Source organism: Burkholderia sp. MSMB1078WGS, assembly GCF_001528895.1.
Classification (GTDB): Bacteria; Pseudomonadota; Gammaproteobacteria; order Burkholderiales; family Burkholderiaceae; genus Burkholderia.
Window position 1 is genome coordinate 1 of the sequence record NZ_LPDI01000031.1, and the last position, 55,152, is coordinate 55,152.

A 55,152-nucleotide genomic window follows, 5' to 3' on the forward strand; every position below is an offset into this window, starting at 1 on the left:
GGCTGTTAATTTTTAAAGAGCATTCTGCGAGGGATCCTGAACCCCTCAGCAGCGCTGCGTTTTCAGCAGCAGAGAAGTGAGATTATTAACCGTTTTTTGAAACTCGTCAACAACTTTTTTAACTACTTCGTTGCGACGACTGCGGTTTAATTTCGTATGCGCTGGAGTCGCTAGAACCGACTTCAACAGCACCGCTTCCCTTCTTCCCCCGCGCCGCGTTTCCGTTAGCGCGAAAGAGGCGAGATTCTAAGCACCTGCCTCCGTCTCCGCAACCCCCTTCGTGAAATATTTTTGACATGCGGTGCCCGCGGCCGTCGAGCCTCTCGATTGGTCATATATAAGCGAGCGCGGCAGCAGCAGCCGCGCTCGCCCGCGAACCGCCGCCGCATCGAACGCAACCTGCGTCGCTCACCGTCCCACCATCGCCCTCACCACGCCGTCGCGCCGAATCAGCCCGTGATACAGCGCAGCCGCGAAGTGCGCGAGGAACGTCAAGAAGAACAGATAGGCCAGCACGCGATGCGCAACCCGAAGCCACGCGAACGTCACCGGATCGGCCGACACCAGCGCCGGCAATTGCACGCCGCCGCCCAGCGTCACCGGATATCCGCCCGCCGACAGCATCGCCCAGCCGATCAGCGGCATCGCGACCATCAGCGCATACAGCACGAGATGCGACCCGTGCGCGGCCACCTTCTGCCACCCCGGCAGATCCTCGGGCAACGCGGGCGGCTTCGACAGAATCCGCACGACGATCCGCACACACACCAGCACCAGCACCGCCACACCCAGCGGCTTGTGAATCGCCACCAGGACCTCGTGCCGCGCGGAAACCGACGCCACCATCCCCACCCCGATGAACAGCATCGCGAGGATCATCGCGGCCATCACCCAATGCAGCACCCGCGCCGGCCAGCTAAACGTCGTCGAAGCCTTCATCATCGTCCCTCCCCACTCAATCGCGCCACACCCGCCACACCGGCCTCTTCACTCGTGCGACGCAGATACGAATCCGCATACGCGGCCGAGCGCGCCGCCAGCAACGGATCGCCCGACACCTGGATCCCCTGCGGCAGCACCGTCGGGTCGTAATTCACGTCGCGGCACGGGCCGCTGTCCTGCGCCTCCACGCGATCGAGCACGAGTGTGCCGGCGTCGATCGTCGTGCGCTGCGCGGGCCAGATCTTCGTCGCGTCGTCCACCGGGTCGCCAGGCTCGGCCAGCGTGACCAGCAGTTTCCACTTCTGCGCACCGGCCGCGATGCGCTGCGTCACGTCCTGTTGCAGCACGTTCGGATCGGCGGCCGTCGCGACGTCGCCGGCACCCGCCGTCTGCTCCGGCACGACGCGCCACCGCACCGCCTGGCGCTTGCCGGCCGCGTCGACGAAGTAGAACGCGTTCAGCCCGTAATAGCTTTCGGTGACGTAACTCGCGCTCGGTTTCGCACCCTTCACCCATTGCAGGAAAGCGGCCGCCTCCGGATGCGCGCCGAAAAACGCCTTCACCTTCGCCGGGTCCGGCTTGCCCGTCTTCGGATCGGGACGGGTCGCGAGCGTCTGCTCGTAGAACGCCTGCGGCGTCGCGACCGGAAACACCGGCATCGCGTTCATCCCGGTCCGCCATTGCTCGCCGTCCGGCGCGGTGAGCTTCAGCGCAAGACTGCGGATCGGCACGCTGCTGTCGGGCGCGTACGGGTTGCCGCCCGGCAACGCGAAGCGCCCGATCACCGGCGTGCGCACCGCCTTGAAGAACGGCGCGACCGAATACGCGCTCGCGGCGCCGTTGCCTTCGAAGTAGCCGGTCACGCACACGCCCTTCGCGTGATTGCGCCGAAAGCCCGGGTGGACGCCGCTGTTGGTCTGCAGTGCGTCGACGAGCCGGTGCGGGGTCAGGCGCGCCGGCGCGAGCCACCCGCCGGCATACCCGAACGCCGCGGCCACGCCGGCCACCGCGCCGCCGATCACGGCCCAGCGCCACCACCCGCGCCCGGGCTCGCGCTGCGGCGAAGAAGACGAAGATTGCTTCATGAATGCACTCCCGATCGTCAGATCATTGTCGAACGCGCGTAGGACGCCGCCCGCGCCGCTTTATTCCACGAAAAGTTTTTTCGTATGCTGGAGGGAATAATCGGTGCCGACCGGCGTCCTACGCGGCACTACGACCCTTTCGGCAACCGGCCCGGCCATGCCCTCCACCGCCCTCGACGACGACGCGTTGCGCGAACTCATCCCCCGGCTGCGGCGCTTCGCGCTGTGGCTGGCGCGCGACGTCCACGCGGCCGACGATCTCGTCCAGTCGACGCTCGAGCGCGCGCTGTCGCGCTGGACGAGCCGTCGCGACGACGCGTCGCTGCGCAGCTGGCTGTTCACGATCCTGTATCGGCAGTTTCTCGACGGCAAACGCAGCGCGAAGCGCTACGCGTGGCTGCTCGGCCGCATCCACGACGACGACGAAGCGCACTGGCCGTCCGCCGAACGCGAATTCGCGGCGCGCGCGACACTCGAGGCGTTCGGCCAGCTCTCCGACGAACAGCGCAGCCTGCTGCTGCTCGTCGCGGTCGAAGGTTTCACCTATCAGGAAGTCGCCGACCTGCTCGACGTGCCGATCGGCACCGTGATGTCGCGGCTCTTTCGCGCGCGCCAGGCGCTGCGCCAGCTCAGCGACGGCGAACTGCCTGCTCCCTCCTTGCGGTTGATGAAGAAATGAACACGCCTCCGAACGAACACGACCTTCAGGCCTACGTCGACGGCCAGCTCGACGACGATGCGCGCGCCGCGGTCGAACGCTATCTCGCGCTGCATCCGGAGCGCGCGGAACAGGTGAAGCAATGGCAGCAGGACGCGCAGCGGTTGCGGGCCGCGCTGGAGAGCGTGCGGATGCCGGCGGACAATCCCGCGCTCGATCCGGCGGCGATTCGCGGCCGGCGGGCGGAGCGCACGCGGATGCGGTTCGCGATGGCGGCTTCGTTCGTGTTTTGCGTCGGGCTCGGGACGTTCGGCGGATGGCAGGCGCGCGGCTGGAACGCGCCGCCGCCCATCGCGCCGATGAGCGATGCGGTCAAGGCTTACCGAATGATGGTGGTCGATCAGGCGGCGAAGGTCGATTACCGGCCGACCGGTGCGGGCGATTTGCAGGAGTGGCTCACCAGGCGCGTCGGTGCGTCGGCGAAGCTGCCGGATTTGAGCGCGGCGGGGTTCACGCCGGTCGGCGGACGGTTGTTCACGACGGACAGCGGGGCCACGGCCGCGATGGTGCTCTATCAGGATGATGCGGGGCAAACGCTGAGCTTCTATCTCCGGCCGGCGGAATCGGAACATCGGCTGCTGCCGGCCGGGCAACGCGTGGATGGCGCACTGCTGGCGCGGTATGGATCGGTGAACGGCCTCAACTATGCGGTGGTTGGGCCGGCCGGAAGCGTCGGGGAGAAAGCGGTCGTGCGGGCGCTCGATCAGCAGACCTGAAGTGATACGATGCGCGCCCGGATGGTGGTCGGTGGTGGCTGCCGGCGCCTTTTCCGGTGCGGCTCGGCGGGCTTGAACCGGCTCACGCTCACCGCTCGAATGCACAGCGTTTCGACTGACTTTCATCGGCTGTTATTCACATCCAGTCCGCGCCGGCGCCCTCGCCTTTAAAATCACAGGGTTTCGAGTCACCGCGGAACAGGACATCCACATCGATCATGACGGTGCCGCATGCCGACTTCGATGGGTTCGCTCACCTTTGGCATGCACAGCGTTTCGGGTTGTTTTGGGCGCCGATATCCACAACCCGGGTGATTGACCAAGCGTCTTCGCCAGATTCGACTGCGCTCACCCGTTGAATGCACAGGGTTTCGAGTGGCTTCGAGCCAACGATATCCACAAGACATTCGACTTCCGGAAGTCGCACGCGATTTGTTCGCTGCCCTCTTTCATTGTCGGCAAAGCCTTGTCGGGCAAGACATTCGGGCCAACGAGCCCATCGAAACCGGAATGCTCACCGGTCGGATGCACAGGGTTTCAACTGGATCGTGCGCCGGTTGTCCACACACTGCCGCTCGCGCTTCGGGTCACTTCGTTCCGACTATCCCGAGAACCGCGCCGGTTTCCGGCGCGATGAGGTACCGGATCGGCTCCGGATCGTCATCGAGCCACGTATTCGCCGCATGTCCATACGCGTTCGCAAATCGCGCGAACCCCTCGCGCTTGCGCGTCCAGTGCGACAAGCTCGTCACACGTTGAAGCAGCCAGAAAATCTTGCGCCGAGTGGCGTCGTCCGTCATGTCGTGCTGTTCGATCGTGTCCGTCACGATGGCTCCGCTACGCTCATGTCGGCGTGTCGTCGTTGCACAGGCCGCTACGTTCCAACACCTCCCGCAGGCATACCGGGCACACGAGCTCACCGGCGTCCCACAGCTGCACGAACATGGCCCGATCGTCGATGCGGAACGTCGATTCAACGATGTCGATATCCGGCCCGAGCACCTTGCGCAGGAACGTTTCGTCGAACCAATGCGTGGTGCCATGCTTCACGCTGGCATCGGTTACCCGCACGACGGGACAATCGCGGATCACGTCGATCGACAAGATCGCGGCCTCGATATCCGGTGACGTCCGCGTCGGCCGGATCAAGCCGTGCAACTCGCAGCGCGCGACGCCGCGCGGCCAATTCGCATTCGCCGCGACGACGGACGTGTCGAACGCCTGTTCCTTCGTCGTCGGTTTATAGGGCACCTCGCCGGAGCGCACGAGCAGTTCGTCCAGGCATGCCGAACACAGATGCGCACGCAAACGCTCCAGCGCCGCAATCTTCGGAAACGCCTTCACGTGCGCAACGTTGTCGACGAAAGTCGCATCGACCTCGTGTTCTTCGAGTTCGGCACGCAGCATCCACATTTCACGGCTGTACTTCGGCCGGTCGAGCGAAACCCTCACGAGTTCGCCGGGCGAAAACTGTCCGCGCTGCCGAATGCACACGGCAACGCCCGCCGATGTCGCGATCCCGTTATCGCGTCCGTGCCGACGGCACATGATCGGTCCCATTACCGGCTCCGGTGGCGGGCAGTACTGGTATCGCCGCGGTCTTGCTTCGATTTCATCTTATCGCTCGTCGTCATCGATGCGTCGTCCGTCGCGACGAGAAATACTCGGTGATCGTCGCGATCACGACCTGGTGCGTGGTGGTATCGATCGCTTCGCCCGGTGTCGTCTGCCGTGATCACCCTGCCTCCTTCCCGAGCCATCCGACGATCGCCGCGATATCTGCGTCGGAAAGCTGCCCGACACGCTCGACGGAAACACCGTAGTCGAGATCGAACTTCACGTTGAATCGCTCGCCCTTGTAGCGGCAACACAGGACTTCGGCTTCCGGTATCGACACGCGTTGCTCGAACACGATGTCGCCCGGATGTCGCTGCATCCGGTGTACGACTGCGTCGATATCGAGCGCGTGGAGGCGGGTCAACGAAGAATCGGTCACGTGCCGTGAGCTTGTCCGTCGGGCTTTGCATCCTGGATGCCGGCGATTCTACAGACATGAAGGCTTACGCATCGATCGATGCGCTTCACAGCGTTCCGCTTCGTTCATCCAGCCGCTGCACTCAGTGCATATCCCGAGCGGATCACAGTCGACGGACTGTGCTTATCCAAAGGTGTTAACAGCATTCGTATATATACGTAGTGGTAGTTAACAAACCCTGTGCGTCACAGTGGATAACCTCCGTAACGCACTGAATTCTCGGCGCGAAACGAAATGCATAACCCTGGGTGCGCGACGTGAACAGCGCCCGGCAGCACAGAACAACTTTTCGTCGATTCACAACCGCGCCGACATATCCTCAATCGTTCCACTGTGAATCCAGAGGCTTGCCGAACGGTTATCCAAAGGGGAATGTGGATAACACCGCCGCATATCGAAGCGTTTTGCTGTGAGGCGAACGGATGAAGCCAACGCTGCCGGCATCGCCAGCCGCGCAACATCGATCGTCAGCCCGCCGTGCGAGCGTTTCAAAAAATTTTCACGAAGGGGCTTGTGCTCCCCTAAAACCCTCTCTATAATTCGCGGCTTCTTAGGCTCGTAGCTCAGTTGGTTAGAGCACCACCTTGACATGGTGGGGGTCGTTGGTTCGAATCCAATCGAGCCTACCAACGAACAAAACGAAGGGGTCCGGCAGCACGACTTGCCTACAGGCAACACGGCTCGCCAAACATACGAACGCCACGCGACAACTTCGCGTGGCGTTTTTCTTTTCCGGTCCGAAACGATGCGTGACGCCCCGATGCGTCATGTCGTGCGAACCGCGGCATCGCATCCTCCGTTCGACATCCCGACCTGCCACACAACGGCCGCTGCACGGCGCGTAGAATCGTCTGCACATCGACGTGGCAGCTTCGCCCGTCGCCCGGTTTCCACCGCATCAAAACAACGACGCGCGCTTCGCGCGGCTGAGAGCACACGACATGTCCGAGGTCACGACCGCCGCACCGCGCGCAAGCCACGACGAAATCGCCGCTTACGTCGGCAAGAAGGCCGACTGGTACGAACGAAAGTGGGCGATCGCCGAATCGCGCAAGAGCCGGCAGTCGTGGAACTGGGCCGCGTGCTTCCTCGGCCCGGTCTGGATGGCGTATCGATGCATGTACTGGCAGGCGACCGCCGTGCTCGCCGGCACGCTGGGCATCACGCTGATCGAGTTGCTGTACTTCCCGGGATACTTCGAATCGAGCATGCTCGACCCGGCCACGATCGCGATCGCGGTGTCGCTCGGCTGGTACGGGAACGGCCTCTACAAGACGCACATCGCACGCAGGATCGAAAACCTGCGCCCGCACGCGACGTCCCGCGAATCGTTTCTCGCGCTGCTCGACGCGCAAGGCGGCACGAACTGGCTGGCGGCGGCCGGTTTCGCCGTCGCGACGCCGCTGCTCGGCGTACTGCTGTACATGGTCGGCAACGCCGGAGGCGGGATGTACTGATCGCGGTAGCCGGCGAGCGGAACGCAGGGCGGAAAGAAGCGGGGCGGCGCCGGGCATGCATGCGCATGACACACGGCGCATGCTCGCGCCACCATCCTCAATGCAGATGCTTCAATTTGTCAGGATTGCGCACGACATAGATCGCGACGATCTTCCCGTCGTCGATCTCGAGCGCAGTCGTCTGCAGCTCGCCATCGGCTTCCAGCGTGACGAAACCCGGCAGCCCGTTGATGAACCCGGCCCGGATGAGCTTCGACGCTTGCGTCGCGAACAGCTCGGCGAGGTACGCATGCACCCGCATCACGAGTTCGAAGCCGAACACCGGCTTGCCGGCCGCGGTACGCTTGCCGCCACCGTCCGAATGCAGGCTCACGTCCTCGGCGAGCATCGCGCCGAGTGCGCGCATGTCGCCGCTGCGTGACGCCGCGAAGAATGCTTCGGCCAGTTCGATCCCGCGCTGCTTGTCGACATGAAAACGCGGCCGCGCCTCGCGCACGTGCGTGCGTGCCCGTGCGGCGAGCTGTCGGCACGCGGCCGGGTCGCGCTGGATCGTCGTGGCGACTTCGTCGAATTCGAGGCCGAACACGTCGTGCAGCAGGAACGCCGCGCGTTCGAGCGGCGAGAGCCGTTCGAGCGCGAGCAGCAGCGGCAGCGTGACGTCGTCCTGTTGATCTTCCTCGACGATCGGCTCGGGCAGCCACGGGCCGATATAGGTTTCGCGCTGGTGCCGCGCGGACTTCAACTGATCGAGGCACATGCGCATCACCATGCGGCGCAGGAACGCCTCCGGCACGCGTACGTCGGTGCGATCGACGTCCATCCAGCGAATGAACGCCTCCTGCACCATGTCCTCGGCATCCGCAACGGAACCGAGCATCCGGTACGCGACGCGGATCAGCGTGCGGCGCAGCGGATCGAAGCTCGCCGCCGCGTCGGCCCGTTCGTCGGCGCCGCCGTTGGCCGGGTCGAGGTTCGGCATCAGGCCACCATCTTCGCGGCGGCGGCCTTCGCGTCGGCCGGGTCGACCCACAGCCCGAAGCCGACGGCGAGCCGGTTCCAGCCGTTGATCACGTTGATCATCACCGTGAGTTTCACCTGTTCCTCCTCGCTGAAATGGTCGTTCAGCGCCGCATAGGCCGCTTCGTGCGCAGCGTGGCCCTCCGACAGCCGCGTGAGCGCGTCGGTCCAGCCGAGCGCCGCGCGTTCGCGGTCGGTGTAGCAGGGCGCTTCGCGCCACGCGGACAGCAGGTAGATGCGCTGCTCGGTCTCGCCTTGTTCGCGGGCCTCGGCGGTGTGCATGTTAATGCAGTTCGCGCACGCGTTGATCTGCGACGCGCGGATCTTGACCAACTCGATCAGCGTCGGCTCGAGGCTGCCGGCGGCGGCGACCGACACGGTCATCCAGTGCTTCATCAGCGCGGGGGCGGCGGCAAACGGATTGAGTTTCGCAGTCATGGTGGCTTCTCCTTTCGTGTGGGTTCCGTCGATATGACGAGCGAACCCCCCGCAGGTGTGACATCGATGCAAAAAAATTTTCGGAACCGTCGAAGCGGGCAGCGGCAAGCGAAGGGCGGAGCCGTCGAGCAGGGCGCCACAGGACGCGATATCGACGGACGAATGGTGCGCATCGCGCCGTTCCGCCGACGAACGCGCGCCATCGACCTTTCATGCATGCCGTGCGGTTGTCACCGGACGTCAGCAGTGTGCAGTCGCGGGCACGTGCATTGCGTCCGTCGGCTCGAACCCGGCCGCGACGGCCGCCGACGGTTCGTCACGCGTGCGACGCCCTCATCGAAAATGCTTTCATTTTTCTTTCTGCTTCGTTTCATCGGAAATCCGATTCGCGACGTTCACATTTCTGGACCATACTGTTCTGCACGGGCAGACGAAGTGACGCCGCATCCGCGGCCCGGCGCGCGCGCCGGCTGCCCGACGACGCAGCAGCAGGTTGCACGTCAGCCGCGCGCATGCCAGCGCAAGGCTTTCCCTTTTCCGGCAACGCAACGCAGCGAATCGCGACGTGGACGGTAAACCGATGAGCCTCCTTGCATCACAGCTTCAGCGCCGTTACCAGGACGTGCGCGCCCATAGCGTCGCGCTGACCGCGACGCTGTCCGCCGAAGACCAGGCCGTGCAGTCGATGCCCGACGCGAGCCCGACGAAATGGCACCTCGCGCATACGACCTGGTTCTTCGAAACCGTCGTGCTGATGCGCCGCGTGCCCGGCTACGCGCCGTTCGACGACGCATTCCAGTTTCTCTTCAATTCCTATTACGAAGCGCTCGGCCCGCGCCATCCGCGACCGCAGCGCGGGCTGCTCACGCGTCCGTCGCTGGACGACGTGCATGCGTACCGGCAATACGTCGACGACGCGATGCTGCGCGCGCTGGCCGACGCCGACGCGGCGCAGCTCGAGGCGATCGCGCCCGAGCTGGTGCTCGGCCTGCATCACGAGCAGCAGCATCAGGAACTGATCGTTACCGACATGCTGCATGCGTTCTCGTGCAACCCGTTGCGGCCGGCGTTCCGGCCGCGCACCGGCGCCGATGCGCAACGCGTGCTGGCCGCGGGCGACGCCGGCCCGTTGCGCTGGCTGCGTCAACCGGGCGGGCTCGTCGAGATCGGCCACGACGGCGATGCGTTCTCGTTCGACAACGAGCGGCCGCGTCATACGGCGCTCGTGCGGCCGTACGAGATCGCGAATCGCCTCGTGACGAACGCGGAATTCGCGGCGTTCGTCGCGGACGGCGGCTATACGCGCCCCGAATTCTGGCTGTCCGACGGCTGGGCCACGGTGCAGCGGGAAGGGTGGCAAGGGCCCGCGTACTGGATGCCGGACGACGACGACGCGGCCGCCACGCGCGTGCGGCGCACCTTCGGCCTGCACGGCGTCGAACCGCTCGCGCCCGACGCGCCGGTGTGTCACGTGAGCTTCTACGAGGCGGCCGCGTATGCGGAATGGGCCGGCGCGCGGCTGCCGACCGAATTCGAATGGGAAACCGCGTTCGCGGCCGACGGCATCCGGCAGATGCTCGGGCATGTATGGCAGTGGACGCGTTCGTCCTACGAGCCGTATCCGGGCTTTCGGCCGCTCGCGGGTGTGGCGGCCGAATACAACGGCAAGTTCATGGTCGGCCAGCAGGTTCTGCGCGGCAGCAGCATCGCGACGCCGCCCGGGCACGAACGGCCGACGTACCGCAATTTCTTTCCGCCGGCGGCACGCTGGCAATTCACGGGAGTGCGACTTGCGCGAGACGTCTGACCTGACGGCCACGAGCGGTGGCCTGCAACCCGCCCGCGATGCGCGGCCGAGCGCGTTCGAGCGCGACCTGATCGACGGACTGTCGCGCACGCCGCGCAGCATTTCGCCGAAATACTTCTACGATGCGGCCGGCTCCGCGCTGTTCGACCGCATTTGCGAACTGCCGGAGTACTACCCGACGCGCACCGAGCTCGGCATCCTGCGCGAGCGCGCGGCCGAGATCGCGCAGCGTGTCGGCCCGCATGCGGACATCGTCGAATTCGGCGCGGGCTCGCTCGAGAAGATTCGCATCCTGCTCGACGCGTTCGCGAACAACTACGCGAACGCGCCGGCGCGCTACGTGCCGATCGACATCTCGGCCGACCATCTGCACGGCGCGGCCACACGCCTGCGCGCCGCGTATCCGTGGCTCGACGTCGCGCCGCTCGCGGCCGACTACACGAAGGCCGAGCAACTGGCCGAGCTGACCGAAACGCCGCGGCGGCGCATCGGCTTCTTTCCCGGGTCGACGATCGGCAACTTCTCGCCGGAAGAGGCCGACACGTTCCTGCGCGATGCGGCGCGGCTGCTGCGCGGCGGCGGCCTGCTGGTCGGCGCGGATCTCGTGAAGGACGAGCGCACGCTGCACGACGCGTACAACGACGCGCAGGGCGTGACCGCGCAGTTCAACCTGAACCTGCTGGCGCGCGCGAACGCCGAACTCGGCGCGGATTTCGACGTCGATGCGTTCTCGCACTGCGCGTTCTACGACCGCGAGCGGCAACGCATCGAGATGCATCTCGTCAGCGACGTCGCGCAGACCGTACACGTGCGCGGCCACGCGTTCAGCTTCGAAGCCGGCGAGCGCATCCACACGGAGAACTCGCACAAGTTCACGATTGACGGCTTCCATGCGATCGCGCGCCGCGCCGGGTTCGAACCCGATACCGTGTGGACCGACGCGGACAAGCTGTTCAGCGTGCACTGGTTGCGCAGTGTCGACGATATCCGCGCGTAATGCGCGCTGCCGCGAACCGCTCGCGCCGCAAGGCCACGGCGGTTCGCTCCCCGTGCCCCGGCGTGTTCGATCCGATCGCCGGTTTCGTACCGAAAATTCCCTTTTTACCGACCCGATGCATCGCCGCAACGATGTCCGGCATGCCGCCTCTCCCATGCTCCATCAGGCTTTGCGGGCACCCGTAAACCTCCGTTACTGCTCTCGCAGACCCGTTTCACCTGTGTCGGCGTCCGGTGCCTAGACTCCGAACCGTAGTCACACGACGCACGACACGTGCAGGGAGTCGCGAAATGAGCAAGAAACTTATTCTCGGTGCAGTTCTCGGTGTAGCGGCGCTGGCAGCCTCGGGCGTCGCATCGGCCCACGTCGACCTGTCGGTCGGCATCGGCGTGCCGGGCGTCTATGCGGCGCCGGCGCCCGTCTACGTGGCGCCGCCTCCGCCCGTGATGTACGCGCCGGTCGGCTATCGCGACGACGGTTGGCGCGGCGACGGCTGGCGTCAGCGCGAATGGCGCGAACACGAGTGGCGCCGCCGTGAATGGCGCGAGCACGAGTGGCGCGAGCGCGGCGGCTGGCGTGGCGGCCGCTGGGACTAAGCGGCTCGATCGATCATTCGAGAGGAGAGTGAAAACACGATGCCCGTTCGATACATCGGACTACGTGCCGCCGCCGATGTCGTTGCGCTCGCAACGATCGGCAGCGCGCACGCGGCGGGCTGCATGAAGGGTGCGGTGGTCGGCGGTGTGGCCGGTCACTATGCGGGGCACCACGCGGTGGTCGGCGCCGTGGGCGGCTGTATCGTCGGCCATCACATGGCAAAGCAGCACGCGCAAGAGCAGGCCGCGCAACACAAGGCCGCCGCGCAGGGCATGCAGCCGCCGCAGTAAGCACCTCGTCACCTGGGCGACGTCGCGGCATCGCCCAGGTGCTTCGCCCCCGCGTTCATGCGTGCCCGCAATTGATCCGACGAATGCGTGCCGCACGCGTCGTTACGATCATTTACAACGTCGTGCTGCGCGAATATCTCGCATTCATAAAATGCAGTCACGCAAACGCGCTCAATGGGAGCATCAAATGAAACAGCAACGATATCTGTCCGTCCTGGCGGCCGCGCTGCTCGCGCTCGGCTCGGTGTCTGCCCATGCGGCGGCCGGCGGCAACGGCGGGGGCAATGGCGGCGGTCATGGCGCAGGTGGCTCGGGCGGCAACGCAGGCGGCATGTCGGGCGGCCACATGAGCGGCCAGGCGCTGAGCAACTCGAACGGCATGCACGCCGGCGACCGGGACAAGGGCCTGTCGCGCGCGGCCGACCGTTCCGACACGATCGCCGATCGCGCCGGCACGCAACCGGGCCGCGGTCACTCGCACGCGCATGGCCATACCGCGCATGCGTCGACGTCCACGCATCATTCGCATCGCAACGCATTCGGCCGTACGCTGTAAGCGCAGCCTGCGAATGCACGGGAAGGGCGCTTCGGCGCCCTTCTTTCATGGCGAAAACGTAACGTGTCGGGCGAGCGAAAACATCATGTCGACCCGATTTGCAACCAGCCGTAACGGCGTCGCCCGCACACGAGTAATGCGAATGCTTTCATGCGGATGACGGAGGGGGCGATGCGCGGGTACCCGGCACGATCGATAACGGCCGGGCCATGCCGATAAAAAGGGCGGCTCGTCGCCGCCCTTCGTGTCACCGCCCCGCGCCCGCCGGCGGCGCCGCAGGTTCGAACAGCGCATCCGGCTGCCCGACGCGCACGAAGCGCGCCGCGCCGTCGCCATCGGTCAGCGCACGGAAATGCGCTTCGCCGCACGCGAGCTTCGCGCGCTCGTGCTCGCTCGGCACGTGGCCGTCGGCATTCGGCGTATCGACGACGAAGTACAGCCGCTCGCCGCCGTCCTGTTCCGCGAGCACGGCCCAGTCCGGATGGTAGCTGCCGAGCGGCGTCTGCACGCGGAACCACGCCGGCAGCTTCGCGTAGAGCTTCACGCCGTCGTGCGCTTCGAGCGCATCGGCGAACGCGCGCTCGGCGTCCGTCTCGCATACGACCGCTTCGTGGATCGACTTGCGCGCGTCCAGCCGCAGATTGCGCAGGTAACCGGTCAGCGCTTCGCTCTCGAACGATTCGAGCGCATGCACGTGGCGCTCGCCGAGCTTGCGGTACGCGATGCCCGCGACGAGCGCGAGCCGCTTGCAGCGATTGATCGCGTCGGCCGCCACCGCAATGAACTGCTGCGGATTCACGCGGAAATCGTCGAGCCGGCCGCTGTCGGCGAGGATCGTCGCGAGCGAACGGCGCGTGAGCTGCGTCCGGTCCTGCAACTCGGTGAGCAGGTCGGGCAGCGGCAACTCGCCTTCGTCGAGCAGCACCGTGCCGGCGCCGGCCACCTCGATCGCCTCGATGCCGGCCTTGCCGATGTCGATCTCGGCCTTGCGCCACTGCAGCCGCGCCCGGGCGATGTCCGGCGCGGCGCGCAACGCGGCCGTGCAGTCGCGCACCAGCTTCGCGTTGTCGAACTCGACGCGGTACACGGTGCGATGGCGGATGCGATCCCACAGCGCGCGGAAATCCTCGCCGAACACGACGGCCTTGCCCGACGCATCGCGCCGCAACGCGATCGCGCGGCGCTCGTCGGCGTTGCGCACCGCGAAGCGGCCCGACAGCTTGCGCAGCGTCGCGACGATCGGCGCACGCAGTCGCTCGAACGCGTCCGGCAGCACGAGCGCGCTCTGGCGCAGCGCATCCTTCAGCCGGTCGAGCACCTTGCCCTGCGCGTCGACGTAGCCCTGTTCGTGCAGATGGTTCCACAGCACGCGCGACAGCTCGACGCCGAGCGCATGCGCGGGGCCGCCGTCTTCCTGCACCGGCAGCGCCGCGAACTGGTGCTCCTCGACGATCCCGAAACGAATGCCGGTATCGGCCTCGATTTCCTTTTGCAGGTTCTCCGCGAACGACTCGTAGCGCTCGGTCGCGATCACGGTGAGCGTGTTCACGCCCGGGTCGCGCACGCGCTCGCCGTCCTGGTCGACGGCGAGGCGCAGCCCGCGGCCGAGCGTCTGGCGGCGTTCGCGCTCGGTCTGGATGTCGCGCAGCGTGCAGATCTGGAACACGTTCGGGTTGTCCCAGCCTTCCTTGAGCGCCGAGTGCGAGAAGATGAACTTCAGCGGCGTGTCGAACGACAGCAGCGCTTCCTTCTCGCGCATGATGAGGCCGTACGCGCGCTCCGCGTTCTCGCGGGCCGCCGCGCTGCTCTCGCTCGTGTCGGTCCAGCCGCCCTTGCGGTCGATCGAGAAGTAGCCGTTGTGCGCACGCTCGACTTCGACGGCCACGTCGACGCCGTCGAACAGCGCACGGTAAGCCGGCACGCGCGCCGCGCGCGCATATTCCTCTTCGAAGATCAGCGCGTAGTCGCCCTTCACGGGCATCCCGTTTTCGTCGTAGCGGCGATAGCGCTCGACCGAATCGACGAAGAACAGCGACAGCACCTTCACGCCGCGCTCGGCGAGGCGCAGCTCCTTGTCGAGATGCTCGCGGATCGTGCGGCGGATCATCTCGCGCTGCACGGCAAGCGTGTCGATGTCGCCGAACGCCTCGCCGAGCGACAGGAACGCCTCGCCTTCCGGATGACGCAGTTCGACGTACTCGGCGCCCTTGACCGCATGCACTTCGCCGATCCGCAACCCCGCGTACAGCGCGCGCCTGGTCAGGCGCTCGAGATCGTCGCCGTCGGTGGCCGACACGATCTGGCGTTTCACGCCCGCGGCCGTCGCGACGTCGAGCTCGAGGCGCGCGCTGATCGCGCCGCGCCGGTTCGACACGCCGACGAGCCGCACGTACGGCTTGTTGTGCGCATCCTCGACGATCGCCGACGCGATCTCGATCTGCTTGACGAGCTTGCGCTCGTACGCGTCGACCGCGTCGAGCCGGTACACCATGTGGTGGCGGTCGACGTGCGTGGCCGAATAGCGCAGCGTGCAGAGCGGCGCCATCGCGGCGAGCGCTTCGCGACCGCGCCCCTCGAGGCCGCCGTCGACGCTTTGCGGTTCGTCGACGATCACGATCGGCCGCGTCGCGCGGATCAGGTCGATCGGTTTCTCGCCGCCGGTCTTCTCGCTGTCCTTGTAGAGGTTGTTGATCTCTTTCTTGTTGATCGCGGCGACCGTCATCACCATGATCTGGATCGCCGCGCTCGCCGCGAAGTGGCGCACCTGGCCGAGCTTCGCGGAGTCGTACAGGAAGTAGTCGTACGGCACGCCCGCGTACAGCGCGCGGAAGTGCTCCTCGGTGATCGACAAAGTCTTGTGCACGCCTTCCTTGATCGCGATCGACGGCACGACGATCACGAATTTCGTGAAGCCGTAGCGGCGGTTCAGCTCGAAGATCGTGCGCAGGTACACGTAGGTCTTGCCGGTGCCCGTCTCCATCTCGACGGTGAAGTCGCGCGAGCCGGGCAGGCCGGACGGCGGCAGTCCGCCGCGCAACTGCACGTCGGCGAGATTGCGCGCGAGTGCGTCGTCGGTCAGCGACAGCCGGTTGCCGACGCCTTGCTCCGATACGGCGAAGCCGAGCGAGCCTTGAGCTGCGGCCGTCGTGCCGGGCGCGGCGTTCGCGAGCACGCTGAAGTCGCCGCGATACGATTCCTGCCCGCGAAACAGGTCGCAGACGGCGTCGATCGCCTCGCGCTGGTAGTCGAGATCCGCCTCGAAATGCAGCCGCATCACAGGCTCCGCACGCGCTTCACGCCGTGCTGTTCGAGCAGCGCGGCGAGATTGAGCTTCGCGACGTCGTCGACGAAGCCGCTGTCGCGGAACAGGCACGTGACGTCGCGCGACGCGCCGGTCGCATCGAGCAGGTCGACGATGCCGTCGGCGAGCGGGCCTGCGTCGTCGCGCGAGATGCGCGCGTCGAAGCACGCGACGATCGCGCGGCCGATCAGGTGCACCGTCTTGCCGGCCACCGGGTGATGCTCGACCGGCGTGCACAGGTCGAGGCCGAGCTTCAGCGTCAGCTCGGCGAGCAGGTCGTCCTCGGTGCGGCCGGTCTTCACGTGTTCGACGGACGCGAACAGCGCATGGTCGAAGTCGTCGCGGCGCGGGTCCCACTCGATCACGTTGGTCGTGTCGAGCCGATACACGCGAAAGCCGAGGTCGCCATAGCTTTCCGGATAGTCGCGCGCGACCTGCTGCGCGGCGCGGCGCAGGCGTTCCTTCGTGATTTCCGCGAGCGTGAGCGGCTTCTTCAGCTTCGCGCAGAAATCGGCGGCCGCGGCTTGCGTCTTGTCGCGGCGGTCGAGCGCCTCGGGCAGTTGCACGAGGATGTAGCGGCGCGCGCCGCCGTCGGTCGCATTCACCTGCATCACCGCGTGGCCGGTCGAGCCCGAGCCGGCGAAACAGTCGAGCACGATGTCGTCGCCGCGCGTGCACCAGCCGATCACGGCCGCCGCGAAGTCGACCGGCTTCGGCAGGTCGAACGGGATGCCGAGCGACTTCAGCAGCGCGTCGTCGGAGCCCGCGAAAGGCAGCACCGACGGCACGTTCTCGTACATGTTCTCGTCGAGGTAGTAGATCCGCTGCGGCTGCGTGGTTTCATCCGGGCCGAATTCGATCTGGCCGCGCTCGAGCAATGCCTGCATCGTCGCGGGCGGGTTGCGCCAGCCGCGCGCCGGCATCGCGCAGGGCTTGCCGGTGACCGGGTGGATCAGCGGCGTGAAATATTCGTCCGGCGCCTTCTTCTTGTTCGGCCACGCCATCGACACGAGGCGGTACACGCGGCCTTCCGCCGACAGCCGGTCGTACATCACCTCGCCGCCGGACAGGTTGGTCTGCGCCTTCAGCCACGCGCGGTACGCCTTCTGCGCGTCCTTCGGGTTGCCGCTTCGGTACACAGCGTCGTGCGCGGCGTCGAGCATGCGCTGCGCGTTGCGCTTCGGGCGCTTGAGCGGCGCCCGTTCGAGCAGCGTCTCGGCGTTGCGTGCGAACAGCACCAGCGATTCGTGCTGGTACGCGACGCCGCGCGCGTCGCCCTTCGGGTTGCGCTTGTCCCACACGGCCACGCCGAGCTCGTTTTCCTCGCCGAAGATCTCGCGCAGCATCAGCACCAGCGCATGCACTTCGTGCTCGTCGATGTGCACGGCGATCAGCCCTTCGTCGGACAGCAGCGCGTGCGCGAGCTTCAGGCGCGGATACATCATGTTCAGCCAGTCGGTGTGGAACCGGCCGTTCGCCTCGGTATTGGTGCTGCGCTTCACGCCGGCTTCGGTCTGGCCGGTCATCGCCAGGTAGTGGCGGATGCTGTCGCTGAAGTCGTCCGGATAGACGAAATCGCTGCCGGTGTTGTACGGCGGGTCGATGTAGACGAGCTTCACCTTGCCCGCGTAGCTCTTGTGCAGCAGCTTCATCACGTCGAGGTTGTCGCCCTCGATCACGAGATGGCGCGTGTCGTCCCATGCGACGCTGTCGTCGGGGCAGGGGCGCAGCGTGCCCGTCGACGGCGTGAGCGCGGCCTGGCGCGCGCTGCGCTTGCCGTGCCAGTGGAAGCCGTAGCGCTCGTCGGCGTCGCCGACCGTGCGTTCGCCGACCAGCGCCTTCAGCACGTCGACGTCGACCGACGCGCCGTCCGGGCCTTCGGTCACGAGTTCGGGGAACAGCGCCTTCAGGCGCGCGACGTTGTCCGCGGTGAAATCCGTCGACATCGCCTGCGGGCTGGCCGCATCGAGTTTCTGCATCGTCTTTTCCATCGGAGCCCGGCCGCGCGCGCCAGGACGTCGGGCGCGCTCACGGCACCGGCGGCAATGGCCGCCCGGGCAAACCCGAAACGCTAGCGAGTCGGTCGGCGCAGGTCAAGCGCCGATATGGGTCGAGCGTGCGCCCATCGGCCGCGATCGCCCGCCGGACGGGCCGCGGGCGGGTTCGGGCCGGTTGCCGCCCGGCCGGCCGACGGCCGTTGCGCAGGCGTCCGGCGGCCATCCGGCAAGAAGGAAAAAAGGGCACGGTCGGCGCAAAGCGCCGGCGTGTTCGGTAGCCGGCCGGTTCTGGCGCTTGCCGCTTGCCGCTATCCCATTGGGTGCGCCGCCACCATTCCGGCCGAGTCGTCTCCCGGCGACTGAAGTCCGCGCAGCCCGTCAGCGCCAGCCGATCAGCACGCGCCCCATCGCATCGAGCCCCATGTCGAACAGGTGCGACACGAACGGCACGAGGTTGGGCACCATCAGTTGCACGAGCAACAGCCCGACGAGCATCGTCACCGGAAAGCCGACCTGGAACACGCCGATCTGCGGCGCCGCGCGGTTCAGGATGCCGAGCGCGAGGTTCGCGATCAGCAGCGCCGCGACCACCGGCAGTGCGAGCAGCAGCCCCATCTCGACCACGGTCGCGCCGAACGCGGCGAGCGTGCGCCAGCCCGGCGCGTGCAGCAGGTCGCCCGACACCGGCAGCGACTGGAACGACGCGGCGAGCGCCGCGAACACCTGCAGGTGGCCGTCCACCGCGAGGAACGCGAGCATCGCGATCGCATTCAGGAAGCGGCCCATCGCCGGTGTCGCGCCGCTCGTGTGCGGATCGAAGAAGGTCGCGAAGCCGAGGCCCATCGACAGCCCGATGAAGTCGCCGGCCGCCTCGACGGCCGCGAACACGAGCTGCATCGTGAAGCCCATCGCGACGCCGATCAGGAATTGCGTGACGAGGATCCAGATGCCCGGCGCGGAGAACACGGTGACGTCCGGCATCGCGCCGAGCGTCGGCGCGACGACCAGCGCCATGAACGCGGCCAGGCCGATCTTCGCGCGCACCGGCACCGCCGCGTGGCCGACGACGGGCGCCGTCGCGACGAGCGCGAGCATCCGCACGAACGGCCACAGGAACGCGGTGAGCCAGCCGTTGAGCTGCGCGTAGGTAACCGAGAACATCGCCGCCGGCGCTGTGCGCGGCTCAGCCGGCGCCGAGCGTCGCGACGTGCAGCAGCGTCTGCCGCAGGTAGTCGAGCATCGTCGTCAGCATCCACGGGCCGGCGATCACGAGTGTCGCGGCGACCGCGAGCAGCTTCGGGATGAACGACAGCGTCGCTTCGTTGATCTGCGTCGCGGCCTGGAACAGGCTCACGACGAGGCCGACCGCGAGCGCGACCAGTAGCAGCGGGGCCGCGAGCAGCAGGCCGACCATCATCGCCTGGTGCGCGAGCGTCATCACTTGTTCGGGTGTCATCGCGCGTGTTCCTCCGCTTAACTGAAGCTCTGCGCGAGCGAGCCGATCAGCAGTTGCCAGCCGTCGACCAGCACGAACAGCATCAGCTTGAACGGCAGCGACACGGTGGACGGCGACACCATCATCATCCCCATCGACATCAGCACGCTCGCGACGACCATGTCGATGATCAGGAACGGGATGAACACCGTGAAGCCGATCTGGAAGCCGGTCTTCAGCTCGCTCGTGACGAACGCGGGCACCAGCAGCGACAGCGGCACGTCCTCGGGGCCCTGCATCGGCGCGGCCTTCGAGATCTTCGCGAACAGCGCGAGATCGGTCTCGCGGGTCTGCTTCAGCATGAAGGTCTTGAACGGCGCGACGCCGCGCTGCACAGCCTGCTCCATCGGCATCGAGCCGTCGGAGAACGGCTTGTAGCCGTCGTTGTACGCCCGGTCGAGCACCGGCGACATCACGAAGAAGGTGAGGAACATCGCGAGGCCGACGAGCACCTGGTTCGGCGGCGTGGTCGCGGTGCCGAGCGCCTGGCGCAGCAGCGACAGCACGATGATGATGCGCGTGAAGCTCGTCATCATCAGCAGCATCGCCGGCAGGAACGACAGCATCGTGAGCAGCAGCATCGTCTGCACGCTCAGCGAATAGGTGGTGCCGCCGTGCGGGCCCGGGCTCGCGTTGAACGCGGGCAGGCCGTTCGCCTGCGCGCAGGCAAGCGCGGGCGCGAGACAGAGGATCAGCACGGGCGCGACGCGCGCCGCGCGCCGCAGGAATGCGTGTTTCATCGGAATGCGAGGTCGGAAAGAGGGCGCGGCGCCATGTCAGCGGTCCTTGCCGCGACCGAGGCGTTTCGCGGCTTCGCCCGCGAGCGCGTCGCGAAACCGCGAGCCGAACGTGCCGGGCAGGCCGGCGTCGGACGCATCGCCGCCCGCGGCCGCGTCGGCCGGGGCCGAACCCGCGGTCGCGGCGGCCGCCGTCGAACCGGCCGGCAGCGTATGCAGCAGGCGCACGTTGCCCGGCGCGACGCCGAGCACGAGCCAGGTGTCGCCGATCTCGACGATCGTCGCGCTTTCCTTCGCGCCGAGCCCGACGCTCGACACGACCTTCAGCGGGCCGCCGCGCCGTGCGGGCTGGAAGCCGAAGCGGCGGGCTAGCCATGCGCACGCGAACACGAGGCCGATCACGACCGCGAGCCCGACGAGCGTCTGCAGCACCGCGCCGATGCCGAGCGACGGCGCGGCCGAACCGACCGTCACGCTCGACGCGATCGAACCGGCGTGGTTCACCGCGTTCATGTCGGCGGCGCCGGCCGGCGCGCACGCGAGCGCCGCGACGGCGGCCAGCGCCGGCGCCGCAATCGCGCCGCATGCGCGCTGGCCGGGCATCGCGACGTTCATCGATTCAGCTTCCGGATGCGTTCGGCCGGTGTGATGATGTCGGTCAGGCGGATGCCGAACTTGTCGTTGACGACCACGACCTCGCCCTGCGCGATCAGGCAGCCGTTCACGAGCACGTCCATCGGCTCGCCGGCCATGCCGTCGAGCTCGACGACCGAGCCCTGCGCGAGCTGCAGCAGGTTGCGGATCGCGATCTTCGTGCGGCCGAGCTCCACGGTCATCTTGACCGGGATGTCGAGGATCATCTCGATGTCGTTGTGCGTCGAGTTCGCCGCGGCCTTCGACAGCGGCTGGAACACGCCGGCGCCCGTGGCCCCCGCCTGCACCGGCTGCTGGTTCTGCTCGGCAAGCGCGGCCGCCCAGTCGTCCATGCCCGGATCCTCGTCGGCCGCGGCCGGCGCCTGCGCGTCGGCGGCCGACGCCGCGAGGGCCGCATCGGCCATCGCCTGCATGTCGTCGTCGGGCGTCTGGTTCAGCTCACTCATATCCACCTTCCTTCATCGAATCGCTCGCGCCGATCATCTTCTGCACGCGCAACGCATATTGACCATTGAAAATTCCGTAGCCGCATTCCATCACCGGCACGCCGTCGACCTTCGCGGTGATCGTGTCCTCGATCTCCAGCGGCAGCACGTCGCCCGCGCGCAGATTCAGGATCTTCTCGAACGTCGACGGGATCTCGGCCAGATTGGCGGTCAGCTCGACCTCGGCGGCCTGCACCTGCTGCGACAGCACGCGCACCCAGCGGCGGTCGACTTCGAGCGCCTCGCCCTGGATCGGCGAACTGAGCACGTCGCGGATCGGCTCGATCATCGAGTACGGCATGCAGATGTGCAGCGTGCCGCCCGTCGGCCCGAATTCGATCGAGAACTGCGTGACGATCACGATCTCGTTCGGCGTCGCGACGTTCGCGAACTGCGTGTGCATTTCCGAGCGCACGAATTCGAACTGCAGCGGCCGCACGCTTTTCCATGCGGTCGTGTAGTGCTCGAACACGAGGTTCAGCAGCTTGCCGATGATCCGCTGCTCGGTGGCCGTGAAATCGCGGCCCTCGACGCGCGTGTGGAAGCGCCCGTCGCCGCCGAACAGGTTGTCGACGACGAAGAACACGAGGTTCGGGTCGAACACGAACAGCGACGTGCCGCGCAGCGGCTTCACGTGCACCAGGTTCAGGTTCGTCGGAATCGGCAGGTTGCGGGTGAATTCGCTGTACTTCTGCACCTTCACCTGGCTGACGGAGATTTCCGCCGTGCGCCGCATGAAGTTGAAGATGCCGATCCGCAACAGGCGCGCGAAACGGTCGTTGATGATCTCGAGGCCGGGCATCCGGCCGCGGACGATGCGCTCCTGCGTCGCGATGTTGTAGGGGCGGACGCCCGACGTGTCGCGCTGCTCGTCGACCGCATCGGTTTCGCCCGTGACGCCCTTGAGGAGGGCATCGACCTCCTCCTGGGACATGAACTCCTGGTGACCCATACGCGCTCCTTTCGCGGCCGCGTTACTGGACGACGAACTCGGTGAACAGGACGTCGTCGACCTTCGCGCGCTGGTTGCCCGGCTGCGTCGGCTGCTCGATCAGATCCCGCAGCTCGTTCGCGAGCGAACGTTTGCCGTCCGGCGTCGCGAGTTCCTCGGGATGCTTGTTCGACAGTGCGAGCAGGATCCGGCTGCGGATTTCCGGCATCCGCGCGGTCAGTTGTTCCTGCGCCTTCGGGTCGGTGAGCTTCAGCGACAGGCCGACGCGCAGGTAGTGCTGCGCGCCGTCGTCGGACTGCAGGTTCACGGTCAGCGGGTCGAGCGCGAAAAACGTCGGCGCGGCGAGCGGCGCCGGCTCGGCGGGCGCGCTCGCATGGCCGACGCCTGCCTTGCTCAGGAACACGTACATGCCGCCGGCGGCGGCGGCAGCCGCGCCCAGCGCGATGACGGCGATGAGCGCGATGCGCTTGATCTTGCCGGACGAAGCCGGCTTGTCGGCGGTCGGGGTTGCGGTCGTGGCCATGTGAATGCGTGCGTGATGTCTCGTAGCATGCATTGTTCGGCATCCGGGCCGAAGCCGATGGGCGGAAAAGAGGGGGGAATTGCGGCTATCTCAGCCGATTGTCCCGACGGTCGGCCGGGTGTCGGCTCGACGCCGGGCAGCAACGGCGGGAAAACGAGCAACGGGGCGAGGGTAGAGTGCGGCGGGCGGGAACCGGGCACGCCGGACGGAGCGAGCGGGCGCGACGGCAAGGCGGGCGGCGGCGCCCGCCCGTGCATCGTCAGATCGGCAGCAGCGTGAGCAGCGGCGCGATCAACACCATCGCGACGCCCGCGATCATCATCGTCAGGCTCGACACGACGCCTTCCTCGCTGCCGATCTCGCGCGCCTTCGCGGTGCCCACGCCGTGGGCGGCCGCGCCGAACAGCGCGCCGCGCGCGAGCCGGGTGCGCATCGGCACGAGCGCCAGTACCAGTTCGCCGAGCAGCATCCCGCAGATGCCGGTCGCGATCACGAAGAGGGCGGTGAGATCCTTCGGCGCGTGGATCTTGTCCGACACGGCGAGCGCGAACGGCGTCGACACCGAGCGCGTCATCAGCGAGCGCTGCAGCTCGGGCGACAGGTGCAGCAGCTTCGCGAGCAGCAGCGACCCGCATACGCCCGCGGCGATCCCGACCGCGACGCCGACCGACAGCGACAGCCAGTGGCGGCGGATCAGCTCGCGATACTCGTAGATCGGCACCGCGAACGCGATCGTCGCCGGGCCGAGCAGCCACATCAGCCAGCGCGTGTCGCGGAAATAGACCGAATACGGGATGCCGGTCAGCAGCACGAGCAGCACCAGCACGCCGGGCACGAACACGAGCGGCGAGAACAGCAGCGTCTTCTTGTACGCATAGAGCCGCTTCGACGCGAAATACAGCACGACCGTCAGCACGAAGCAGCCGACGGAGATCGCGGTATTCACGCGATCGGCGGGCAGGTTCGACAGCGCGGCGAGCATGGGCGGCTCCGGCTCAGTGAGCGACGGCGCTCAGGCGCGTACGGCGGCGCTCGGCGAATACGCGCTGCGCGGCGAGCCGGCGTTCGAGCTTCGCGGCGAGATCGACCGCCACGGCCACCGCGACCATCACGAACGCGGTGCCGGCGAGCATCACCAGCGCGATGCGCCAGCCGTCCTCGCGGAACAGCCCGCCGTACTGCACCGCCGCGACGGCGGCCGGCACGAAGAACAGCAGCATGTCGGACAGCAGCCAGTTCGCGCCGTCCTTCACCCACGCCGGTGCGACGCGGCCCGAGAACAGCAGCACGAGCAGCACCGCGAGGCCGATCACGCCGGACGGAATCGGCAGCCCGACCTTGCGCACGGCCCAATCGACCGCCATCCACAGCACGCCGAGCGCGGCGGCCTGCAGCACGATCCGGCCCGTGTGCGCGAGGCTGCCCGAAGCGGCGGGGCGGGCGGCAGCAGTGGCGGTCGGCTTGTTCATGACGGGCTCCATACGGATGTTTCTGTCGATGGCGTCAGTATAGGGTTTCCCCTAACCATAAATAAAATGACTTGTCTCTATCCTTATCATTCCAATTCGGAATTCGTTTTGATGTTGCCGCACCAATCTGGGGAGTGATCGATGGAATTGCGCGCGCTGCGGTACTTCGTCGAGGTGGTTCGCCAGCAGAGCTTCACCGCGGCGGCCGACAAGCTGTTCGTCACGCAGCCGACCATCAGCAAGATGGTGAAGGCGCTGGAAGACGAGATCGGTTCGCCGCTCCTGCTGCGCGACGGCCGGCAGATGGTGCTGACCGACGCCGGGCGGATCGTGTTCCAGCGCGGCCAGGACGTGCTCGCCGCGCAGGCGCAGCTGCAATCGGAGCTGAACGATCTCGGCACGCTCGGACGCGGCGAGCTGACCATCGGCATTCCGCCGCTCGGCGGTTCGCTGTTCACGCCGATCATCGCCGCATACAAGCAGCGCTATCCGAACATCGAGCTGAAGCTGTTCGAGCAAGGCGCGCGGATGATCGAAGCCGCGCTGACGTCGGGCGAGCTGGAACTCGGCGGGCTGCTCGAGCCGGTCGATCCCGGCACGTTCGAGCGGCTGCCGATGGTGCGCGCGCCGCTGTGGCTCGTCGCGCCGCGCGAATCGCGCTGGGAGGAGCACGCGGCCGTGCCGCTCGCCGATCTCGCACGCGAATCGTTCGTGTTCTATGCGGAAAGCCTCGCGCTGCACGATGCGGTGCTCGATGCGTGCCGGCAGGCCGGCTTCACGCCGTCGATCGTGAGCCGCAGCGGCCACTGGGATTTCATGGCCGCGCTCGTGCATGCGGGCGTCGGTATCGCGCTGCTGCCCGAGCCGTATTGCCGGCGGCTCGACGCGGGCCAGTTCACGTGCCGGCCGATCGTCGAGCCGGAAATCACGTGGGCGATCGCGCTCGGCTGGCTGAAGAAAGGCTATCTGTCGCACGCGGCGCGGGCATGGCTCGACGTCGCGCGGGCGACGCTGCCGCTCGCGGCGGGCGACGATCTGGCGTTCGGGGGGTTGCGGGCGAGGGATTGAGGGTCGCGCTCAGGCTCGGCGCGATCAGACGTGCCGAATCGGGCCCGGATACCGGGCAAGCGTATGGTCGTGCGTGAGCAACGTGACGCCTTCCGAAATCGCCTGAGCAATCAGGACCCGATCAAAAGGATCACGATGCACTGCCGGCAGTTGTTCCACGGCGAGAACATGCTCGCTCGTGATCGGCAATTCGACGTAGCCGGCGTCGAGCAGATTGCGACGCAGCACGTGCGGATCGACTTGAAAATCATTGCGGTCGAGCCTGCGCTTGATCACGATCTCCCACAGACTTGCGACGCTGAACAACAGGGTATAGGCGGGATCCTCGATGAGCGTGCGGGCACGATCCGGCAATTCGGTCGCGTCCGCCGCCGCCCAAAGGATCAGGTGTGTATCGAGCAACAGTTTCACGCGTCGCCCTCGAACAGCTTCGGGATGGCCTCGTCGCCCATCGTGTCGAAGTCGGGCGGCACGACGATCTGCCCCTTCATGAAGCCGATCCGCGCCGGCTGGGGCGCCTCGGGCGCATCGATCGGCACGACCTTGACGAGCGGCTTGCCGGCCTTAGCGATCACGAATGGTTCACCCGCATGAACTGCCTCGTCAATCAGACGCGACAGGTTCGTCTTCGCGTCATGCATGTTGTAGGTCTGCATGGCATCCCTCAAATAAACTAAGTTCAATTGATATATTAGCTTAGTTTATATGGGGTCTGCCCGCAAGACCGCGGTCGCCTGCATACAGGACTGGCCGTCAATGCCCCATCGCCGGCCCCGCGCCCTTCTTCGGCTTCGTGATCCACACGAGTGCCGCGAGCGCGATGAACATCACCGCCGACAGATGGAAGAAGTCGTTGGTCGCCATCATGAAGCCCTGCTGCGTGACGAGCTGGTTGAGTTGCGCATTGGCCGTCTGCCCGACGATGCCGAGCTGCGCGAGCGCGCCCTGGTAGTCGGTCGTGTTCTGCGCGTAGACGCTCACCGATTCCGACAGCCGCGCATGATGGTAGATCGCGTCGTTCTCCCAGAACGTCGAGCTGGCCGCGGTGCCGATCGCGCCGGACAGCGTGCGCAGGAAGTTCGACAGCCCCGACGCGCTCGCGAGCCGTTCGTCGGAGATGCTCGACAGCGTGATCGTCGTCATCGGCACGAAGAAACACGCGACGCCGATACCCTGCACGAGCCGCGGCAGGATCACGTGGTTGAACGGCACGTCGAGCGTGAACGTCGCGTTCCACATCGACACGCCCGCGAACACGATGAACGCGAAGCTCGCGACCATCCGCAGGTCGAGCCGGTGCATGTTGCGGCCGATCAGCGGCGACAGCACGAGCGCGAGCAGCCCGACCGGCGCGGTCGCGAGGCCGGCCTTGCCGGCCGTGTAGCCCATCACCGTCTGCAGCCACAGCGGGAAGATCACGACCGAGCCGAAGAACGCCATGAAGCCGAACGAGATGATCAGCGCGCCGAGCGCGAAGTTGCGGTCCTTGAAGAGCGTGAGGTCGACCACCGGCTCCTTCTCGGTCGCCTCCCACACGAGCATGAACGCGAGCGACACGACCGCGATCAGCGCGAGCGCGACGATGAACGACGAGTTGAACCAGTCGCGGTCCTTGCCGAGGTCGAGCATCATCTGCAGACACGACACGCCGATCACGAGCAGCGCGAGGCCGATCGCGTCGATCCGCTGCTTCGACGTCTTCGTTTCGCGGCCGCGCAGCAGGAAGTACGCGCAGGTCGCCGAGAACACGCCGATCGGCAGGTTGATGTAGAAGATCCACGGCCACGTGTAGTTGTCGCTGATCCAGCCGCCCAACAACGGGCCGAAGATCGGCGCGACGATCACCGTCATCGCCCATAGCCCGAGCGCGAGCCCGCGTTTCGCGGGCGGGTAGCTGCGCATCAGGATCGTCTGCGACAGCGGCACCATCGGCCCCGACACGAGGCCCTGCACCAGCCGGAACGCGATCAGCGTCTCGAAGTTGGTCGCGAGGCCGCACAGCGCCGACGCGATCGTGAACGCGAGCACGGACAGCGTGAACAGCCGCACTTCGCCGACCCGCCGCGCGAGCCAGCCGGTGAGCGGCACCGCGATCGCGGACGCGACCGAGTACGACGAAATCACCCACGTGCCCTCGCTCGTCGCGACGCCGAGGCTGCCCGAGATGGTCGGCACCGCGACGTTCGCGATCGACGTGTCGAGCACTTCCATGAAGGTGCCGAGCGCGAGCCCGACGGTCAGCAGCGCGAGCGCGCCGCCGGTCAGCGGTGCCGGTTCGGCAGCGGGGGAGGGGGCGGATGCCGTGGTGGCGGACATCGGAATCTCCTAGACGCGGCGCGCGTGACGCGCCGGCACAACGCACGGACGCGCGACGCAGCGCGGCCCGGCCGGGTGGAATGAAAAAGGGGAAAAGCGGAGCGCGTGCCTCGTCATCTTCTGCCCAGACAGAGAAATAAGCGAACGTTTAACTGAGACATGAGAGGCTCCGCACGCATCAGCAGTCGGCTTCGTCAGGCTTCGGGCAGCCGGTCGAGCCGAGCCCGTTGGCGATGAAGCGCTGCAGCAGGCCGGTGAGCGTCGCGAGTTCGTCGGCCGAGAAGCCTTCGAGCTGCGCGTTGAGCACGGTCGCGACCAGCGACGGCAGCGCGCGGGCGGCTTCGATGCCGCGCTCGGTCAGCGTCAGCTCGATCATCCGGCGATCCTGCTCGCTGCGCGTGCGTGCGATCAACCCCTTGCGTTCGAGCCGGTCGAGCATGCGCGTCATCGACCCGCTGTCGTACGACATCTTGCGCGACAGTTCGAACGGCGTGCGTGCGTAGCCGCGCGACAGCAGCAGGATCACGCCGATCTGCTGCGCGGTGAGGTCGAGCGGCTCGAGCGCACGATCCATCCGCTCGACGAGCGCCTGCTTCGCCTTCGACAGGTAATAGCCGAGGCTCGTTTCCAGCGCGATGTTCTCGGGATCGTAGAGGCCGCCGGTCATACGATTGCGCGCGCAGCAATAGTGCGTTTCGGGTTAAAACGCGTCCAGTATCTTGAAAAATGATTGCTTAGTCAATATTATTTGAGTCAACCAGTTACGACGTGCATGTTGCACTGCCGGAGACTATGTTCTGACCGATTGGCCCGCGCTGCCGGGCACCCGAGGATGTTCGCGATGCTGTTCCTGAAAAATGCCGCCGGCGCGCTGCGCCGCAACCTGACCGATACCGCTCATCATGTGTTTTCCGGGCCGCACCGCGGCTGGAAAATCGCGCTGTACGTGACGATGCTGGTCGTGCCTGGCGGCTCGCTCGCGGCGCTCGGGTTCGCGTGGTTCGATCATCGCCGGCAGCGCAACGCGAAGGGCGGTGCCCGCCGCACGAGCCAGCCGGCCGCGACGGAGCCGTCGACATGGCGGGCCGCCGCCGAACCCGTCCCGGCGCCCGTGCGCTGCCACTGACGCCGCACCGCTTCCGCGCGCCACCCTATCCCGCCCGATTCCGGTCTGTCTGATCGCCGGCCGCGTCACGCGCGGCCGGCGTCGTACGCCCATTTGCCCACCTGCCGTCCCGCAAGCAAGCCGTAATAGCCGGTAACCCGGCAGGCCGCGCCGGTAACACATCCGGGCCGCCGCGCACCGTACCCTTAGGGCTGCGCAGCTTTCTCGCCGTCAGTTACCATTTGTCCGCCAGCGGCATGACGACCGCATCGCGCGGCGCCGCTCGCCGGCCGCCACGCCCAGACAGGAAAACCACCATGCCGTACGCTTCCCTCCCGCGCGCCGTTCGCCCGCTGAGCGCCGCCGTCGCCATTGCGACGGCCGTGCTGCTCGCCGGCTGCGCCGTCGGGCCCGACTATCACCGGCCCGACACGTCGATCCCCGCCGCCTTCAAGGAAGCGCCGGCCGGCTGGAAAGTCGCGCAGCCCGCCGATCGCGCCGACCGCGGCGCGTGGTGGACGGTCTACAACGATCCGCAGCTCGATGCGCTGATCGGCAAGCTCAACGCGTCGAACCAGACCATCGCGCAATCGGCGGCCGCCTACCGGCAGGCGCGCGCGCTCGTCACCGAGGCGCGCGCCGCGTATTTCCCGACCGTCGGGCTAAGCGCATCGGGCTCGCGTGCGCGGACGCCGCGCACGTCGCTGTCGTCGGGCTCGTCGTCGAATTTCGGCAGCGGATCGACGGGGTCGATCAACAACAGCTACAGCATCGGCCTCGACGCCAGCTGGGAACCCGACCTGTGGGGCAAGGTGAGCCGCACCGTCAGCGCGCAGCGCGCCGGCGAAGCGGCCGCCGCGGCCGATCTCGCGAACGCGCGGCTGTCGCAGCAGGCGCTGCTCGCGCAGACCTATTTCCAGTTGCGCACGTCCGATGCGCTGCAAAAGCTGCTCGACGACACCGTGAAGTCGTACGAACGGTCGCTGCAGCTCACGCAGAACCAGTACGCGCAGGGTGTCGCCGCGCGCGCGGACGTGATCCAGGCGCAGACGCAGTTGCAGAGCGCGCAGGCCGCGCAGATCGACAACGGCGTCGCCCGCGCGCAGTACGAGCATGCGATCGCGACGCTGATCGGCGAGCCGGCGTCGACTTTCTCGCTGCCGGCGGCCCCGCTCGCCGCCGAGCCGCCGATCACGCCGGTCGACGTGCCGTCCGCGATCCTCGAGCGCCGGCCCGACGTCGCGGCGGCCGAGCGCCGCGCGGCGGCCGCGAACGAGCAGATCGGCGTCGCGATCGCTGCATTCTTCCCCACCCTGACGCTGTCGGCCAGCGGCGGCTTCCAGAGCTCGGTGTGGTCGCAGCTGTTCACGCTGCCGGCGCGCTTCTGGACAGTCGGCCCGCAGCTCGCGGCCACGCTGTTCGATGCGGGCCTGCGCGCCGCGCAGACCGACGCCGCGCGCGCGACCTACGACCAGGACGTCGCCGCCTATCGCCTCGCGGTGCTCACCGCGTTCCAGGACGTCGAGGACAACCTCGCGTCGCAGCGCATCCTCGCGCAGGAAATCGACGTGCAGCGGCAGGCCGTCGACAGCGCCGAGCACGCGCTCGCGATCGTCACGAACCAGTACAAGGCCGGCACGGTCGCGTACCTGAACGTGCTGACCGCGCAGACCACCGCGTTTACCGCGCAGCAAAAGCTCGCGACGATCGCCGGGCAGCGGATGGTGTCGTCGGTGGGGCTCGTGAAGGCGCTCGGCGGCGGCTGGAACGTAGCGGAGATGGCGCGCGAGAACGGCGACATGGCGGCGCCGGCGCCTTTGCCGGCGTCCGGTGCGGCCGCGCCCGCGGCCACCGCACCGTCGGCGGCCGCGCAGCTCGCGCAGAAGTAGGAAGGGAAGCGGCTGACGCGCGCGTTCAGCGCTGCGCGTCGCCGAAGATCAGCGACACCTGGTTGTTGCCGATCGGATGCCCGAGCAGGTTCAGCAGCCCGGCGAGGTTCGCCTGCTGCTCGGGCGCCGCATGCGCGGTCCCGCGGAACGATCCCTGACCGGGGCCGAAGCTGCCGTGCCCGTCGAGGAACAGCGGGCCCTGCGTCGTCGACAGATCGAGATCGGCGCCCGTGCCCTTCGCCTGCAATACCGCCCGGTACGAACCGAGCGGCTTCACGCGCGACACGCGCGAACTCATCGAATCGATCGTCACCGTCAACTGGCCGAACGCGTTGTTGCCGATGAGCCGCCAGTCGCTCCAGCCGAGCCGCACGTCGCCCTGCAGGTCGAGCGTGTTGAACGGCGTGCCGAGCCCCGCGAGCAGCGACGCGGGCACGGCCATCGTGCCCGCCGACAGCACCGCGCCGCGCCACGTCGCATCGAGCGTGACCGCATCGGGCATCGCTTCCGTCTGCCGCATGCGCATCTGCACGCGCCCGGTCAGCAGCGGCCAGAAGCGCGTGGTCCATTCGACCCGGCCCGGCAGCAGCGTCGCCGCGCTCTGATCGGCGCCCGGCGCGAGCATCAGCGTGCCCGAGCCGTGCCACAGCGATCCGTCCGGATCGACGAGATTCACGTGGCCGCCGGTCGCACGCGCGAACTGCGGCGCGATCCACGCGGCCGGCGCGAGCGCGACGAGCGTCACCGCCGTCGCCAGGCCGCCCGCCAGCACCCACGGCAACACGGCGACGAGCCACCTTGCCCACGGCCGCATCGGCCGGCCTTCGTTTGCCTCATCCACTGCCGTCATCTACTTCTGGACGGAAGGTTGCATCACGGCCGTCAGGTCCACCTGGCCGTCTTCCTTCAGCGCCGTCGCGTGCGCTTCGCCGACCTGCACCTTGAACTGCCGGCGCGCATCGTCGAGCCACTGGGTCCATGCCGGGAACGACACGTTCTTCATCTGGATCTGCACGCCGTTGCCGACGATCTGCACCTGCGCGCCCTGCAACCCGTGATCGGACAGCGACGCGGTCAGCGCGTCCTTCAGCGCGAGGCCGGTCGGCGCGACGCCCTGCGCGGCGGCCGTCAGCGACTTCGCTTCGTTCGCCTGCGCGGTCATCTGCGCGAGTTCGCGACGCATCGTCGGCAATTCGCGCTGGATCCGGGCGCGGCCTTCCTGCGCGGGCGACCACAGCACCGAATACGCGATCGCGACCGCCAGCACGGCGCCGCCCCAGCCGAGCAGCATCTTCTCGCGCGGCGAGCGCTCACCCCAGAACTGGGTCAGCGTCTGGTTCAGTTGTTCGGTTTTCATGAGCGGCTCCGGATCGTCCATTTGCCCGTGTTGCTGTCGACTTCGCCGGACAGTCCGTTACGCGCGAGGCGTTGCGTGAAATCGGGATCGACCTTGACCTCCGGCTTGAAGCCGACGTCGAGCCGACGGTCGTGATAGTCGAGCGACGCGATGCCGTTCAGCGGCAGCGCGCCCATCGAGCGCGACAAGCCGCTCGACAGCGCGAGGAAATCGTTCGGCGACAGCTCGCCGGCCGCGAGGCGCAGCTGGTCGAGCTGACGCTGCATCTGCGCGGGCGGATCGAGCACGGTGGTCGTCTTCGGGAACGCGGACAGCAGCGTCTCGGTGATCTGCGCGGACAGCGCATCGCGCTCGCGCGACAGCTTCCACCAGTGCAGGTTCATCCCGATCACCGCGACGCCGAGCGTCGCCGCGGCGAGCGCGATCGGCACGCGCAGGCGCTTGAGCGTCGCGCGGTCGAAGCGCCACGGCTGCGATTCGAATTCGAACTGGCACAGATCGAATGGCTCGGTCAGCGCCCGGCGCGCGAACGTGTCGAACGACAGCGGCGCGGCGCCCGGCAGCAGCGGGCCGTCGGTGCGGCCGACCGATGCGAGCCGCGGCTCCGCGCCCGGTTCGCCGAGTTCGTACAGTTCGATGTCGCCGCCGCCGGCGAGCGCGGCCAGCGTGCCGGCCGCGCGCGACGCGGGCGCCGCGAAGCCTTCGCCGAGCGCGCCGCGCGCGACGGCCAGCTCGAGGCGCGGCGCACCGGCCGCCGCCGGCAGCGCGCCGGCTTCGACGAGCGCCGGTTCGACCGCCGTCGCGAGCCCGAGCACCGCGGCGACCGTCGTCGGGCGGACAGGCGGCTCGGCCGCGGCGAGCGGAGCGGTGTCGATGGCCTCGTCGTCGGCCGCCGGCGCGACGGATGCCGTTTCGGCCGGCGCGCGCGGCGCCGGCAGGCAGCGGGTCGCGGGCACCGCGCTCAGGTGCCGGTGGCCGGCCGCCGTGAACGCATCGCAGATCGTGCGGAACCACGCGCGATCGACGACGGCCAGCACGCGGCGCCCGTCCGGCAGCGCGGCCGGGTCGAGCGCGATGTGGCAGCCGAGCGGATCCTGGATCAGCTGATCCTCGACGATGTTGGGCAGCGCCTGGCGCAGCTTCGGCCCCTTCAGCGGCGGCACGGTCGCGGCCAGCAGCAGCACGTCGCGCGCGGCGACGATCAGCACCGTCGCGTTCGCCCGCGGCAGCAGCGCCAGCGCGGCGCGGCCGGCGCGCTGCACCTGGCCGGCCTTGTCGACGAGCATGAACGGCAGCTCGGGCCACTGCCATTCCTGCAACGGCACGGCAGGCTCGCGCGGCGGCAAAGAAACAATCAACGTGCTCACAAGAGCTCCTCTCCCGATTGGCGTCGTTATAGCTGGTCGCGGATGCGCACGACCCGCGTCGAGTGCGTGGTCGGATCACGATACACGAGCGAGGTGCGGTCGACCTCCGCGCGTTCGTGCTGGATCCGGCCGTGCACGATGAAATAGCTCGAATTGACGTCGACGAGGCTCGAGTCGATCGTCACGTTCGGCGGCGCGCCGGCGCCGCGCAGCGCGAGCTGCACGTCGCCGACGTTCCGGAAAAACACCGTCTCGCGGCGCGACACGAGCGCCTGCGCGGACGACACGCTCATGCCCGGCATCAGCGCCGCGATCACTTCGGCCGGCGCGGTGTTCATGTTCACGGGCGTCGTGGTCGGCAGCACGGTGACGAACGGGCGCAGCCGCGCGACCATCTCGGGCGTCACGCCGTCGACGTCGAGCAGGCTGTCCACGCGCGTCATCATCAGCGGCGCGGGCCCGCGGTCCCCGCCGGCCATCCCGGGATCGTCGGTGAAGCCGCTGCCCTGCATGTCGCCGCTCGTCACCGGTGCGGTCGCGGCATTCGCGGCGGTCGCGCCGCCGCCGGGCAGGTTCGGCATCTGGAACCGCGTGGCCGAATGCAGCAGGCCCGCGCGCACCTGGAGCGCGATGCGCTTCGCGAACGCGCTGTCGTAGCCGAGCGTCGTCAGCAGGCGCTGGAACGCCTGCATCTGCGTGACGTTCAACTGCAGCACGCCGGGCGCCGGCGACGACACGAGGTTGCGCAGGTTGAACTTCGCCTGCGCGTCCTCGATCGAGCCGGAGATATAGGTGTCTTCGCCGCCGCCATCGTTGGGCGAGCCGATCCGGCCGAGGAAATCCGACAGTTTCGTTTTCGCGATCGGCACGCCCCAGATCCCGCCGAGATACGTGATGCCGGGCGCCGTATCGCCTTCGGAGCGCAGGATCATCCGGGTCCAGTCGAGCGCGCCGCGCGCGACCCACTGCGCCTGCGCGATCGTGCGCTGGTTCTCGATGCGGCGGATCTGCACCTGCTGGCGCCACAGCATCCCCGACACGAGGATCGCCGACAGCGCGACCACGAGCAGCGCGGTGATGATCGCGGCGCCGCGCTGGCGGCGGGCGGGCATTCGGCGGGCAGGGCGCGCACGCATCGTCATTCCCCGACGAGGAAGATGCGCGTGACCGGCACGCGCAGCGACGTCGCGCCGATGCTGACCTGCAGCCCGGTCACCGCACGCGCGGGCGGTGCGTTGCCGATCTGCGGCACCTTGAGCGCGTCGTTGTTCTGCGCGAGCGCTTCGTCGGCCGTCTGCAGGTTGGTGGTCCAGCCCACGCGCGGCACGTACAGCTTCGCGTCGATCGCGCCGACGCCGCCCATCAGCGCGACCCAGCTCCAGCCTTCGACGCTGCTGTCCTTCAGCAGGGTGCGCAGCCGGTTCGTGTCGTCGATCGGCGGCGATGCATAGCGCACGACCCGGCCGCCGGCGATCCGGTAGCGGACCACCTGCAGCCGCGGCGCGACGCCCGGCACGTCGAGTTCGCGCACGATCTGCAGCGTATTGCCGGCGACGCCGATCGCCGGCTGGCCGGCCTCGTCGTCGGTCGCGGCGAGCCGTGCGTCGATGCGCATCTGGTCGAACATCTGCGCGAACACGCGCTCGTCTTCCATCGCGGACGCGACCTTGTCGCGGCCGCGCATGATCTGGTCGAGCCCGCGCCACGCGAGGATCGCGACCACCGCGAGAATCGCGATCGCGATCATCAGCTCGATCAGCGTGAAGCCGCGGGCGGGCCGGGCCGGGGGAGCGGACAGGCGGCGCATCGGCGCGTCAGAGCGGACGGCTGGTTTCATTCGCGACCACCGTCACCATCTGCGCGAGCACGCCGGCGCGACCGGGCATGCTCACCGAAATCCGCACGCGCCGGAACACCGGGTTCGGCGTGGTGCTCACGCGCTGCGTGCAGACGAGCTGCACGTTGCCTTGCGAGCAGTCGAAACTCTGTTCGCCGACCTCCGGCCACGCATGCGTGAGCCGCAACTGCGCGAGCGCGTTGTCGGCGCTCCAGCCGGCGAGCAGCCGGCGATGCAGATCGGACGCGTTGGTCGCCATCGTGCCGACCGCGCGGATCGACGCGGCGAGCGCGACCGCGATGATCGCGAGCGCGACCAGCACCTCGATCATCGTGAAGCCGCGGGATGAAGCAACGGGGGAGGGCAGGCGACGACGCATCGTCATTGCACCTCGTAGCGGCCGTTGCCGGTGCCGACGATCGTCGCGCTGCCGGCGGCCGAATGCAGCGTCACGCGCACCGGCGTGTCGATGCTCTCGGTGCCGAACACGACGCGATTCGCGTGCGTGTCCGAGCCCGGGTAATCGATGTCGGCGCCGGTGACGCCGCCGTCCCAGTCGCGCGGGCGCAGCAGGTCGTCGCGCAGCGTGCGCCAGCCGTCGGGCGAGCTCACGTCGAAACGGAAACCGTGCGCGGTCGGCTGCCACGCGATCGGCCGCGCGCGCACCTGCGCTTCGTCGCCGGCCGTCTCGAACAGCAGCGCGATGCGCTGCGCTTCCTCGCGCAGGTCGGTGCGCGGATTGCGCGTCAGCGACAGCGACGCGAGCGACACGAGCAGCCCCGCGATCACGAGCACGACCAGCATTTCGAGCAGCGTGAAGCCGCGCGCGCGACGCCGCGCCGCGCGGCGCTCCGTCAAGCCGCCATCGGCGCCTGCCGGTACGGACGGCACCGCACCGCGACGCACACGGCGATCGCGGCCGCAGCGGGAGGTCGTGCGAATGGCGAGCATGAAGAGCGGGAATGAAACGTCGGGTCGATCAGCGCCGGCTTATTGCCACGAGCCGATGTCGGAGTCGTTGCTCTCTCCGCCTTCCTTGCCGTCGGCGCCGTAGCTGAACACGTCGATCTCGCCGTGCACGCCCGGGTTCAGGTACTTGTACCCGTTGCCCCACGGATCGTTCGGCAGGCGCTCGAGATAGCCGCCGTCCTTCCAGTTGTTCGGGATCGGATCGGTGGTCGGCTTCTGGATCAGCGCGTTCAGGCCCTGCTCCTGGGTCGGATAGCGGCCGTTGTCCAGACGGTACAGCTTGAGCGCCTGCATGATCGTGCCGATGTCCTGCTTCGCGGCGATGCGGCGCGCCTCGTCCGGACGGCTCATGATCTTCGGCACGATCAGCGCCGCCAGGATCCCGAGGATCGCGACCACCACCATGATCTCGATCAGCGTGAAACCGCGCTGACGACGCACGGCCGCGTTGCGGCGAGTGATCCACGTTTGCATGACTGACTACCTCTTTCCAAAAAAATGTCGTCGATTGAGTGACGCACCCGGCGCACCGGACGGTCGCCTGACAGCAACCTTCCGGACCGGCGGGCGCGGAGCACGCATTGTAAGGCGCGCATCGCCGAGGGCTTTCACCCAACGCAAATTTCATATACATCCGTACAATAGCGCGCATGAACGCGCTCTCGATCCGGATCCTATCCCTCGCCCTCTTCGCGGGTTTGTGCGCGACGGCCACCTACTGGGTCGTCACGCTGTCGGCCCGCGAAGCGCCGCTGCCCGCCGCCGCCGCGCGGCTGCCGATCCGCACCGAGGACGCCGCCGCGCTCTTCGGCGGTCAGCTCGACAAGAATCCCGTCCAGGACATCCACCTGTTCGGCATTCTCGCGCTCGATCACGGCGGCGCGGCGATCGTCGGCATTGGCGGCGAACCGCCGCGCGCCGTGTCGCTCGGCGCGGAAGTCACGCCCGGCGCGAAGCTCGCCGAAGTGCGCCCGCGCTCGATCGTCGTCGACCGCAACGGCGCCCGCGCCGAAATCCAGCTCCCGGCCAACACGCCGTCCCCCGCGATCTACATGCGCTGAACGGCGGCGGCCCGGCAAGCGGGCCGCCGCGTCACTGCACCATGTTGTTCAGCTCGATGATCGGCAGCATCACGGCCAGCACGATCACGAGCACGATGCCGCCCATCGCGAGGATCAACAGCGGCTCCAGCAGGCTCGTCAGGAACATCGTGCGGCGCTCCAGCTCGCGCGCTTCGCCTTCGGCCGCGCGATCCAGCATCGTCGTCACGTCGCCCGTCGCTTCGCCCGAACGAATCAGGTGCACGAGCACCGGCGGAAACGTCTTCACGTTGTTCAGCGCGCGCGACAGCGCGGAGCCTTCGCGCACGCGCACGATCGCGTCGTCGATGTTCGCGCGCATCGCGCGGTTCGACAGCGTCTCGCCGGCCGCCTGCAACGCGCGCAGGATCGGCACGCCGGCCGCGGTGAGAATGCCGAGCGTGCTCGCGAAGCGCACCGTGTTGTAGCCGCGCACGAGCTTGCCCGCGAGCGGCGCGGTCAGCACCCAGCGATCGAATGCGAGCCGGGGCCCGGCGCGTGACAGCGTCGCCTTCACGAACCACACGACGAGCGCGACCGCGATCAGGATCGCCCACCACCAGTGCCGCACGAATTCCGACAGCGCCATCATCACGACCGTGAGGATCGGCAGCTGCTGCTTCGTGCTCGCGAACACGTTGACGACCTGCGGCACGACGTAGCTCAGCAGGAACGTGACGATGCCGAACGCGATCAGCGTGACGATGCCCGGATACGTGAACGCCAGCAGGATCTTCTGCTTCAGCGCATTGCTCTGCTCGATGTAGTCGGCAAGGCGCGACAGCACGATGCCGAGCTTGCCGGTGTGCTCGCCGGCCGCGACCAGCGCGCGATAGATTTCCGGAAAATCGCGCGGATGCTGACCCAGCGCATTCGCGAGCGAATGGCCGCCGAGCACTTCCGCGCGGATCGCGGCCATCAGTTCGCGGATGTAGTCGCGCTCGGCCTGCTCGGTCAGCACGCCGAGCGCTTCGTCGAGCGGCAGCCCCGCAATCAGCAGGCTCGCGAGCTGGCGCGTGAGGATCGCCTGTTCGCGCTGCGACAGCTTGCGGCCGAACGCGAGCCGCTGCGAGCGCGCGCCGCGCGTCGCGCTCGCGGCCGGCTCGACGACGAGCGGGGTGAGCCCCTGCGTGCGCAACTGGCCGCGCGCGCTGCGCGCACTGTCGGCATCGATGACGCCTTTCTGCGCGCGTCCCGCTGCATCGATCGCTTCGAAACGGAATGCCGGCATCGCGCTATGCGCCTCCCGTCACGCGCAGCACTTCCTCGAGCGACGTCGCGCCGGCCGCGAGCCAGCGCTCCGCGTCGTCGCGCAGCGTGCGCATGCCTTGCGCGCGGCCGGCGGCCAGGATCTCGGCATCGGCCGCGTTGCGGTGAATCAGCGTGCGGATCGACTCGTCGACCAGCAGCAGTTCGTAGACGCCGCGCCGGCCCGCGTAGCCCGAATGCCCGCACTTGTCGCAGCCGACCGGATGCCACACGGTGCGGCCGTCCTCGTGCCGCTCTTCCTTGCAGACCGGGCAGAGCTGGCGCACGAGGCGCTGCGCGAGCACGCCGAGCAGCGACGACGCGAGCAGGTACGGCTCGACGCCCATGTCGGTCAGGCGCGTGACGGCGGACGCCGCATCGTTCGTGTGCAGCGTCGCGAGCACGAGGTGGCCCGTCAGCGACGCCTGCACCGCGATCTGCGCGGTTTCGAGGTCGCGGATTTCGCCGATCATGATCACGTCCGGGTCCTGGCGCAGGATCGAGCGCAGCGCGCGGGCAAAGGTCATCCCGATCCGCTCGTTCACCTGCGTCTGGCCGATGCCGGACAGGTCGTATTCGATCGGGTCCTCGACGGTCATGATGTTGGTCGTCGCGGTTTCGAGCCGCGACATCGACGCGTACAGCGTGGTCGTCTTGCCCGAACCGGTCGGGCCGGTGACGAGCACGATGCCGTGCGGGCGCGCGATCAGCTTGTCGAACTGGACGAGCGTGTCGCGGCCCATCCCGAGCGCTTCGAGGTTCAGGCGCTGCGCATCCTTTTCCAGCAGACGCAGCACCGCGCGCTCGCCGTGCCCGGTCGGCAGCGTCGACACGCGCACGTCGACTGGCCGGCCGCCGACGCGCAGCGTGATGCGGCCGTCCTGCGGCAGGCGCTTCTCCGCGATGTCGAGCTGCGCCATGATCTTGATCCGCGAGATCAGCGCGCCGTGCAGCGCCTTCTTCGGGCGCACGACGTCGCGCAGCGTGCCGTCGACGCGAAAGCGCACGACCGACGCGTTCTCGAACGGCTCGATGTGAATGTCCGACGCCTGTTCGCGCGCCGCTTGCGTGAGCAGCGCGTTGATCATCCGGATGATCGGCGCGTCGTCTTCCGATTCGAGCAGATCCTCGACCTCGGGGATGTCCTGCATCAGCCGCGACAGGTCGACTTCGCCTTCGACCTCGCCGACCACCTGCGCGGCGCTGCCGTCCTGGCGCGCATAGGCCTGGTTGATCGCCTGCGCGAGCTCGTCGGCCGGCACGCGATGCACGGCGATCGAGCCGAAGTTGCGCGCGATTTCCGCGAGCGCGGCGTCGCTCGTGCGTTCGCTGATCCACACCTCGAGCGTGTCGTCGAGCTGATGCGCGATCAGCACCTGGCCGCTCTTCGCGAAGCCGTACGGCAGCAGGCGCGCGGCGAGCGGCGACGGCGGCTGGCGTTCGCCCGGCGCGCCGTCGTGAGTGGAAGACGCGAGCACGTCGCTCACTGCGAGGCTCCCGGCGCGGTGGTCAGCGGCTGTTGCGGCACCGCCTGCTGCGGCACGCTCTGCGGTTGCGCGGGCGTCGCCTCCGGCAACGGCTGGGCCGGTACCGGCGCCACCTGGCGCTGCAACTGCTGGCGACGCATCTTGTCGAGATCGAACAGGTTGCCCGCGGCCGTGCCGCCCTGGCTCGGGCCGATCGGCATCGGCGGGACGACCGGATCGTCCTTGTCGCGGATCACGTTGTTGTCCGACTTGTACGCGCCCGTCACGCCCTGGATGTAGTCGTAACGATTGGCCGTGACTTCCTGCGCTGTGCCGCGATCGGAAATGATCACCGGGCGCAGGAACACCATTAGGTTGGTTTTCGCGCGCACCTTCGATTCCGAACGGAACAACTGGCCGATCCACGGGATGTCGCCAAGCAGCGGCACCTTGCTATTCGATACCTGGTAGTTGTCCTGCATCAAGCCGCCGAGCACGATGATCTCGCCGTTGTCGGCCAGGATCGTCGACTGGATCGAGCGCTTCGTGAAGGTCGGGCCGGTCTGCGCGTTGGTCGTGCCGGCGACCACCGCCGAATCCTCGGTATACAGCTGCAGCTTCAGGATCCCCCCGTCGGTGATCTGCGGCTTCACGTGCAGCGTCAGGCCGACGTCGCGACGGTCGTACGTATTGAACGCATTGCTCGTGGTGCCGCTCGTCAGGTTCGAATACGAGCCGGTCGCGATCGGCACGTTCTGGCCGACCACGATCTTCGCTTCCTCGTTGTCGAGCGTGATCAGGTTCGGCGTCGACAGCACGTTCGCGTCGCTCACGCCCGCAAAGTACTGCAGCAGCGCGCCGAGCCCCTGCACGCCGAACATGTTGTGCAGCCAGCCGATGTTGAGCCCTTGCGACAACTGCCCGAGATTGGAGGCCAGCCCGCCGCCGGTGATCCCGCCGGCCGCGTTGGCCACCCCGCCGGCCGTCAAGTTGATGATGCTGTTGCCCAGGCCCAGCCCGGGGTTCAGGTTCGTACCGCCGAGGAACTGGCCGCTCGCGACCTGCCACTGGATGCCGAGGTTGCCCTGCGTCGTCGAATTCAGCTCGACGATCAGCGCTTCGATATAGACCTGCGCACGCCGTGCGTCGAGCTGGTCGATCACCGAGCGCAGGTTCCGGTAAACCGGATCGGACGCGGTGATGATCAGCGAGTTGGTGGCCGAGTCGGCCTGGATCATCCCGCCCGGCTGGTTGTCGTCGCTCTTGTCCTTGTCGCCGCCGAGCAGGCCGCCCGTGCCGAGCCCGCCACCGCCGGACGAGCCGCCGCCGTACGCCGACGAAGACGACGAACCGCCGAGGCCGCCCGACGGCAGCGGCGGGGTGCCCGACGTGCCGGTCGAGAAGTTGCCGCTCGACGACGAGCCGCCGTTCTGGTTGAAGCTGTTCGCATCGTTGGACGAAGCCGACGAGCCGCTGTCGTTGCCGCCCTTGCCGAGCATCCCGCGCAGCGTCTTCGCGAGCTTGACCGCATCGGCGTTGCGCAGCGGCACGACGTGCATGTTGCCGGGCACCGCGCTCGGTGCGTCGAGCTGCTGCACGAGGCGCTTCGCGGCCGCGAGGCGCGATGCGCTCGATGCGCGCAGCATCAGCGAGTTGGTGCGCGGGTCGGCCGTGACCGATACCTTCAGCGTCGCGTCGCTGTTGCCGATCGCGCCCGGGTCGAGCATCTTCTGCAGCTGCGCGGCGAGGTCGATCGCGTTCGCGTTGCGCAGCGGTACGACCTGCACCTGCGCGCCCGCGGCGCTGTCGACGCCCGCGATGATCTGCGCGATGCGGCGCACGTTGTCTGCATAGTCGGTCACGACGATCGTGTTGTTCGCCGGGTAGGCCGTCACCGTGTTGTTCGGCGAGATCAGCGGCCGCAGCACGGGCAGCAGGTTGTTCGCCGATTCGTTGTGCAGCTCGAACACCTGCGTGATCACCTGATCGCCGCGCGCCTGCGGCGCATTGCCGACATAGGTCGGCACGCCCTGCAGCTTCGCGTCGGCTTCCGGCACGACCTTCAGCACGCCGTGATCCTGCACGAGCGCGAAGCCCTGCATGCGCAGCGCGGACTGCAGCGTCTTCAACGCCTGGTCTTCCGGCACCGGCCGTTCGGCCACGAGATTGAGCTGCCCCTTCACGCGGGGGTCGACGATGATGGTCTTGCCGGTCGCGGCGCCGATCGCTTTCGCGACCTGGTCGATATCCGCATTCACGAAGTTGAGCGTGACCTGAGCATAGGCGGCCTGCGAGACGATGATGCCGGCCACGAGCAGGGTCGTGGCGATACGCCGCATAACGAAGCGATTTCTTGTCATGGATGAATGGGTCGATGCCGGCTCAGGCCACTTCCGGCGGTAGTGCTGGGATCCAGGTCCGAAAGAGGCGACATTAGCAGTTTTTCATGTCCGAAATATCACATTGATCCGAAGACTGTCTCACATACGACATGTATCCGGCGAACCGTATGCAATATGTAAGGATCGATGTCACACTCCGCATGCCGGCCGTCGCCTCCGCCGTCGCTTCCATTTCGCGATGAACCGACACGGAAATGCGGTATAACCGGCCTGTCGTATTCCTGCCTGTCGCAATCCGGCTGTCTGCCGGTATGATACGGGCGGCGCGTTTCTCGTCGCACGAATAACGGCCACGGGTTTTCCCCGAGCTCCGCGCAATTCCTTTTCGTTTCCGCACGATGGACAAACGGTTCGCTTCGATCGCGTTGATCGCCGCCGGCGCATGGTTCGCCAGCGGCAACGCACGCGCGGATTGTTTCGACGAAGCGGCCAAATACCAGCGGGTCAATCCGCTGATCCTGCGCGCGATCGCGTGGCAGGAGTCGCGCAACCGGCCCGATGCGCTGAACAAGAATACGAACGGCTCGGTCGACTACGGCCTGATGCAGATCAATTCGATCCACCTGCCGACACTGTCGCGCTACGGGATCGGCCGCGACACGCTGATGGAACCGTGCAAGAACGTGTACATCGCCGCGTGGCATCTCAGACAGAAGATGAACCGCTACGGCAACACGTGGCAGGCGGTCGGCGCCTATCATTCGGAAACGCCGTCGCTGCGCGACAAATACGCGCGGCAGATCGCCGGCATCCTGACGCAATGGAAGCTGCTGCCGCCTACGCAGACCGCTCAGGCCACTCAGGCTGCTCCGGCCGCGCAGTGATGCCGCGCGGCATCGCCGGCTGACGCCGCGCCGGCCGGCCGGCGCGCGTTTGATGCACAATGCGGGCTGACGCCGCCGTTTCGTCCGCGTGCGGGCCGATCGCGCCCCGGCAGGGCGCCGCGGCCGCTTTTTCATCTTTTCCGTTGGTGCATATCATCATGAATCCGGCAATGAAACAGCCGTTGCCCGTCACCGTGCTGTCCGGCTTCCTCGGCGCCGGCAAGACCACGCTGCTCAACCACGTCCTCGCGAACCGCGCGGGCCTGAAAGTCGCGGTGATCGTCAACGATCTCGCGGCGGTCAACATCGACGCGTCGCTCGTGCGCGATGCGCAGGCGCTGTCGCACGTCGAGGAACGCCTCGTCGAAATGTCGAACGGCTGCATCTGTTGCACGCTGCGCGACGACCTGCTCGTCGAGATCCGCAACCTCGCGTCCGAAGGCCGCTTCGACGCGATCATGATCGAATCGACCGGTATCGCGGAGCCGATGCCGATCGCCGAAACGTTCACGTTCGTCGACGACGACGGCACGTCGCTGTCGGCCATCGCGCGGCTCGACACGCTCGTCACCGTGGTCGACGCGTACAACTTCCTGCGCGACTACGGCTCCGACGACGCGCTCGCGACGCGCGGCATCGCCGCGTCGGAAGACGACGACCGCACGCTCGTCGAGCTGCTGATCGAGCAGATCGAATTCTGCGACGTGCTGGTGATCAACAAGGCCGACCTGGTCGGCGCGGACGATCTCGCGCGCCTGCAGCACATCCTCGCGCGCCTCAATCCGCGCGCGCACCAGGTCGTGTCGACGTTCGGCAACGTGCCGCTCGACGAAGTGCTGAACACCGGCCGCTTCGATTTCGACGAAGCCGCGAATGCGCCGGGCTGGCTCGCGTCGCTCGACCGCGATCACGCGCATTGCGACGATCCCGACTGCCAGGACGACCATCATGCGCACGTGCACGGCGAAGCCGACGAATTCGGGATCGGCAATTTCGTTTACCGCGCGCGCCGGCCGTTTCACCCGGCACGGCTCTGGGCGCTGCTGCATCAGGAGTGGCCGGGCGTGCTGCGCAGCAAGGGTTTCTTCTGGCTCGCGACGCGCAACGACATCGCGGGTTCGCTGTCGCAGGCGGGCGGCGTATGCCGGCACGGGCCGGCCGGTTCGTGGTGGGCGGCGCAGGATCGCGCGGAATGGCCGGACGACGACGAGCTGCTCGCCGAAATCCGCGCCGAATGGCTGGGCGATCTCGACGATCGCACGGTCGGCGATCGCCGGCAGGAACTCGTGCTGATCGGCATTGCACTCGACGCCGACGCGTGGCGCGCGAAACTCAACGCGTGCCTGCTGACCGATGCGGAGTTCGCGCTCGGCGCGACGGGATGGGCGGCGTTCGACGATCCGTTCCCGGCGTGGGACGTCGATTCGCACGACGACGATCACGGCGACACACAAATCGTGCACGCGTGAAGCGCGTGGTAACGGCTCGTAAAAATAACCGTTAATTTTTGCAAGAGCGACGCAGACTGTGGCGAAAATGCCGCGCGCGCCCAACAAAAAACCCGCCGAGAGGCGGGTTTTTTTCTGGAACAGGCGCGGGTTTAACGCTTGTTGACGGCGTCCTTGAACGCCTTGCCGGCCGTGAACTTGACCGTCTTGGCTGCCGGGATCTTGATGGTTTCGCCCGTCTTCGGGTTGCGGCCCGTACGTGCTGCGCGCTTGCCCGAACCGAAGCTGCCGAAGCCGATCAGCTGAACCGCATCACCCTTCGACACGGCCTTCTTGATGACTTCGAGCAGCGTGTCCAGCGTTTCGCCGGTTTGAGCCTTGCTGGCGCCCGTTTGGGCGGCGACGGCGTCGATCAGTTCCTGTTTGTTCATTAAGGTTCCTTTATCAGGTTAGGTTGACACGAACAGCGCGAACGCGCCGATTATACGTGCGCGAACCGTGCCGTCGAGAGTCAGACTCCGACGACACAGCGCCGAATCCTGGCCCGCGCGACGCGCCCTCCGGCTTGCCGGCGGCCACCCCGCGGTACGGCGTTGCTATGATAGCGCAGCGCAAACCCAATAACGACAAGGGTTTCAAAGATTTTCATCGGTATTTCGCCGAATGAATCGTCGATTGCCCGTTTTTTGACCTGCGCCAACCGGACAGGATACGCAGCGTGGTCCGCCCGTTCGTCGCCCCGTTGCCCTTTTCCAACGGCCGGTCGGACGGCCTCCCGCAATCCCTTGCCAGGCTTGGCTGCCACGTTTTTTGCTTCGCATGCCCGACCGACTTGTTTACGCCACGCTCGCGCTTCGCGACGACGGCACGCTCGTCTCGCCCGAGTTCGGCGAGCTTCATCGCGGCGCATCCGGCACGCTCGCGCACGCGCATCGCGCATTCGTCGCGGGCAACGGGCTGCCCGCGCGCTGGCAGCGCCGTCGAACGTTCACGATCGTCACGACCGAATTCGGCGCGGGCGCCGGCTTCCTTGCGGCCTGGGCCGCGTGGCGCGACGATCCTGCGCGCTGCGAACGGCTGCATGTCGTCGCGCTCGAGCCGCACCCGTTCTCGCGCGACGACCTGCGTCGAGCGGTTTCGCATATGGTTGCAGACACAACCATATCGGCGGACGCCGATGCATTGATCGATGCATGGCCGATCCTCGTGCCGGGCCTGCACCGGCTCGAATTCGACGAAGGACGCGTGGTGCTCACGCTCGCGTTCGGCGATGCGATCGACCTGTCGAAGAAGCTCGTCGCGCGCGCCGATGCGTTTTTTCTCGACGGCGCCGCGGCATCGGCCGACGGAATCCGCGCACTCGCGAAAATCGCCGGCGAACACGCGACGTTTGCGACCCATGCAAAGTCCGCCGACGTGAAACACGCGCTCGGCGAAACAGGTTTCACGTTCCGCGAAGTCGACGATCGTCTCGTCGGCGAATATGCGCCGCGCTGGCGCGCGCGCCGACACGAGCCGCCGCGTGCACTGCCCGTTGCAGCGCGCCGGGCGATCGTGATCGGTGCGGGCCTCGCCGGCTGCGCAGTGGTCGAACGCGTGGCTGCACGCGGCTGGGACGTGACGCTGATCGAGCGGCACGAACGGATCGCCAGCGAAGCGTCGGGCAACCCGGCCGGGGTTTTTCATCCGTTGATGACGCGCGACGACAACGTCGCGAGCCGGCTCACGCGCGGCGGCTTCCTGCACGCGATCGCACGCTGGCACGCCCTCGAACGCGCAGGGCATGCGTTCGCGCGCAGCACGCACGGGATGATCCATCTCGCCGAATCGGCCGACGATTTCGCGCGGATGCGCGACGCGTTCGATGCGTTCGGCGCGCCGTCGGACTACGCAACCCTGCTCGATGCCGATGCCGCGCGTGCGCACCTGAATCTGCCGGTCGAGCATGGCGGCCTGCTGTTTCCGCACGGCGGCGCCGTCTGGCCGGCCGGGCTGTGCGCCGCGCAATATGCGGCGGCGGGCGAGCGCGTGCGCCTGCTTGCGTCCACCTGCGTCGCGCGGCTCGAACGACGGGGCGACACCTGGCATGCGCTCGACGATACCGGCGCCACGCTGGCCGATGCGCCCGTCGTCGTGCTCGCGAACGCGGGCGACGCCGCGCGTCTTGCCGGGCTGCGGCATGTCGCGCTGCAACCGGTGCGCGGCCAACTCACGCTGCTGCCACCGGGTACGACGGCGCCGCTGCCGTGCCCGGCGATCGGCGACGGTTACGCGGTCCCGCTCGCCGACGGCACGCTGCTGATCGGCGCAACGTTCGAGCCCGACGACACCGATCCCGCGATGCGTACGGCCGGCCACGTCGAAAACCTCGAGCGCGTGCGGCACCTGCTGCCGGGCCTGATCGGCGACCCGCCGGACCCCGCCACGCTGCGCGGGCGCGTGGCGTTGCGCTGGGTGGTCGGCGACCGCCTGCCGCTCCTCGGCCCGCTGGCCGACGAAGCGCAGGCCACCGCGAACGCACGCGCGCTCGGCGGTGCGCAGGCGCGCGACCTGCCGCGCCTGCCCGGCCTCTACGGCGCATTCGGCTTCGGTTCGCGCGGCCTCGTGTGGGCTACGCTCGGCGCCGAGCTGATCGCCTCGCAACTCGAAGGCGAGCCGTGGCCGCTCGAGCGCGAACTCGCCGACGCGGTCGATCCCGCCCGCTTCCTGATCCGCGCGCTGCGCGCACGCCGCGTCGGCTCGACGGGCTGATCGGCCGCGCCTTTCTCACAGTTTCCCGATTTTCCCGCGCAAGGTTATCCACGCGATGCTGTGGATAACCACGCGGAATCCGCGCGTACTTCGTGTGCAATCACAGTGGACGTAAACTGGGCAACTCCGCACAGCTGTGAAGCGGCCCGAAAGTTGCTCAACTCAAACGTCTGTGCACGAACAGCCTGTGCAACCGGTTATGGTTTCGCCAACGCCTTGATCCGGCAGCGTAAACCGGAGTTATCCACAGAACTGTGCGTCCTTTGTTAACTTCTACTACGTATATATACAAGTAAACCTTTGAAACCAAAGACCTGCGGTGCCGCACAGCGCCGCGAGTCGATTCGATCGGTTCCGGAGCGAAAAAGCTGTGGCACAATCGGTTTCCTTCGCGTTCGTTCGGCCAGGCGCCGGACATGCTTCAATGGAACGGTCGGCATGATTTCGAATCTGAATCTTCGAGTCCGCCAGTCCGTTCACACACCAGGCCGACAATCCAGATCGGCAACCTGAACGACGTTCCACCCTGTGGCGGAACAGGCGGATCCCATGTACCGCCGTCGTCGAGCACAACAATCACATTCGGGGCAATACCCAGCCGGCGCGCATCCATTCCTGTCGCTTGACCCGTGTCGCTGGCGGTTGCTTCCAAAGGAGAAGTCACCACGATGAAGTCGGCGTTCTCATTCCTGCCCAACTGGCCGCTCGCGCCGGATGCCGTGTTCTGGGCCGGGCTCGCGCTGTTCGCCGCCGGCCTGTGCGGCGAGCTGTGCTATCGCGCGTGGCGTCTGCCGCGCATCACCGGCTATGCCGTGATCGGCCTGATCGCCGGTTCGTTCGGATTCGGCGTGATCGACGCGAGCACCGACGAAACCTCGCGGCTGCTGATGGACGTCGCGCTCGGCCTGCTGCTGTTCGAACTCGGCAGCCGCCTCGACCTGCGCTGGATTCGGCGCAATCCGTGGCTCGTCGCGTCGAGCCTCGCGGAAGCCACGCTCACGTTCGTGCTCGTACTGTTCGTGATGCTCGCGCTCGGCGTATCGGGGATGGTCGCGTTGGTGCTGTCGGCGATCGCGATCGCGACGTCGCCGTCGATGGTGATCCAGCTCAAGACCGAACTGCGCGCGGAAGGGCAGGTGTCGCAACGCCTCATCACGCTCACCGCGCTGAACAGCGTGTACGCGATCGTGCTGACCAAGCTCGTGACGAGCTGGCTGCACCAGGAAGCGTACGGCAACGTTTTCGCGACGATCCTGCAACCGCTTTACCTGCTCGCCGGTTCTTTCATCGTCGCGTATCTCGTCGCGCGTTCGTGCAATTACCTGTTCCGTCACATGACCGCGACGATGCGCGACGAGCATTCGTTCGTCGCGCTGTTCGGGCTCGTGATGCTCGCGATTGCCGTCGCGCAGGCGTTGAAGCTGTCGACGCTGCTCACGCTGCTGCTCGCCGGCATCATCGTGAAGAACCTCGAAGCGCGGCCGCAGCTGTGGCCCGAGCATTTCGGCACGGCCGGCTGGCTGCTGACGGTGGTGCTGTTCGTGCTGACGCTCACGTCGTTCACGTGGGGCGACATCGCGCTCGGCGGGTTGCTCGCGATCGTGCTGATCGTCACGCGGCTCGCCGCGAAGCTGGCCGGCGTCGTCGCGTTCGCGAAGCCGAGCGGTCTCGGGATGAAGCAGGGCGTCGCACTCGGCATCGCGCTCACGCCGATGTCCGCGCTGTCGTACCTGCTCGTCGACGACACCTACCAGCTCTACCCGAATTTCGACCCGCACCTGCGCGCGATCGTGATGTGCTCGATCGTGATCCTGCAGCTCGTCAGCCCGTTCGTCGTCTACCGCTGCCTGTCGGCGGTCGGCGAACGCAGCGACGGCAACTGATTCCGGAACCTGCCATGGCACTCGAAACCTTCGTCAATTCCGAACCGTTCACGTTCGGCGTCGAACTGGAGATCCAGGTCGTCAATACGCACAATTACGACCTGACCAAAGCGGCATCCGACCTGATGCGCCTGATCCAGGGCGAGACCTTTCCGGGCAACATCACGCCGGAAATCACCGAAAGCATGATCGAGCTGTCGACCGGCATCTGCCATTCGCACGAGCAGGCCGTCAGCGAGCTGCATGCGATCCGCGACGTGCTCGTGAAGGCAGCCGACCAGCTCAACGTCGGGCTGGCCGGCGGCGGCACGCATGCGTTCCAGCAATGGAGCGACCGGCAGATCTACGATGCGCCGCGCTTCCAGTACATCTCCGAGCTGTACGGCTATCTCGCGAAGCAGTTCACCGTGTTCGGCCAGCACGTGCACATCGGTTGCCCCGATCCCGACAGCGCGCTGTTCCTGCTGCACTCGATGTCGCGCTTCATTCCGCACTTCATCGCGCTGTCCGCGTCGTCGCCATTCGTGCAGAACGTCGATACGGGCTTCCATTCGGCACGCCTGAATTCGGTGTTCGCGTTCCCGCTGTCGGGCCGCGCGCCGTTCGTGCTGACCTGGGACAGCTTCGAGGAGTACTTCACGAAGATGGTGAACACGGGCGTCGTCAATTCGATGAAGGACTTCTACTGGGATATCCGGCCGAAGCCCGGCTACGGCACGATCGAGGTGCGCGTGATGGACACGCCGCTGTCGGTCGACCGCGCGGCGGCGATCGCCTGCTACATCCAGACGCTCGCACGCTACCTGCTGACCGACCGGCCGCTGAAGCTGTCGGAGGACGATTACCTCGTCTACACGTTCAACCGTTTCGAAGCGTGCCGTTTCGGGCTCGAAGGCACCTGCGTGAATCCTCAGACGGGCGAGCGCCGCACGATCGCGGAAGACATCCTCGACACGCTCGACCGAATCGCGCCGCATGCGGCTGCGCTCGGTTCGCGCGCGGCGCTCGACGAGATCGGTGCGCTCGCGAAGGCGCGCGTGAACGACGCATCGTGGTTGAGAACCGTTTTCAAACAGGAAAAATCGCTGAACGAGACGGTCCGGCAGCAGTGCTTACGTTGGCGCGAGTGAAAAAATGTTTTGCAGATTGCGGGATCGACCGCGGCGCGATTCGCTGAATGGCGCTCGCCGCCGCGTCCGGCCGAACGCGTCGCCAGTCGTCCTGAAAATCTGTGGATAACCCGATATTCCACTGCAAAGTCAACGCTCTGCGGGCGGGATAACCCGGTGGATCATCAACGTGCGGCCGGTGGCCGATCCGAACAGGAAAATACCGGCGCGTCCGGCTTCGCGGGCTCGTGACATTGCGCGCACAACGAAAAATTGCGGTTATCCAGCGATTTTCCACAGAGTGCAGGGGATAACTTAGCTGTGCGATTTTCCGCTCTCGCTTAGAATGTCGGCTTTGCGGACACCGGAAACGATGCGTGTCTCTCCGGTCGCCGCGAACGCGACCGCCGCGTGTGCCTCGCGACGGCCGTGCTGACGCACTCGAAAGAGTGCGTCTGTTTTGAGACGGGATTCGATCTCCACACTACGGCCGCTCGGCCAACCGGGCGGCGGCAAAGCGAAAAGACTATGAGCGAAGGCGTTTACGGGAACCAGGCTGCGGGACGTGTGACCCACAGCCTGCTGCGGTTGAGCACGGCCATGCGGAGCGAGGCATGGGATTGGGCGGAAGGCGCTGGCCTCACGCCGACGCAGGGCGAGATTCTCGTGCTGCTGTTGCAGCGCAAGGGCCCGATGCGGCTCGGCGAGATCGCGCGCGAGACGCAGCTCACCGCGGCCACGACGAGCGATGCGGTCAGCACGCTCGAGACGAAGGGGCTCGTCGAGAAGCGCCGTGCGCTGGACGACGGCCGGGCACTGGCCGTGCGCCTGTCGGCGCGTGGCCGCACGGCCGCGAAGAAGGCGCTGCAATGGCCTGAATTCCTGACGAAAGCGGTGGGCAAGCTCGGCGCGGACGAGCAGGGCACGCTGTATCGCGCGCTGCTGAAGACGCTGCGCGAGCTGCAGGTGGCCGGCGCGACGCCGCCGCAACGCATGTGCCTCACGTGCACGCATTTCCAGCCGGGCAAGCTGTCGAAGAAGACCGTGCATCACTGCGCGGCGCTCGACATCTCGATGTCCGACAGCGATCTGCGTCTCGACTGCCCGGTGCAGGAAGAAGCCGACGCGGCGACGCAGAAGAAGACCTGGAAGATTTTCGCTGGCTGACGTCCGTCGATCGACCGGGAGGCCGATGATGAACGCTGAAGTCGTGGCGATCCGCCACGTGCATTTCGAGGATCTCGGGAGCTTCGAGCAGGTGCTCGGCGAACGCGGTCGACGGGTGCGCTATGTCGATGTCGGATCGTCGCGGGTCGAGGTGCTCGACGTGCTCGAGCCGTCGCTGCTCGTCGTGCTCGGCGGGCCGCTCAGCGTGTACGACGATGCGCAGTATCCGACGATCGCGCCGCTGCTGGCGCTCGTGCGCCAGCGCATCGACGCGGGGCTGCCGATCCTCGGCATCTGCCTCGGCGCGCAGTTCATCGCGCGGGCGCTCGGGGCGCACGTCTATCCGGCCGCCCGGCACGAACTCGGCTGGGCGCCGCTGACGCTCACCGATGCCGGCCGCGCGTCGCCGTTGCGCCATCTCGACGGCGCGACGACGTCGATGCTGCACTGGCATGGCGATACGTTCGACCTGCCGGGCGGTGCGATCCATCTCGCGTCGACGCCGGCTTGCCGCCACCAGGCATTCGCATGGGGGCAGCACGTGCTGGCGTTGCAATGTCATCCCGAGATCCGTACCGATCGCTTCGAACCGTGGCTGATCGCGAACGCCGGCGAAATCGCCGCGACGCCCGGCGTCGACGCGCGCCAGTTGCGTGCCGATACCGCGCAGCACGGCCCCGCGCTCGAGACGGCTGCACGGCGCATGTTCGCGGAGTGGCTCGGCAGCGTCGGGCTCTGACGTCGCGGGCAGTCCCGTCCGCTGCAACGGTCGGAACTGGCCTGCATCCGTTGTGGGGCCGGCGCATCGCCGTACACCGCACATTCCGCGCACCGCCGGCATCCCGGCCGGCCGTACCTGACCATCCGCTTACTGTCGATCGCGCCGTCTGCACGCTTCGGGCGTGCGTGCTACGCTCGTCCGCTCTTTCCCTTTCCTGGCGAGCGGCTTCCATGACTGCGCTGTTTTCCCCGTTCACGCTGCGCGGCGTGACCCTTCCGAACCGGATCGTGATTTCCCCGATGTGCCAGTACTCGGCCGAACGCGGGGAAGCGACCGACTGGCACATGATTCACCTCGGCCATCTCGCGCTGTCGGGCGCGGGGCTGCTGTGCATCGAAGCGACCGCGGTGGAACCCGACGGGCGCATCACGCATGGCGACCTCGGCCTGTGGGACGACGTGACCGAAGCCGCGCTGAAGCCGGTGCTGGCCGCGATCCGCAAGCATTCGCCGGTTCGCGTCGCGATGCAGTTGTCGCATGCGGGGCGCAAGGCGTCGAGCGCGGCGCCGTGGGAAGGCGGCCAGCTCGTGCCGGTCGCCGACGGCGGCTGGTTGCCGCACGGGCCGTCGGCCGTGCCGCACAAGGACGGCGAGACGCCGCCGCTCGCACTCGATGCCGCGGGCCTGAACCGTATCCGGGAAGCCTTCGCGGCGTCGGCCAGGCGGGCTGCTCGGCTCGGCATCGATGCGATCGAAGTGCATGCGGCGCACGGCTACTTGCTGCATCAGTTCCTGTCTCCGCTCGCGAACCGGCGCACCGACGAATACGGCGGCTCGCGCGAAAACCGGATGCGGTTTCCGCTCGAGATCTTCGAGATCGTGCGCGCCGCGTTTCCGGAAGACCGGCCGGTCGGCGTGCGCGTGTCCGCGACCGACTGGGTCGAAGGCGGCTGGGAGCTCGACGATACGATCGCGTTCGCGCACGAACTGAAGCGCCGCGGCTGCGACTGGATCGACGTGTCGTCCGGCGGCGTGTCGCCGCTCCAGAAGATTCCGCTGTCGCCCGGTTACCAGGTGCCGTTCGCGCAGGCCGTGAAGCGGGCGGTCGGCATGCCGACGATCGCGGTCGGCCTGATCAACGAACCCGGGCATGCGGACCGGCTGATCGAGGCCGGCGATGCCGATCTCGTCGCGATGGCGCGCGCGATGCTGTACGACCCGCGCTGGCCGTGGCACGCGGCGGCCGAACTCGGCGCGCAGGTGACGGCGCCGCCGCAATACTGGCGCTCGCAACCGCGCGAGCACAAGGCGCTGTTCGGCGACGTCGCATTCGGCCAGCGCTGAGCCCATCGCGCAATATTGCGCGCGATGTTGAACGAAGCAATCGTGAACGTGTAGGATGCGGGTGATTCGCCGCATGCCCCGACGCGGCACCGACCGGTGCCGCGTTTTCGTTTGGCGCGGCGCCCGGCCGCGTTCGCGGTCGCTTCCATTCAAGTCGTCTTCACAAGGATTCGTTCGATGAGTTCACGCAGGATCGCGGTGCGCCGCTCGGGAGTACACGGCAAGGGCGTGTTCGCCGTGGCGCCGATCAAGGCCGGCGAGCGCGTAGTGGAATACAAGGGCGAGCGAATCTCGTGGAAGGAAGCGCTGCGTCGTCATCCGCACGACCCGAGCGAGCCGAATCATACGTTCTACTTCGCACTCGACGAAGGCGGCGTGATCGACGGCAAGATCGACGGCAACAGTGCGCGCTGGATCAACCATTCGTGCGCGCCGAACTGCGAAGCCGAGGAGGTCAAGGGCCGCGTATTCATCCACGCGCTGCGCGACATCGGCCCGGAAGAGGAACTGTTCTACGACTACGGCCTCGTGATCGACGCGAAGCTGACGAAGAAGCTCAAGCGCGAATACGCGTGCCACTGCGGTGCGGAGTCGTGCCGCGGCACGTTGCTCGCGACGTCCGACGAAAGCGGGAAGAAGAAAAAGAAGAAGGACAAGAAGGACGGCAAATCCGCGTCCGGTTCGAAGGACAAGAAGAACCGGAAGTGATGCAGGCGGCAGCGCATTTCGCGCTGCCGCTGTCGTTTCGGCCGACGGGTGGCGCGTCGTAGCGGGCCGTCGTTCGCTTTCCTTCTCCGGCGGGCCGCCCGGTCGAAACGGGCCGACGGCCTCCCGCCGCGAATCGCTCAGTGCGTCGGCGCCGCAGCCGGCATTTCGCCGGCCGGCTTCTCCGTGCGCGCGGCGAGCGGCACCCTCACCACGAAGCGCGAGCCGCCTTCCGGTGCATCCTCGTACGACACGGTGCCGCCGTGCATCGCAATGATGTCGTGCACGATCGCGAGCCCCAGCCCGGCGCCCGTTTCGACGCCGTTGCCGCTTTGCGCGTCGCCGCGGAAGAAGCGCTTGAACAGGTCGGCCTGCTGGTTCGCGGGCACGCCGGGGCCGTTGTCCTCGACGACGATCTCGGCGGCAGGCTGGCTGTCCTCGAGCGCGGCGCGCGCGACGTTCACCGTGATCCGCGCGCCGTCCGGCCGCGCGAGCGGCACGTACTTCAGCGCATTGTCGAGCAGGTTCGCGATCACCTCGCGCAGCAGCACGGGGTTGCCGCGCACGATCAGCGTCTCGTCGTCGCCCGCGTCGTCGCTGCGCTGGAAGCCGAGGTCGACATGCGACGCGAGCGCGCGCGGCACCCATTCGGCGCCCGTCTCGAACGCCATCGCCGCGAGATCGACATCGACGAAGCGCGCGGCCTGTTCGCCCGGCTCGGCACGCGCGAGCGACAGCAACTGGTTGGACAGCCGCACCGCGCGATCCGCGGCCGCGCGCAGCTCGCGCACCGCGGCGAAGGTCTGGTGCGGGTCGCGCGCGACGGCCGC

General features: G+C 67.4%; 56 protein-coding genes and 1 tRNA gene (1 of these 57 only partly in view). 22 read left to right on the forward strand and 35 right to left on the reverse strand.

Annotation, left to right across the window (positions count from 1 at the left end; all coding sequences use genetic code 11):
- Positions 1-408 precede the first annotated feature (408 nt).
- A complete protein-coding gene (locus WT24_RS06695) occupies positions 409-942 on the reverse strand; it encodes a cytochrome b (RefSeq protein WP_060032173.1) in 534 nt (177 codons plus the stop codon).
- Positions 939-2,027, reverse strand: a complete 1,089-nt coding sequence (locus WT24_RS06700; RefSeq protein ID WP_060032176.1) for a catalase family peroxidase — start codon at positions 2,025-2,027, stop codon at positions 939-941. The genes WT24_RS06695 and WT24_RS06700 overlap by 4 nt, the downstream gene beginning before the upstream one ends.
- 157 nt (positions 2,028-2,184) lie before the next feature.
- Between WT24_RS06700 and WT24_RS06705 the strand changes: the two genes are divergently transcribed.
- Positions 2,185-2,706 (forward strand): sigma-70 family RNA polymerase sigma factor, encoded by a 522-nt coding sequence (locus WT24_RS06705; RefSeq protein ID WP_060032180.1) that lies wholly within the window; start codon positions 2,185-2,187, stop codon positions 2,704-2,706.
- Positions 2,703-3,461, forward strand: coding sequence for an anti-sigma factor (locus WT24_RS06710; protein WP_060032183.1), 759 nt, complete (start codon positions 2,703-2,705; stop codon positions 3,459-3,461). Before WT24_RS06705 ends, WT24_RS06710 begins: the two co-directional genes overlap by 4 nt.
- Positions 3,462-4,048: 587 nt before the next feature.
- Here the strand turns inward: WT24_RS06710 and WT24_RS06715 are convergent.
- The 3 genes from WT24_RS06715 to WT24_RS06725 all read right to left on the reverse strand — a co-directional run bounded on the left by WT24_RS06715 (position 4,049) and on the right by WT24_RS06725 (position 5,442).
- Entirely contained in the window at positions 4,049-4,261 is a 213-nt protein-coding gene (locus WT24_RS06715) for a hypothetical protein (protein ID WP_156440313.1), read from the reverse strand.
- 43 nt (positions 4,262-4,304) lie between these two features.
- Positions 4,305-5,021, reverse strand: coding sequence for a hypothetical protein (locus WT24_RS06720; RefSeq protein WP_156441761.1), 717 nt, complete (start codon positions 5,019-5,021; stop codon positions 4,305-4,307).
- A gap of 175 nt (positions 5,022-5,196) precedes the next feature.
- Positions 5,197-5,442, reverse strand: a complete 246-nt coding sequence (locus tag WT24_RS06725; RefSeq protein ID WP_257127441.1) for a hypothetical protein — start codon at positions 5,440-5,442, stop codon at positions 5,197-5,199.
- 606 nt (positions 5,443-6,048) lie between these two features.
- Between WT24_RS06725 and WT24_RS06730 the strand changes: the two genes are divergently transcribed.
- Together WT24_RS06730 and WT24_RS06735 are read left to right on the forward strand one after the other, a co-directional pair.
- Positions 6,049-6,125, forward strand: a tRNA-Val gene (locus WT24_RS06730).
- Between the two features lie 312 nt (positions 6,126-6,437).
- On the forward strand, positions 6,438-6,953 hold the full coding sequence (locus tag WT24_RS06735; RefSeq protein WP_059790430.1) for a DUF2628 domain-containing protein: 516 nt from the start codon (positions 6,438-6,440) through the stop codon (positions 6,951-6,953).
- A 97-nt stretch (positions 6,954-7,050) separates the two neighbouring features.
- On the opposite strand, the gene WT24_RS06740 is transcribed toward WT24_RS06735, so the two are convergent.
- Both WT24_RS06740 and WT24_RS06745 read right to left on the reverse strand, forming a co-directional pair.
- A complete protein-coding gene (locus tag WT24_RS06740; RefSeq protein ID WP_060032232.1) occupies positions 7,051-7,932 on the reverse strand; it encodes a sigma-70 family RNA polymerase sigma factor in 882 nt (293 codons plus the stop codon).
- Positions 7,932-8,408: a carboxymuconolactone decarboxylase family protein gene (locus WT24_RS06745; protein ID WP_059503076.1), complete on the reverse strand. Its 477-nt coding sequence runs from the start codon at positions 8,406-8,408 to the stop codon at positions 7,932-7,934. Before WT24_RS06745 ends, WT24_RS06740 begins: the two co-directional genes overlap by 1 nt.
- A gap of 580 nt (positions 8,409-8,988) precedes the next feature.
- On the opposite strand from WT24_RS06745, the gene egtB reads away from it, so the two are divergent.
- The 5 genes from egtB (at position 8,989) to WT24_RS06770 (ending at position 12,655) form a co-directional block, all read left to right on the forward strand.
- The gene (gene egtB / locus WT24_RS06750) at positions 8,989-10,215 is read left to right on the forward strand and encodes an ergothioneine biosynthesis protein EgtB (protein WP_060032191.1); all 1,227 of its coding nucleotides are present in this window, start codon (positions 8,989-8,991) and stop codon (positions 10,213-10,215) included.
- On the forward strand, positions 10,199-11,212 hold the full coding sequence (gene egtD, locus WT24_RS06755; protein WP_059790435.1) for an L-histidine N(alpha)-methyltransferase: 1,014 nt from the start codon (positions 10,199-10,201) through the stop codon (positions 11,210-11,212). The genes egtB and egtD overlap by 17 nt, the downstream gene beginning before the upstream one ends.
- Before the next feature lie 290 nt (positions 11,213-11,502).
- Positions 11,503-11,808, forward strand: coding sequence for a hypothetical protein (locus tag WT24_RS06760; protein WP_059503081.1), 306 nt, complete (start codon positions 11,503-11,505; stop codon positions 11,806-11,808).
- A gap of 39 nt (positions 11,809-11,847) precedes the next feature.
- Positions 11,848-12,099 (forward strand): hypothetical protein, encoded by a 252-nt coding sequence (locus WT24_RS06765; RefSeq protein ID WP_060032194.1) that lies wholly within the window; start codon positions 11,848-11,850, stop codon positions 12,097-12,099.
- Between the two features lie 187 nt (positions 12,100-12,286).
- Positions 12,287-12,655 (forward strand): hypothetical protein, encoded by a 369-nt coding sequence (locus tag WT24_RS06770; protein WP_059503085.1) that lies wholly within the window; start codon positions 12,287-12,289, stop codon positions 12,653-12,655.
- Positions 12,656-12,902: 247 nt separating this feature from the next.
- Here the strand turns inward: WT24_RS06770 and WT24_RS06775 are convergent, their stop codons facing one another.
- The 11 genes from WT24_RS06775 to WT24_RS06825 form a co-directional block, all read right to left on the reverse strand.
- Positions 12,903-15,929, reverse strand: coding sequence for a type III restriction-modification system endonuclease (locus WT24_RS06775; RefSeq protein WP_060032197.1), 3,027 nt, complete (start codon positions 15,927-15,929; stop codon positions 12,903-12,905).
- Positions 15,929-17,947 (reverse strand): site-specific DNA-methyltransferase, encoded by a 2,019-nt coding sequence (locus WT24_RS06780; RefSeq protein WP_060032199.1) that lies wholly within the window; start codon positions 17,945-17,947, stop codon positions 15,929-15,931. The genes WT24_RS06775 and WT24_RS06780 overlap by 1 nt, the downstream gene beginning before the upstream one ends.
- Positions 17,948-18,331: 384 nt before the next feature.
- Positions 18,332-19,114 (reverse strand): flagellar biosynthetic protein FliR, encoded by a 783-nt coding sequence (gene fliR, locus WT24_RS06785; RefSeq protein WP_060032201.1) that lies wholly within the window; start codon positions 19,112-19,114, stop codon positions 18,332-18,334.
- Between the two features lie 22 nt (positions 19,115-19,136).
- On the reverse strand, positions 19,137-19,409 hold the full coding sequence (fliQ, locus tag WT24_RS06790) for a flagellar biosynthesis protein FliQ (RefSeq protein WP_006401718.1): 273 nt from the start codon (positions 19,407-19,409) through the stop codon (positions 19,137-19,139).
- Positions 19,410-19,426: 17 nt separating this feature from the next.
- Positions 19,427-20,188, reverse strand: coding sequence for a flagellar type III secretion system pore protein FliP (fliP, locus tag WT24_RS06795; RefSeq protein WP_059503093.1), 762 nt, complete (start codon positions 20,186-20,188; stop codon positions 19,427-19,429).
- Between the two features lie 36 nt (positions 20,189-20,224).
- Positions 20,225-20,800: a flagellar biosynthetic protein FliO gene (fliO, locus tag WT24_RS06800; protein ID WP_059503094.1), complete on the reverse strand. Its 576-nt coding sequence runs from the start codon at positions 20,798-20,800 to the stop codon at positions 20,225-20,227.
- Positions 20,797-21,285: a flagellar motor switch protein FliN gene (gene fliN, locus WT24_RS06805; protein ID WP_034209688.1), complete on the reverse strand. Its 489-nt coding sequence runs from the start codon at positions 21,283-21,285 to the stop codon at positions 20,797-20,799. The genes fliO and fliN overlap by 4 nt, the downstream gene beginning before the upstream one ends.
- On the reverse strand, positions 21,278-22,276 hold the full coding sequence (gene fliM, locus WT24_RS06810) for a flagellar motor switch protein FliM (RefSeq protein WP_034209687.1): 999 nt from the start codon (positions 22,274-22,276) through the stop codon (positions 21,278-21,280). The genes fliN and fliM overlap by 8 nt, the downstream gene beginning before the upstream one ends.
- 22 nt (positions 22,277-22,298) lie before the next feature.
- Positions 22,299-22,799, reverse strand: a complete 501-nt coding sequence (gene fliL / locus WT24_RS06815) for a flagellar basal body-associated protein FliL (RefSeq protein ID WP_095211793.1) — start codon at positions 22,797-22,799, stop codon at positions 22,299-22,301.
- A 259-nt stretch (positions 22,800-23,058) separates the two neighbouring features.
- The gene (locus WT24_RS06820; protein WP_059503099.1) at positions 23,059-23,781 is read right to left on the reverse strand and encodes an LrgB family protein; all 723 of its coding nucleotides are present in this window, start codon (positions 23,779-23,781) and stop codon (positions 23,059-23,061) included.
- A 13-nt stretch (positions 23,782-23,794) separates the two neighbouring features.
- Positions 23,795-24,268, reverse strand: a complete 474-nt coding sequence (locus tag WT24_RS06825) for a CidA/LrgA family protein (protein WP_059503374.1) — start codon at positions 24,266-24,268, stop codon at positions 23,795-23,797.
- Between the two features lie 141 nt (positions 24,269-24,409).
- Here WT24_RS06825 and WT24_RS06830 point away from each other — a divergent pair, with 141 nt between their 5' ends.
- Positions 24,410-25,336, forward strand: coding sequence for a LysR family transcriptional regulator (locus WT24_RS06830; RefSeq protein WP_059503101.1), 927 nt, complete (start codon positions 24,410-24,412; stop codon positions 25,334-25,336).
- Between the two features lie 24 nt (positions 25,337-25,360).
- Here the strand turns inward: WT24_RS06830 and WT24_RS06835 are convergent, their stop codons facing one another.
- The 4 genes from WT24_RS06835 to WT24_RS06850 all read right to left on the reverse strand — a co-directional run bounded on the left by WT24_RS06835 (position 25,361) and on the right by WT24_RS06850 (position 28,319).
- Positions 25,361-25,747 carry a type II toxin-antitoxin system VapC family toxin gene (locus WT24_RS06835; protein WP_059790447.1) on the reverse strand — a complete coding sequence of 129 codons (387 nt, stop codon included), beginning with the start codon at positions 25,745-25,747 and terminating at the stop codon, positions 25,361-25,363.
- Entirely contained in the window at positions 25,744-25,992 is a 249-nt protein-coding gene (locus WT24_RS06840) for a type II toxin-antitoxin system Phd/YefM family antitoxin (protein WP_060032203.1), read from the reverse strand. Before WT24_RS06840 ends, WT24_RS06835 begins: the two co-directional genes overlap by 4 nt.
- 97 nt (positions 25,993-26,089) lie before the next feature.
- The gene (locus WT24_RS06845) at positions 26,090-27,652 is read right to left on the reverse strand and encodes a DHA2 family efflux MFS transporter permease subunit (RefSeq protein WP_059503107.1); all 1,563 of its coding nucleotides are present in this window, start codon (positions 27,650-27,652) and stop codon (positions 26,090-26,092) included.
- A gap of 178 nt (positions 27,653-27,830) precedes the next feature.
- Positions 27,831-28,319, reverse strand: coding sequence for a MarR family winged helix-turn-helix transcriptional regulator (locus WT24_RS06850; protein ID WP_059503109.1), 489 nt, complete (start codon positions 28,317-28,319; stop codon positions 27,831-27,833).
- A gap of 174 nt (positions 28,320-28,493) precedes the next feature.
- On the opposite strand from WT24_RS06850, the gene WT24_RS06855 reads away from it, so the two are divergent.
- On the forward strand, positions 28,494-28,778 hold the full coding sequence (locus WT24_RS06855; RefSeq protein WP_082725042.1) for a multidrug ABC transporter ATPase: 285 nt from the start codon (positions 28,494-28,496) through the stop codon (positions 28,776-28,778).
- Positions 28,779-29,074: 296 nt separating this feature from the next.
- Positions 29,075-30,646, forward strand: a complete 1,572-nt coding sequence (locus WT24_RS06860; RefSeq protein WP_060032205.1) for an efflux transporter outer membrane subunit — start codon at positions 29,075-29,077, stop codon at positions 30,644-30,646.
- A gap of 25 nt (positions 30,647-30,671) precedes the next feature.
- On the opposite strand, the gene WT24_RS06865 is transcribed toward WT24_RS06860, so the two are convergent.
- The 8 genes from WT24_RS06865 to gspG are packed head-to-tail and all read right to left on the reverse strand — an operon-like array spanning position 30,672 to position 36,650.
- Complete coding sequence (locus WT24_RS06865) at positions 30,672-31,460, reverse strand: type II secretion system protein N (protein WP_060032235.1); 789 nt, start codon at positions 31,458-31,460, stop codon at positions 30,672-30,674.
- A 36-nt stretch (positions 31,461-31,496) separates the two neighbouring features.
- Positions 31,497-32,003, reverse strand: coding sequence for a type II secretion system protein GspM (gene gspM / locus WT24_RS06870; RefSeq protein WP_059503378.1), 507 nt, complete (start codon positions 32,001-32,003; stop codon positions 31,497-31,499).
- Positions 32,000-33,370, reverse strand: coding sequence for a type II secretion system protein GspL (gspL, locus tag WT24_RS06875; RefSeq protein ID WP_060032208.1), 1,371 nt, complete (start codon positions 33,368-33,370; stop codon positions 32,000-32,002). Before gspL ends, gspM begins: the two co-directional genes overlap by 4 nt.
- 26 nt (positions 33,371-33,396) lie before the next feature.
- Positions 33,397-34,506 (reverse strand): type II secretion system minor pseudopilin GspK, encoded by a 1,110-nt coding sequence (gene gspK / locus WT24_RS06880; protein WP_059503380.1) that lies wholly within the window; start codon positions 34,504-34,506, stop codon positions 33,397-33,399.
- A 2-nt stretch (positions 34,507-34,508) separates the two neighbouring features.
- Positions 34,509-35,207: a type II secretion system protein J gene (locus tag WT24_RS06885; RefSeq protein ID WP_095211794.1), complete on the reverse strand. Its 699-nt coding sequence runs from the start codon at positions 35,205-35,207 to the stop codon at positions 34,509-34,511.
- Positions 35,185-35,592, reverse strand: coding sequence for a type II secretion system minor pseudopilin GspI (gspI, locus tag WT24_RS06890; protein ID WP_082741823.1), 408 nt, complete (start codon positions 35,590-35,592; stop codon positions 35,185-35,187). Before gspI ends, WT24_RS06885 begins: the two co-directional genes overlap by 23 nt.
- The gene (locus tag WT24_RS06895; protein WP_059503120.1) at positions 35,589-36,158 is read right to left on the reverse strand and encodes a GspH/FimT family pseudopilin; all 570 of its coding nucleotides are present in this window, start codon (positions 36,156-36,158) and stop codon (positions 35,589-35,591) included. Before WT24_RS06895 ends, gspI begins: the two co-directional genes overlap by 4 nt.
- Positions 36,159-36,197: 39 nt before the next feature.
- On the reverse strand, positions 36,198-36,650 hold the full coding sequence (gene gspG, locus WT24_RS06900; RefSeq protein WP_027783126.1) for a type II secretion system major pseudopilin GspG: 453 nt from the start codon (positions 36,648-36,650) through the stop codon (positions 36,198-36,200).
- Between the two features lie 176 nt (positions 36,651-36,826).
- Here gspG and WT24_RS06905 point away from each other — a divergent pair, with 176 nt between their 5' ends.
- A complete protein-coding gene (locus WT24_RS06905) occupies positions 36,827-37,237 on the forward strand; it encodes a type II secretion system protein N (RefSeq protein ID WP_034209671.1) in 411 nt (136 codons plus the stop codon).
- Between the two features lie 31 nt (positions 37,238-37,268).
- Here WT24_RS06905 and gspF read toward each other — a convergent pair whose 3' ends face one another.
- Genes gspF through gspD form a run of 3 tightly spaced genes read right to left on the reverse strand, consistent with a single transcriptional unit; the run spans position 37,269 to position 42,329 of the window.
- Positions 37,269-38,486, reverse strand: coding sequence for a type II secretion system inner membrane protein GspF (gspF, locus tag WT24_RS06910; protein WP_034209670.1), 1,218 nt, complete (start codon positions 38,484-38,486; stop codon positions 37,269-37,271).
- 4 nt (positions 38,487-38,490) lie between these two features.
- Positions 38,491-39,981 carry a type II secretion system ATPase GspE gene (gspE, locus tag WT24_RS06915; RefSeq protein WP_306453340.1) on the reverse strand — a complete coding sequence of 497 codons (1,491 nt, stop codon included), beginning with the start codon at positions 39,979-39,981 and terminating at the stop codon, positions 38,491-38,493.
- 5 nt (positions 39,982-39,986) lie between these two features.
- Positions 39,987-42,329 carry a type II secretion system secretin GspD gene (gene gspD / locus WT24_RS06920; protein WP_060032210.1) on the reverse strand — a complete coding sequence of 781 codons (2,343 nt, stop codon included), beginning with the start codon at positions 42,327-42,329 and terminating at the stop codon, positions 39,987-39,989.
- A 380-nt stretch (positions 42,330-42,709) separates the two neighbouring features.
- Here gspD and WT24_RS06925 point away from each other — a divergent pair, with 380 nt between their 5' ends.
- Positions 42,710-43,195 (forward strand): lytic transglycosylase domain-containing protein, encoded by a 486-nt coding sequence (locus WT24_RS06925; RefSeq protein WP_059790450.1) that lies wholly within the window; start codon positions 42,710-42,712, stop codon positions 43,193-43,195.
- 158 nt (positions 43,196-43,353) lie between these two features.
- Positions 43,354-44,664, forward strand: coding sequence for a GTP-binding protein (locus WT24_RS06930; protein WP_060032238.1), 1,311 nt, complete (start codon positions 43,354-43,356; stop codon positions 44,662-44,664).
- Between the two features lie 131 nt (positions 44,665-44,795).
- Here WT24_RS06930 and WT24_RS06935 read toward each other — a convergent pair whose 3' ends face one another.
- Positions 44,796-45,074: an HU family DNA-binding protein gene (locus WT24_RS06935; RefSeq protein WP_006401505.1), complete on the reverse strand. Its 279-nt coding sequence runs from the start codon at positions 45,072-45,074 to the stop codon at positions 44,796-44,798.
- A gap of 388 nt (positions 45,075-45,462) precedes the next feature.
- Between WT24_RS06935 and mnmC the strand changes: the two genes are divergently transcribed.
- From mnmC to WT24_RS06970, 7 genes are all read left to right on the forward strand, one after another.
- Positions 45,463-47,394: a bifunctional tRNA (5-methylaminomethyl-2-thiouridine)(34)-methyltransferase MnmD/FAD-dependent 5-carboxymethylaminomethyl-2-thiouridine(34) oxidoreductase MnmC gene (gene mnmC, locus WT24_RS06940; RefSeq protein WP_060032212.1), complete on the forward strand. Its 1,932-nt coding sequence runs from the start codon at positions 45,463-45,465 to the stop codon at positions 47,392-47,394.
- A 668-nt stretch (positions 47,395-48,062) separates the two neighbouring features.
- Entirely contained in the window at positions 48,063-49,277 is a 1,215-nt protein-coding gene (locus tag WT24_RS06945; protein WP_034209665.1) for a cation:proton antiporter, read from the forward strand.
- Between the two features lie 14 nt (positions 49,278-49,291).
- The gene (locus WT24_RS06950; RefSeq protein WP_006490006.1) at positions 49,292-50,407 is read left to right on the forward strand and encodes a YbdK family carboxylate-amine ligase; all 1,116 of its coding nucleotides are present in this window, start codon (positions 49,292-49,294) and stop codon (positions 50,405-50,407) included.
- Between the two features lie 507 nt (positions 50,408-50,914).
- Positions 50,915-51,553 (forward strand): MarR family winged helix-turn-helix transcriptional regulator, encoded by a 639-nt coding sequence (locus tag WT24_RS06955; RefSeq protein ID WP_059503130.1) that lies wholly within the window; start codon positions 50,915-50,917, stop codon positions 51,551-51,553.
- 28 nt (positions 51,554-51,581) lie between these two features.
- Positions 51,582-52,292: a glutamine amidotransferase gene (locus tag WT24_RS06960; protein WP_059503387.1), complete on the forward strand. Its 711-nt coding sequence runs from the start codon at positions 51,582-51,584 to the stop codon at positions 52,290-52,292.
- A 212-nt stretch (positions 52,293-52,504) separates the two neighbouring features.
- On the forward strand, positions 52,505-53,617 hold the full coding sequence (locus tag WT24_RS06965) for an NADH:flavin oxidoreductase/NADH oxidase (RefSeq protein ID WP_060032214.1): 1,113 nt from the start codon (positions 52,505-52,507) through the stop codon (positions 53,615-53,617).
- A 177-nt stretch (positions 53,618-53,794) separates the two neighbouring features.
- On the forward strand, positions 53,795-54,325 hold the full coding sequence (locus WT24_RS06970; RefSeq protein ID WP_060032217.1) for an SET domain-containing protein: 531 nt from the start codon (positions 53,795-53,797) through the stop codon (positions 54,323-54,325).
- Between the two features lie 137 nt (positions 54,326-54,462).
- Here the strand turns inward: WT24_RS06970 and WT24_RS06975 are convergent, their stop codons facing one another.
- Positions 54,463-55,152: the final stretch of a sensor histidine kinase gene (locus WT24_RS06975; RefSeq protein ID WP_059503136.1), read on the reverse strand. Its footprint extends 795 nt past the window's final position; the window shows 690 of its 1,485 coding nt (coding positions 796-1,485); its start codon lies beyond the right edge, outside the window — the gene reads right to left on this strand; the stop codon is at positions 54,463-54,465.

What these genes read in the sequence shown, in the direction of transcription:
- WT24_RS06695 (WP_060032173.1), bottom strand. Translation starts at nt 942, where the DNA reads ATGATGAAGGCTTCGACGACGTTTAGCTGGCCGGCGCGGGTGCTGCAT.
- WT24_RS06700 (WP_060032176.1), bottom strand. Translation starts at nt 2,027, where the DNA reads ATGAAGCAATCTTCGTCTTCTTCGCCGCAGCGCGAGCCCGGGCGCGGG.
- WT24_RS06705 (WP_060032180.1), top strand. Translation starts at nt 2,185, where the DNA reads ATGCCCTCCACCGCCCTCGACGACGACGCGTTGCGCGAACTCATCCCC.
- WT24_RS06710 (WP_060032183.1), top strand. Translation starts at nt 2,703, where the DNA reads ATGAACACGCCTCCGAACGAACACGACCTTCAGGCCTACGTCGACGGC.
- WT24_RS06715 (WP_156440313.1), bottom strand. Translation starts at nt 4,261, where the DNA reads ATGACGGACGACGCCACTCGGCGCAAGATTTTCTGGCTGCTTCAACGT.
- WT24_RS06720 (WP_156441761.1), bottom strand. Translation starts at nt 5,021, where the DNA reads ATGGGACCGATCATGTGCCGTCGGCACGGACGCGATAACGGGATCGCG.
- WT24_RS06735 (WP_059790430.1), top strand. Translation starts at nt 6,438, where the DNA reads ATGTCCGAGGTCACGACCGCCGCACCGCGCGCAAGCCACGACGAAATC.
- WT24_RS06740 (WP_060032232.1), bottom strand. Translation starts at nt 7,932, where the DNA reads ATGCCGAACCTCGACCCGGCCAACGGCGGCGCCGACGAACGGGCCGAC.
- WT24_RS06745 (WP_059503076.1), bottom strand. Translation starts at nt 8,408, where the DNA reads ATGACTGCGAAACTCAATCCGTTTGCCGCCGCCCCCGCGCTGATGAAG.
- egtB (WP_060032191.1), top strand. Translation starts at nt 8,989, where the DNA reads ATGAGCCTCCTTGCATCACAGCTTCAGCGCCGTTACCAGGACGTGCGC.
- WT24_RS06760 (WP_059503081.1), top strand. Translation starts at nt 11,503, where the DNA reads ATGAGCAAGAAACTTATTCTCGGTGCAGTTCTCGGTGTAGCGGCGCTG.
- WT24_RS06765 (WP_060032194.1), top strand. Translation starts at nt 11,848, where the DNA reads ATGCCCGTTCGATACATCGGACTACGTGCCGCCGCCGATGTCGTTGCG.
- WT24_RS06770 (WP_059503085.1), top strand. Translation starts at nt 12,287, where the DNA reads ATGAAACAGCAACGATATCTGTCCGTCCTGGCGGCCGCGCTGCTCGCG.
- WT24_RS06775 (WP_060032197.1), bottom strand. Translation starts at nt 15,929, where the DNA reads ATGCGGCTGCATTTCGAGGCGGATCTCGACTACCAGCGCGAGGCGATC.
- WT24_RS06780 (WP_060032199.1), bottom strand. Translation starts at nt 17,947, where the DNA reads ATGGAAAAGACGATGCAGAAACTCGATGCGGCCAGCCCGCAGGCGATG.
- fliR (WP_060032201.1), bottom strand. Translation starts at nt 19,114, where the DNA reads ATGTTCTCGGTTACCTACGCGCAGCTCAACGGCTGGCTCACCGCGTTC.
- fliQ (WP_006401718.1), bottom strand. Translation starts at nt 19,409, where the DNA reads ATGACACCCGAACAAGTGATGACGCTCGCGCACCAGGCGATGATGGTC.
- fliP (WP_059503093.1), bottom strand. Translation starts at nt 20,188, where the DNA reads ATGAAACACGCATTCCTGCGGCGCGCGGCGCGCGTCGCGCCCGTGCTG.
- fliO (WP_059503094.1), bottom strand. Translation starts at nt 20,800, where the DNA reads ATGAACGTCGCGATGCCCGGCCAGCGCGCATGCGGCGCGATTGCGGCG.
- fliN (WP_034209688.1), bottom strand. Translation starts at nt 21,285, where the DNA reads ATGAGTGAGCTGAACCAGACGCCCGACGACGACATGCAGGCGATGGCC.
- fliM (WP_034209687.1), bottom strand. Translation starts at nt 22,276, where the DNA reads ATGGGTCACCAGGAGTTCATGTCCCAGGAGGAGGTCGATGCCCTCCTC.
- fliL (WP_095211793.1), bottom strand. Translation starts at nt 22,799, where the DNA reads ATGGCCACGACCGCAACCCCGACCGCCGACAAGCCGGCTTCGTCCGGC.
- WT24_RS06820 (WP_059503099.1), bottom strand. Translation starts at nt 23,781, where the DNA reads ATGCTCGCCGCGCTGTCGAACCTGCCCGCCGATCGCGTGAATACCGCG.
- WT24_RS06825 (WP_059503374.1), bottom strand. Translation starts at nt 24,268, where the DNA reads ATGAACAAGCCGACCGCCACTGCTGCCGCCCGCCCCGCCGCTTCGGGC.
- WT24_RS06830 (WP_059503101.1), top strand. Translation starts at nt 24,410, where the DNA reads ATGGAATTGCGCGCGCTGCGGTACTTCGTCGAGGTGGTTCGCCAGCAG.
- WT24_RS06840 (WP_060032203.1), bottom strand. Translation starts at nt 25,992, where the DNA reads ATGCAGACCTACAACATGCATGACGCGAAGACGAACCTGTCGCGTCTG.
- WT24_RS06845 (WP_059503107.1), bottom strand. Translation starts at nt 27,652, where the DNA reads ATGTCCGCCACCACGGCATCCGCCCCCTCCCCCGCTGCCGAACCGGCA.
- WT24_RS06850 (WP_059503109.1), bottom strand. Translation starts at nt 28,319, where the DNA reads ATGACCGGCGGCCTCTACGATCCCGAGAACATCGCGCTGGAAACGAGC.
- WT24_RS06855 (WP_082725042.1), top strand. Translation starts at nt 28,494, where the DNA reads ATGCTGTTCCTGAAAAATGCCGCCGGCGCGCTGCGCCGCAACCTGACC.
- WT24_RS06860 (WP_060032205.1), top strand. Translation starts at nt 29,075, where the DNA reads ATGCCGTACGCTTCCCTCCCGCGCGCCGTTCGCCCGCTGAGCGCCGCC.
- WT24_RS06865 (WP_060032235.1), bottom strand. Translation starts at nt 31,460, where the DNA reads ATGCGGCCGTGGGCAAGGTGGCTCGTCGCCGTGTTGCCGTGGGTGCTG.
- gspM (WP_059503378.1), bottom strand. Translation starts at nt 32,003, where the DNA reads ATGAAAACCGAACAACTGAACCAGACGCTGACCCAGTTCTGGGGTGAG.
- gspK (WP_059503380.1), bottom strand. Translation starts at nt 34,506, where the DNA reads ATGCGTGCGCGCCCTGCCCGCCGAATGCCCGCCCGCCGCCAGCGCGGC.
- WT24_RS06885 (WP_095211794.1), bottom strand. Translation starts at nt 35,207, where the DNA reads ATGAAACCAGCCGTCCGCTCTGACGCGCCGATGCGCCGCCTGTCCGCT.
- gspI (WP_082741823.1), bottom strand. Translation starts at nt 35,592, where the DNA reads ATGACGATGCGTCGTCGCCTGCCCTCCCCCGTTGCTTCATCCCGCGGC.
- WT24_RS06895 (WP_059503120.1), bottom strand. Translation starts at nt 36,158, where the DNA reads ATGCTCGCCATTCGCACGACCTCCCGCTGCGGCCGCGATCGCCGTGTG.
- gspG (WP_027783126.1), bottom strand. Translation starts at nt 36,650, where the DNA reads ATGCAAACGTGGATCACTCGCCGCAACGCGGCCGTGCGTCGTCAGCGC.
- WT24_RS06905 (WP_034209671.1), top strand. Translation starts at nt 36,827, where the DNA reads ATGAACGCGCTCTCGATCCGGATCCTATCCCTCGCCCTCTTCGCGGGT.
- gspF (WP_034209670.1), bottom strand. Translation starts at nt 38,486, where the DNA reads ATGCCGGCATTCCGTTTCGAAGCGATCGATGCAGCGGGACGCGCGCAG.
- gspD (WP_060032210.1), bottom strand. Translation starts at nt 42,329, where the DNA reads ATGACAAGAAATCGCTTCGTTATGCGGCGTATCGCCACGACCCTGCTC.
- WT24_RS06925 (WP_059790450.1), top strand. Translation starts at nt 42,710, where the DNA reads ATGGACAAACGGTTCGCTTCGATCGCGTTGATCGCCGCCGGCGCATGG.
- WT24_RS06930 (WP_060032238.1), top strand. Translation starts at nt 43,354, where the DNA reads ATGAATCCGGCAATGAAACAGCCGTTGCCCGTCACCGTGCTGTCCGGC.
- WT24_RS06935 (WP_006401505.1), bottom strand. Translation starts at nt 45,074, where the DNA reads ATGAACAAACAGGAACTGATCGACGCCGTCGCCGCCCAAACGGGCGCC.
- mnmC (WP_060032212.1), top strand. Translation starts at nt 45,463, where the DNA reads ATGCCCGACCGACTTGTTTACGCCACGCTCGCGCTTCGCGACGACGGC.
- WT24_RS06945 (WP_034209665.1), top strand. Translation starts at nt 48,063, where the DNA reads ATGAAGTCGGCGTTCTCATTCCTGCCCAACTGGCCGCTCGCGCCGGAT.
- WT24_RS06950 (WP_006490006.1), top strand. Translation starts at nt 49,292, where the DNA reads ATGGCACTCGAAACCTTCGTCAATTCCGAACCGTTCACGTTCGGCGTC.
- WT24_RS06955 (WP_059503130.1), top strand. Translation starts at nt 50,915, where the DNA reads ATGAGCGAAGGCGTTTACGGGAACCAGGCTGCGGGACGTGTGACCCAC.
- WT24_RS06960 (WP_059503387.1), top strand. Translation starts at nt 51,582, where the DNA reads ATGAACGCTGAAGTCGTGGCGATCCGCCACGTGCATTTCGAGGATCTC.
- WT24_RS06965 (WP_060032214.1), top strand. Translation starts at nt 52,505, where the DNA reads ATGACTGCGCTGTTTTCCCCGTTCACGCTGCGCGGCGTGACCCTTCCG.
- WT24_RS06970 (WP_060032217.1), top strand. Translation starts at nt 53,795, where the DNA reads ATGAGTTCACGCAGGATCGCGGTGCGCCGCTCGGGAGTACACGGCAAG.